The sequence below is a fragment of the uncultured Eudoraea sp. genome, assembly GCF_947260015.1.
Taxonomy (GTDB): domain Bacteria; phylum Bacteroidota; class Bacteroidia; order Flavobacteriales; family Flavobacteriaceae; genus Eudoraea.
In genome coordinates this window covers 57,672-115,342 of sequence record NZ_CAMYOM010000002.1, presented here as the reverse complement: position 1 = coordinate 115,342, position 57,671 = coordinate 57,672, and the positions used below count along the sequence as shown (strand labels likewise).

Sequence of the window (57,671 nt, the reverse complement as noted above, 5' to 3'; positions counted from 1 at the left end):
CGGAAAAAAATATAATGCGAACGTAAAAGTGGTCGAAGTACCACCAGGACCACCTGTGTTATCAACCATTGTGGGAGAAATTTATGGACCGGATTATGACGGGCAGATTGCCGTCGCTAATCAGATACAAGGCCTGTTAAACAATACCAAAGATGTAGTGGATGTCGATTGGATGGTAGAAGCAGACCAAACCGAGTATGAATTCATTATAGATAAGCAAAAAGCTATGCTTTATGGCGTGGTACCAGAGCAAATTACCCAAACATTAAATTTGGCCCTTTCTGAGAGAGCAATAACTAATTTATATGATGAAGATGCATCCAACCAGATAAGCCTGGTACTTGCACTGGACGAAAAAGAGAAATCCACCATTAATGATATTTCTCAACTCAAAGTTAAATCCGGAATGGGAACCATGAATACCATAGGCGATTTAACGGAAGTTAATAAAACCATTACTGCCAAAAGCATTTATAGAAAAAATCAAAAACGAGTGGTTTACGTAATTGCTGATATGGCTGGCGAATTAGAGAGCCCGGTTTATGCTATCTTGGGCATGACAGATAAATTAAATGAAATTGATATTCCGGAAGGATATAAGCTTGAAGAACTTTACATTAAACAACCCGATTTTGAAGATAATTATACCATAAAATGGGATGGAGAATGGCAGATTACTCTGGAAGTATTCAGGGATTTAGGAATTGCATTTCTAGGGGTTATTGTCATTATTTATATTTTAATTGTGGGGTGGTTCCAGAATTTTAAGGCGCCTATTGTTATGATGGTCGCAATTCCACTTTCTTTGATTGGAATTGTCCTTGGCCATTGGTTGTTAGATGCATTCTTTACGGCTACTTCTTTTATTGGAATGATTGCATTGGCGGGAATTATGGTAAGAAATTCAGTATTGCTTATTGACTTTATAAACCTTCGCGTTGCAGAAGGAGTTCCTTTAAAACAAGCAGTTATAGATGCCGGGGCAGTTCGTACAACTCCTATACTCCTTACCGCCGGTACCGTGGTAATTGGTGCTTTTGTTATTCTTTTTGACCCCATATTTCAGGGCTTGGCTATTTCACTAATGGGAGGGACAATTGCTTCAACCGTGCTTACTCTGTTAGTGGTGCCACTTGTATATTATTTAATAGAACGTAAAAATCACAAAATATGAAACTACTTATTGTCACCGTAGTTGAGCAGTACGAGGAGGCTATTTTGGAACTTTTTAAAAAAGCCAATATTGAAAATTTTAGCGGTTCAGAAATCGACGGATATAAACAACAGACGTCTGTTTTAATAACCTCAAATTGGTTTCCAGGTGTAAAGGGAGGTGTAGAATCCAGTCTGTTTTTTTCCTTCACTGAAGATGAAAAAATAGATTCCCTCTTTAATTTGATTCAAGTGTTTAATGAAAAATTAGTGACTAACAATCCTATTAGAGCGATTGTGGTTCCAATAGAAAGATCAATTTAAAAGATTATTAGTATGAAAAACAGAATTGTTAGGGCTGTTGCCGGAATCTTTATTCTAGTTAGCCTAGTACTTGCCATTTACGTAAATATTAATTGGTTGTGGTTTACGGCTTTCGTCGGTATAAACCTCTTACAGTCATCATTCACAAAATGGTGTTTAATGGAGGATATCTTAACCAAATTTGGTATAAAGGATTAAATAAATTCTTTCCAACCAGAACTGTTTATAAGAAAGCCGCAGTCTTTCATTAGCCTTATATACTTCTATTGTTTTTCAAATATTGATTTGAATGACCTCAGAAAGACAACATAGATTTACTTATAGAATTATAATAACTTTTTATAACTTTTAAAGTAAGGTTTATCCTGAAAATCCTACTTTTATAGTATAATAATTATAGTTTAATACTTGATCATGTCAGAAAAAATTGAACGTGTAAAAACACTTATATTAGGTTCAGGTCCTGCCGGTTATACGGCAGCTATTTATGCGGCCAGAGCAGATCTGAAACCGCTTATGTATACCGGGATGGAGCCCGGAGGACAGTTAACCACCACCACGGAAGTGGATAATTTTCCGGGATACCCTGAAGGTATAGACGGACCAACGATGATGGTCCAGTTGCAGCAACAGGCAGAGCGCTTTGGAACGGAAGTTCGGATAGGTATGGCGACTTCAGTTGACTTCAGTGATGAGGTAGGAGGGATTCACAAAGTAACCGTAGATAATTCTAAGGTAATTGAGGCAGAAACAGTGATTATTTCCACAGGAGCTACTGCAAAATATTTAAATATTCCCAGTGAACAACGTTTACGCGGGGGTGGTGTTTCGGCCTGCGCGGTATGCGACGGATTTTTTTATAAAGGACAAGATGTGGCAATTGTTGGAGGAGGGGATACGGCAGCGGAAGAGGCGTCTTATCTAGCCAATATTTGTAACAAAGTTACCATGTTGGTCCGTAAGGATTATATGAGAGCTTCGAAGGCTATGCAACACAGGGTAAACAGTCTGCAAAACATAGATCTGCGTTATAATTCAGAAGTGGATGAAATATTGGGAGATCAGGTTGTTGAAGGTTTACGGATTGTGAATAATAAAACTGGTGCAAAAGAGGAAATTCCGATTACTGGATTTTTTGTTGCCATAGGTCATAAACCCAATACGGAAATTTTCAAGGGTCAGTTAGAGATGGATGACACCGGATACCTTATAACACCTGGTAAATCCACTAAAACAAGTAAGCCAGGGGTTTTTGCCAGTGGTGATGTTCAGGATAAGGAATACAGACAAGCTGTAACGGCTGCAGGAACCGGTTGTATGGCAGCTTTGGATGCAGAACGCTATTTAGCCACTATTGAAACCCCGCAGGAAGTAACCTAAGAATTCGTCATAAAATAACCGCTACAATTGTAGCGGTTATTTTTATACTTCGAAAATGTTTAATCAATTCGCATATAGTTTTCAGAAAAAGTACGGTTACCTTCCGCATCAAAGGATATCTGACTAAAAGTGTCATCCTTTAATATTAATTCAAAAGTAAATTCGCGTAAGGTATCTAGGGCCATCAACATTTGATAATCTCCATATTCAATAGTTTCTATCAGGTCCGTATCTGTTATCTTGTAGGAACCATAACCGAATCTGCCGATTGTATCGTTTGGATCGGTGCGGGACCACATTACTTTCCCGTTATAGTACATTTTTACTTGTCTGTAACCTTCTTGTAAGTTCGCGGTATCTGATATTTCCTGTCCATCATAGTTATAAAAGCTTTGGAGTTCCCAGGTGCCTTGAATGGTATGCATATTGTTAGGTTTTAAAGATGTGGTTGCAGTAACGGTGACTAATAGCACAATCAATAAAACTAATCCAAGCAATTTTTTCATAGTTTTGTGTTTTTAATAATTATTCTTAAATAAGTCTTAAAAGTTACAATATTTTTTGTAAAACCAACTGCATATTACAGATTAAATTATGAATTGTAAAGGACTGCACATGAGTTTAGATATTAATCGTAAAAAGAATTAATAAGTGAGGTAAGTTTTGATATGTCTTTCTCTGTATGTAAGGCAGTTAATACTATCCTGCTTTTTAAGCTGGCTTCTTCTGAGGGATAATTGAAATCAGTAACAATAATTCCGTTATTGTACAGAAATTTGGTTAATTCAGGATCGGAATAACCAAATACCGGGAATCCTTGTATAAAGCTAAATTTCTTATTATCATTTATTTGATTTAAGAATAAACTCATATTATAATCCAGGATCTTCTTTTTATATTTATATATTTCTTCAGATTCAATTAATGTGGCCATACTTGCAGGTGATGGGGGCGAAGCTCCGGCATAAAAATCGGTTTTTATTACTTGTTTTAACCTTTTGTTGGTACCAAAAATTGCTCCTGCATCTATACCTAACGCCTTACCCAAAGAGCAGCAAATTAGTAGCTCTTTAGGTTTAAAATTCGAGAGAATTTGGAAAACACCGCTATTTCCGGGACCTATTTGCCCAATACCGTGTGAATCGTCTGCCACAAGAATGCATTTATTTAAAGGCAGTGATGTTAACCCATGAAATTGCGGGTAGTTGTAGCCCGAGAAATCTATTGAATCTAAAAGAATTACCGGTATTGCCTCTTTATTTGATGACAGATGGTCCCTTAATGCAATATGCAAAGCCGAATAAGTGATATAAGGTTTAACGTTAGATTGGTAAAGGGCGGAATGACTGTTTGGTGTATAGAACAACTCATATTGCTTACCACTGAATAAGCTACAAATCAATTGACCGGCAAGATATCCTGATGATAGGACTGTACAGTCTTCACTACCAACCCATTTTGAAAGATGAGTTTCTGCATCTCTATAAACCGATAGTTGAACATTGGCCTTTCTGGAAGCACCATAGTTAGTGCCATGTTTTTGGATATTTGCGATAAAAATATTCTGGAATTCCCTATCAGTTTGCATCCCAAAATAGGCGGTTCCACCGAAGTAAAGAAATTTCTTCTGCCCAACTATAATTTCGCGTCCCGGAAAAGAATTGATATAAGTGCTCATTTGAATAATTCTATTCCGCTGCCATTTATTCCAGGAAAAACAACATGGCTGTTTTCTTTAATTTGAGCACCCCTTGCAATATCTTCAGATAATAACATTGCCCCATCCATATCTACATAATCCAATTTCGGTAATAGTTGGGCAATGGCAGAAATCCCAACGGTAGATTCCGTCATGCACCCTACCATGACTTTCAAACCTAGTTCCCTGGCTTTATCTATCATTCGCAAAGCTGGCGTAAGTCCTCCACATTTTGTTAACTTAATATTTATACCATTAAAATGGAGCCAGCATTTCTCTACATCACCCTCTTCTATACAACTTTCGTCGGCAATTACCGGAAGAACGCTTTGGTGAATTACTTTTTCCATCCCTTCCCAATCATCGGCCTTTAGGGGTTGTTCCAAAAACTCAACGCCCAATTCCTTTAACAACGGAGCATTGTGAATAGTTTCCGCTGCGGTCCAGGCACAATTGGCATCAATCCTGAAAATAGCTTTTGTATGTTTGCGTAACTCTTTAATAATTGCCACATCATTTTCCGTTCCTAACTTAATTTTGTAAATAGGCCAGGGTTTTTCTTTCATTTTTGCGACCATTTTATCTACGGTATCCAGGCCAATCGTATAATTGGTGATGGGATAATACTCTTTAGAAGTTCCCCAAATCTCGTATAGTGGTTTCCCAATGATTTTACCATAGAGGTCATGAGCAGCAAGATCCAAAGCACACAAAGCAAAGTTGCTCAGCCCCCAGGATGTAATAAAAGAGTAAAAGTCTTTAGTATTTTGAAAATTGTAGGCTTCTATTTCCGGGCGAATCCCTTCTATTTCAGAAATCATGCTTTCACAGCTAATACCGTAATACGGATTGGCAGTTGCTTCTCCATAGCCAATACAATTTTCGGAAGACAGAGATACTATTAAAGTATCTTGTGAATCATAAGATTCCCTTGAAATTCTAAAGGTATGTTTCAAGGATAAGGTGTACTTTTTTAGATTGAGATTCATTACCAATTGTTTAATACGAATATAGATAAATCCAATATATGACGAAATAACCCCGGCAAGAATACCGGGGTTAAAATAATAAGTTTAAAGAAAATGTGTGTTGTTTAAAATTGAATATATAATTTTAATTTTTATGAACACTTCCAGAAACAGATTTCTTCTTTTGAACTGTTGCTTCTCCTGTATATGAAATATCTGCACCACTGCTGGCATCAGCAATCAGAGACTCTGATACATTCACAGAAATATCCGCCCCACTGCTTGCTTCGGCTCGGCAGGTTTGTACTTTAAAATCTCTGGCTTTTATATCGGATCCACTGCTGGCATTGGCATGCAGTACATTGGCCTCACCAGATATTTTAATATCTGCCCCACTGCTCGTACTTGCATCAACTTCATCAGCGCTTATTTCTACCTGAAGATCCGAGCCACTACTGGCATTCAATGAAATTTTGTCAGATTCAATAACACTCTTCCCAATTAAATCTGCACCACTGGAAGATTCAAGTCCGCTAATTTCGGGCATAGAGACATATACCTTTTTAGTTGCTCTGCCAATATTTTCTATAGCATGGATTTTTAACTTACCATCCCGGATATCTGTTCCAATTAAGTCGATAATATTTTCATCAGCTTCCACGGTGATTTCAAAATCTTTGGCCTGCGTAACATAAACATCCAGGCCTTCTGAGGCAGATACCACAGTAAACTCTTCTGTAATCTCTCTTCGGTCTTCGGCAACAACCCCGTTTCCTTTTTTGCCGTCACCAAAATTAATGTCAAAGGCACATGAGGAAAGAAATAGTGCCAGAATAAATGCGATTGTAATTCTTGCTAATGTTGTCATGATAGTCGTTTTTTTGTCCAAATTTTATCTGGACTCTGATTTATTGATTATTGTTTTAAATTGATTGATCAAAATTCTCTGTTTTTGTTAGAAAAATTTAATATGTATTACCCAGTTGTTGAATAGCAATGATGAATTGTAAACTTTTAGTTATTATCATTGGTTTTGATCTTTACTCCTTCCTCGTCGATTTTCATCTTAAAGGAATCACCATTGTCTTTAATGTCAATATCTACTCCATTTTCATTGATAATTATACGACCATCTTCCTCATCATCATCATCTTCGAGGTCTTCCGGACAGTCCAGACATTGCAATACACCGTTGTTTTGCATAAGCCATTGGTAATCTATTATTTCGCTTCGATAAATATCCTTGTCATATCGGGTTATTCTCCCAATGTGGCGTTTGGCAGATTCATCAAACCATATAACACTCTTTACCGGAACATAAACCGTAACGCGTACTTCCTGGTCCCGCACCTTATTTTTAGCATCTGTTGTGTGAAAATTGTCGAGTAACAAGGTTTTATCATCAACGGAATAATTATAATCGATTTGCCTTGCCCGATCTTTTGCAGATGCAAAAGAATTTCCGTCTGCGTCCTTTCTAATTCGAATATGAGCAATAGAGTCCTCAGACTTTTTAATATCAAAACGCACGTCGTCGGCAAATAACAGTTTATCCCCATTTTCATCATAGGTAATGGTCATTCCATTGATCCCTACATTTTCCTGATCTTCATATATATCACTGGATCGCAGGCTAATTCGTAAAGTGTCAATTCCTTGATCAAAATTCAAATCTTCTTTAACAGTTGTAGTCCCGTTAAAAGCATGAGCAGAAGCTTGTTGAATTCCTAAAACACTCAATCCGATAATGGATAGTAGCCATAATCCCAGCAATGAAAATTTAGCTATGTTGCCAATAGACTTAAGGTTATTAACAAGAATTTTTAATCCCAGGTATAGCAGAAAGAAAAAGGGAATGCCTATTGCAAAAAAGGCGAGCAATGAAACAAGCCATACCGGGGCGGATGTGGAATTTACCATATCATAAAAATCAATACCTGGGATATGTACAATATCTAAAATTCCAACGGTGAATAATCCTATAAAGAGACCAATTAAAGTTGCGGCTCCTATTATGATTAATAATATCCCAATAAATTTTCCGAAAACTTTGAACAGGAACATGATAACATCGCCAAGCGCATCAAAAAACGTTTTGCCACTGCTTTTTACCTTATCACCTACTTTTTCATAATCTACACTTTTTACCTTATCTGCAACATCATCAAAACCCTCTTTTACTTTTCGTTCAATATTACTAATGTTTACAGGCTCACCTCTCATATCCAATTTCTGAGAAGTGGTAACCGCTTCGGGCACTAAAATCCACAGTAGGATATATGCAATAAAACCAAAACCTGTAAAAATACCTAATACAATGAATATCAGCCGTATCCAAATGACATCAAATCCAAGATAATGTTCCAGCCCGGCGCATACTCCTCCAATATATTTGTTGTCAGTATCTCTGTAGAGTTTTTTAATTCTTGGACGAGATTCACCAGTCCTTCTTGGTTCATCTTCAAAAATGTCTTCATCCACCATGTAGTCTTCAGGTTGTCCCATGATGTTGATGACTTCATCTACTTCTTTAAGGGTTATAACCTGCCTGTCGTTTTCCATTTTCTCCTGGAAAAGTTCAGCTATCCTGGCTTCTATATCAGCAATGATTTCATCGCTTCCGGCCGTACCGGAAAATGAACGCTTAATTGATTCCAGGTAGCGCTGTAATTTGTTAAATGCTTTTTCATCTATGTGAAAAAGTATATTTGCGAGATTTATATTTACTGTTTTATTCATTGTTAGTTGTTTTTAGTATTGGTAACCAAATTAACTGCTCCTCTAAGTTCATCCCAGGTAATGTTCAATTCTTTAAGGAACACTTTACCTGTTTCTGTAAGTGCATAATATTTCCTGGGTGGGCCGGAGGTTGATTCCTCCCATCGATAATTGAGCAACCCGGCATTCTTCAACCTGGTAAGCAAGGGATAAATTGTACCTTCAACCACCAGCATTTTTGCATCTTTGAGTTTTCCAAGGATTTCGGAAGCATACTTATCTTCTCCTCTAAGAATGGAGAGTATGCAATATTCCAAAACTCCTTTTCGCATCTGTGCTTTTGTGTTTTCTATGTTCATAATTTCATAATTCTGTTTTGTGCTGATCCTGATGTCACGGATTTATTACAGCATCTGTTTAACTGTTCGTTTTTTTGTTTTTCATTTGATGATGATTGATAAATAAACTCCTTTTTTTATTGATGAATAACTCCTGTTATACAGCTTGATTAATGCTGTTTATTATTTTATAAAATTGATCGTTATAGGATATTTAAAATACTGCCCTTCATTTGTCCTTAAAGTGGCCAAAATGGTGTAAACTATATTGATAATGAAGAGAGCAACCTGTAACAAACCTGTAATTCCTATAGGCCAAAGCCACCACCCAAAATGTAAATTTTCACCTATAAAATGAAAATTGATATTGTTGAACTCGTTGTAATCGCGAATATCCAATAACCCTCCATCAAAAATGCCTGGTATAAATCCAAGTATGAAAGGAACGGATATGATTCCAAGAATGATAGAGTACAATAAGAGGCTAATTTGAAAATTTAAAGCCTGCTTCCCATTGTAGTCAACAAAGCTGTGTTCTTTCTTGTTTGCAATCCATAATACCAAAGGCAAGAGGAAGTTCCCAAAGGGAATAAAGTACTTGCTAAGGGTAGACGCATGAATAACTGCGGATAAACTTCTTTCGTGTTTGGTCAATGTCTCTGTCATGGCATATTAGTTTCTTATGCAAATATATGGCTAAAAGAAGGTATTATGCAAAACATAGTACTAATATTTAACAAAAAATTAACATTTATAAGTTAAAATAGAATACTTACTTTTACCATATATTTTTAGTTCAATGAGCCTAAGTCCCAGTAAATTCAATGTCTTTGCCTTTTTTAAATTACCATCGGCCTGGTGGTGCGGGGTTCGACTTAGATCCTGCGATGAAGAGAAAGCTGTAGTTAGCGTAAGACATAAATGGTTTAATCAGAACCCTTTTAAATCCATGTTCTGGGCCGTTCAGGGTATGGCAGCCGAACTTAGCACCGGTATTATGGTTAGTTCACAGATCAGAGAACGTGCTGAAAGCATTTCCATGCTTGTTGCCAATAATAATGCTAATTTCTCTAAAAAAGCAACTGGTAAAATTACGTTCACCTGCAAGGATGGGCATAAGATAAAAGAAGCATTAGACCAGACCATCGCTACAGGAGAGGGGCAAACCTTTTGGATGAAATCTATTGGGATAAATGAAGACGGACTAGTGGTTTCTATTTTTAATTTTGAATGGACGGTTAAATTAAGAACCTGATATTTTAATATTTAAGTAGTATTTGTAACATTTTGATTTCTAAATCAACTAACTATTGATAACTTAAAATAATTACAATGAACGCACATGAAATAGACTATATCACAATGGGTGTATAAATATTACTCAACATAAAATTAGGTTAACACTTATGAATAGCATTAACCTAATTATATCGAAAATAATAGTCTGTTTCTTTAGTTACCTTCACTTAGGGAAAAACTACCATCCCCATTGAAATTTGTTAACTGAATGGTAACCGTCCAAATGCCAGATGCTCCAGATGATGTAACTCCATCAATACTGTCAGGTTCTGTTCCTCCTTGAATGGTTCTATCTAAAACAATTGTTTCTTCAGAATCCCTAACAGTTATTTGAAAGTTTCCAAGAGAAGTTGCCGTAATGTCTGCATTGTAATCAGCCGTACTCAAGTTATTGTTCCAAATGAATGAACGATTCAATGTCCCCCCATTTCCTGTATAACTGGCATCGATATCCCCATTGAAGTCAGAGACATCTGTTACAATTACTGTTCCGTTTACTGTGACTTGTGCAAAAGCATCATCATCGCTATTGCAACTAGTTAAAAATGCTAGGGCACATATAAAGAAAACTGACTTAATTGTTCTTCGGAATTGTAGATAGAAAAATTTAGAAAAAATCATAGCAAATAATTAAAGTTCATTTTTTACTATAAAAAAAAACGTTGAAAACCCTACTTTATTATTATAAATTAACTGGAAACGGACTTTAATTAAATTGATTTTCAAAGTAGTAGGCATATTAATTTTTTAAATTTAGAGACAAAATAGGTAGATTATTAAAAAACTGTTGAATCTTTGAATCCTAAAAAAGCAATTATTAACGCTATATATTTAGTAGTAATTGTAACAAATCTGCATAAATCGATACCAATATAAAGTTGCATTAAACATTAAAAAATTCAAATAAAATGACTAACACAAATCACGAAATAGACTACCACATATATGGTGAAGAAATGCAATATGTGGAAATAGAATTGGACCCACAGGAAGCTGTTGTTGCCGAAGCCGGCAGCTTTATGATGATGGACACTGATATAAAGATGGACACCATTTTTGGCGATGGTTCCAATCAGGATAACAGTGTACTGGGCAAAATATTTTCGGCTGGAAAACGAATTCTTACCGGCGAGAGCTTGTTTATGACTGCTTTTTTAAATGTGGGTCAAGGCAAAAAGGAAGTTAGTTTTGCTTCTCCTTACCCGGGTAAGATTTTGCCCATTGATTTATCTGAAAAACAGGGGAGATTTATTTGTCAGAAAGATGCCTTTCTCTGCGCGGCCAAAGGAGTTTCTATTGGGATAGAATTCTCTAAACGACTTGGCAGGGGCCTGTTTGGGGGTGAAGGTTTTATAATGCAGAAACTGGAAGGTGATGGGATGGCCTTTGTTCATGCCGGTGGTACCCTGGCTAAGAAAGAGTTAGGACCGGGTGAAATTTTAAAAGTTGATACGGGTTGTATTGTAGGGTTTACGAAGGATATAGACTACGATATTGAATTTGTTGGAGGAATCAAAAATACTGTATTTGGTGGTGAAGGATTGTTCTTCGCGTCTTTAAGAGGACCGGGAACGGTTTATATTCAATCCCTGCCTTTTAGCAGACTGGCTGGCAGAGTTTGGGCTGCAGCGCCAAAAGGGGGAGGAAAAGATAAAGGTGAAGGAAGTATTTTGGGAGGAATAGGGGATCTGCTGGATGGCGATAATCGATTCTAAATAAACAGCTATAAAACTGCGGAGCCAGACTTATCTCCTTATGAATTTTAATAAGCTATTTGATTTTTTAAGTGAATTGGAGAAGAACAATTCCAAGGTCTGGATGGACACCAACCGAAAAAGGTATAAGGAAATTCGCACAGAATTTATTAGCTGGTTAGATGATCTGGATAATACCCTGGCAGATATTGATAAGTATTATTACCCAACTCCTGGAAAAAAGGGCATAAACAGGATTAATAATAATCTTATGTTTCACCCGAACAAGCCTATTTATAAAGATCACTTTGGCGCGGGTATGGATAAAGCACCCGGGACAGGAGATTTCTATATTCAGATTGGAATAAATCAATCTTTGCTTGCCGGCGGTATTTGGCGGCCGGATCCAAAATCACTACGAAGTATAAGGGATGCTATAGATTATAATGGGGAAGAACTAATAAAAATTATCAATAAAGATTCATTTAAAGAAACTTTTGGCTCGCTGTATATTGATGAAAAGTTGAAAGCTGCTCCCAAAGGTTTTAACAAGGAGCATCCTTACATTGATTTGTTGAGAAATAAATCCTATGCCGTAGTTCACGAGCTTTCAAAAGATCAGGTACTAAGCAATGATTTTAAAGAAATTATTATAAAGGTATACAGAGAAATGCTGCCTTTTAGAAGGTATTTAAATAATGCACTTACCGTATAAACCATTTATATGAAATACTTCAACTAATATAAAATTCGACGAATTTGAACAACAAGATTAAAAATATTAGAAAAGACGTTTTATCAGATAATTGGTACACCTTATGCAAGTACACATATGAATATCAAAAGGATGATGGTGAATGGGAAACTCAGATTCGCGAGTCTTATGACCGTGGAAATGGAGCTGCAATCTTGTTGTATAACAAACAGAAAGGAACCATTATTCTAACCAAACAATTCAGGATGCCCACCTTTTTAAATGGAAATCCTTCCGGGATGATGATAGAGGTATGCGCCGGAGTCTTGGATGGGGCTCATCCTGAAGACTGCATCAAAAAAGAAGTAGAGGAAGAGACCGGGTATAAAATACATCATGTAAAAAAGGTATTTGAATCATATATGTCTCCCGGCTCCGTAACCGAAATACTTCACTTTTTTATTGGGGAATACGAAGAGCAAATGAAAGTAGGAGAAGGTGGGGGTGCAGCAGATGAGAGTGAAAATATTGAAGTACTTGAAGTTTTAGTTGATAAGGCACTGGATATGATTAGAAAAGGGGAAATAAAAGATGCAAAAACCATTATGCTCTTGCAATACGCGAGTTTAAATAAGATAATTTAATAGTTGTCCCGTACCCACTCGAAAACATGCTGCATTTGTTTTTTTATATCCGAAGAGGGATTCGTAAAATGATTATTCATAAAACTGAATATCAGGGTTTTCCCGGATTTAGTTATTAAATACCCACTTATATTATGATTATTACCAAGTGTACCTGTTTTCGCATAGATATATGGATGGGGATTTCCCGGGTACCAATTAGCTATTGTACCCGATTCTCCTCCAACTGCAAAAAGATGGAATAGTCGTTCTTTTGGAACCTCCCTGTAAATTTCGTGTAAAACATATACCATAGCCTCAGGGCTAAAAAGATTATATCTGGAAAGTCCGGAACCATCTACCCATCTAGGCGTTTGTTTTAAACCTTTAAGGTGATTTTTTAGCATGTACGCTATAGCTGTTTCTGTGTTTAAAGTATCTGATAGGGTAGAGGATGCCAGGAGGAGTAATTGCTCAGCTAAAAAATTATCACTTTCCTGCATCATTCTTTTATTTATACTATCGGTTAATATTCCCGGGAGTATCATTTTTTCTTCGCAAGGCATTTTTTGAACTATTGATATTTCTCTGCCGAGCGCTGTTTCCAAAAGCCGCTGAATTACAATATTATCTGTTTTAAATGGAATTTCAAGAGTGTCTTTTCTTGTAGGATCGAAATAAAAAGTATTTGTATCAATCTCGCGATTAATTGTGTTTTTTAGCAGGTTTACATTCGACATAAAATAGTTGGGAATCACACGTAGGGAATCCGTATTAGAGATAGTTACAACATTACCAAATATGGGTAAGCCACTGCGTTCGGCAGAATAATACCCATCATAGTCTTCCCATGTCCAGCCAGGTCCTAATCTGCTATCCATAAAGTTATTCTGTATGAGGGAGATATTTTTATAGTCCTTTAAAAACCGGGTTACAGAACTGTCGTTTAAATATGGATGTAATAAGGAGGGATCTCCTGTACCTTCTATAAACAGGGTATCGTTCACTTTACAATATTTCAATGCGGGAATCTGTTTGGGCAGGAGTACTAATGATGTATAAAGGGTAAAAATTTTAGTATTACTAGCCGGAGTAAAATACTTATCACTGTTGAGACGGTACAAAGTATCACCGGATTTTGGATCGAAGATCATAATTCCGGTAAAATGATTTCTGAAAGTTTCAGGCTTCAATGCAGCATTGAAAGTTTTGTCTAACTTTTTACCAGACGCGCAGGCCCCAAAAAGAACTAATGAAAGGGCTAAACTACAAATATTTAAGATTTTATTTACTTTATTATCACGCACTTGGTTAGGAAAAAAATAGATCTTAACATGAAATTATCCAATTTTTAACGAAATACATACAATAAACCAAAGCTTTTTTTGGTTAAATTTGGAATAACAATTTTTTTAAAACAAAGTCTAAATATGGCAAAAGCTGTTCTGGAGTATTATAAAACAGTACTCCAAAAAGTAAGTTTTGATGTAAAACTCTTTAGTAAAGAACTCAAAAAAGCAATAACTAAACTATTGCCTGACGAAATTGAAGAGTTGAAAGCCTGGTTACAAAATTTTATTACGGATAAGCCAGAGCTACAGCCTACATTAATTTATCTAAACGTATAACCTAAAAGCCACCCAACAAGGTGGCTTTTAATTTTTATTGATCGGACTAATAATTTTTACATCCTGAAACGTGATTGCACCACGCACAATCCCCGAAATAACTTCATTTAATGCCCGTGTAATCTGGATCTTAAGTTCACTTTTGTGATAAATAAGGCTTACTTCCCTGGCTGGAGAGGGCTTATTAAAAAATTTTAAATTTTTCTTTTTTTTCTCATCCAATTCCAGGGTATTTAGGTAAGGTAATAAGGTCATTCCCATTTCTTCATCAGCCAGATTCACCAATGTTTCAAAACTGCCGCTTTGTAACCGAAAATGCTCATCTTCGTATTTTTTTGGTGTTTTGCATAGATTTATCACTCCATCTCTAAAACAATGCCCGTCCTTTAACAATAAAATATCACTAATATCCAGATCACTTGGATTTAGTTTATTTGCTTCTCTAAGTCTATGGTTTTTAGGTACATACCCAACAAAGGGTTCATAATATAACGGCCTTTCTTTTATGTACTCTATTTCCAGAGGTGTTGCGGCAATAGCACCGTCTAAATGGCCTTCCTGTATATTCCTTATAATGGTTTCTGTACTTTGCTCTTTTATTATCAGATTTACCTTCGGGTATTTATTGATAAATGCTTTAAGAAACATGGGCAGTAAAGTGGGCATAACTGTGGGAATAATACCCAGAGTATATTCACCACCAATAAACCCCTTTTCCTGATCAACAATATCCTTTATTCGTTCGGCTTCATTTACAATGTTTTTTGCCTGTGCAACAATTTTTTGACCCGCTTCTGTTATACGGATCGGTTTCTTGCTTCTGTCAAAAATAAGTACGTCGAGTTCGTCTTCAAGTTTTTGCACTTGCATGCTCAGAGTAGGCTGCGTAACAAAACTTTTTTCGGCAGCCAGGGTGAAATTCCGGTACTCCGCAACAGCCAAAACATATTGCAATTGGGTAATGGTCATCTATCATAAATTTGTGTAATACAAATATAAGAACTATCAATAAAATTTATACTACAAGGAATAAATATTTAATAACTTTATAATAAATAAAAAAATACATGATGAAATTAAACAGTATTGGTCTGAATACGGAGAAATCCAAGTCACTAAGTAAGGATTTGAATAAATTGTTAGCAAACTTTCAAACGTACTATCAAAACCTAAGAGGTATTCACTGGAACATTAAAGGGAAAAGTTTTTTTGATCTGCATGCAAAATTTGAAGAGTTATACGACGATGCAAATTTAAAAGTAGATGAAATTGCCGAACGAATATTAACCTTAGGTGAAGTTCCACTTCATACCTTTGAGGATTATATGGAAAATTCAAATGTTCCGATAGGTAAAAATGTAACAAAGGATGAAGAAGCAATTCAACTGATCGTTGATTCTTTAAAAGAACTTCTGCTTATTGAACGTAAAATCCTGGCAGACTCTGATGAGGCCCAAGATGAGGGAACTAATTCCATGATGAGCGATTTTATTACGGAACAAGAAAAAACAGTTTGGATGATGAAAGCCTGGCTGGCAGAGGAGATATAACACTTATACCATTGAATGATAGCTTAGTCATTCAGGATATATTTGTTTTAGTCAACCTTTAAAATAAAAAGCCCGCATTAAGCGGGCTTTTTATAGTTTTTACTTATTTAAAAACGAAGCTCTAATTCAAGATCTTCGGTACTTACCTCAAACTTTACATCCTGAAATGTTGGGGGTCCCATGATCATTTCATTTCCGCTCATAGCATAATTTTCTTTTGGCATACCACTATCCTGGAAATCCATTCTTTGGTTTTCATTTGCATCATGTAAAGATGAAATTGCATAAGATCCGGGCTTTACATCTTCAAAAACGAAGGAAATGCTTCCAGTTTTGGCCTCAGAGCTAAAACTTTGGATTCCCGCACCTCTCATAAAAGTATCCTGGGTATGCAATGCTGCCAGGATTTGACCTTCATCACTAAGAACATTTTCAATAGTGACTTTAATAGTAATACCTTTTGCATCCTGTGCATTGGCAATAATCCCCGAAATTAATAAACCTAAAATAAGCGCTAATGTTTTCATACTACTGTTTTTTATTTGTTAATGATGGCTCAAAACTCTTAATACTTGCAATCATTCTAAACTATTCCCTACCCAACCGTAGAAAATAAGGATTGAATTGTGTTTATATTTTAGAGCCTCAATTCATCTTAAACAAAGGACAGTTGGGTAAGCTAATTTATGCTATGGTTAAAATGCATTCCATTTTTGCATCAATAACAAATAAGAGTTTTTGGTATGAAGTGGTTCGTATATATAATTTCCTTTTTGTTCTTTTCGATGTCCCTTTGCGGGCAAACAACTATTTCCGGATCGGTGATGGATAAGGATAATAATGCCATCAGTGGTGCTAACGTTTACCTGGAAGGAACTTATGATGGTAGTTCCACCGATTCATCCGGTAGCTTTACCTTTAAAACTTCTGAGAGCGGTTCAAGGTTGCTTATTATATCCATGATGGGTTATGAAACTCACATGGAAGCAGCTGATGTATCTTTTTTATCGGATCAAAAAATAATTCTCAATGAAGCGGTTAATTCTTTAACCGGAGTTACCCTTACAGCAGGAACTTTTGAAGCCGGAAGCAATTCAAAGGCATCTGTTCTTAAACCTTTAGACATTGTTACCACGGCCGGGGCATTAGGAGATGTTGTTGCTGCCATACAAACCTTGCCCGGGACGACAACCGTAAATGAAGATGGCAGATTATTTGTACGAGGAGGAGAAGCTTATGAGACACAGGTCTTTATAGATGGACTGCGCGTATTTCAGCCATTTAATGCGACTGCGAATAATATTCCTACAAGAGGTCGATTCTCGCCATTTCTTTTTAAAGGGATTACATTTAGCACAGGAGGATATTCTGCAGAATACGGACAGGCCCTTTCCGGCGTATTATTACTAAATACCATAGATGAACCAGTACTGGAAAAAACAGATTTTTCCGCTATGACAGTAGGCCTGGGATTAGGCCATACAGAAATATGGGGTGATCAGTCTCTAAGTATAAACACTTCTTATATTAACCTGGCACCCTATGAGGATTTAATTCCTTCTGATCAGGGTGTCCGCTGGATTTCACCTTATGAATCTTTCTCCGGTGAGGCTGTTTTTCGCAGTAAAAAGGAAAAAAGCCTATTTAAACTATATGCTGGTTTTACCTATGCCGATTTTGATATTGAGCAGCAGAACATAAATTTTGAAGAATATGTGCCCTATCAACTAAAAAACAATAATTTTTACCTTAATGCGAGTTATAAAGAATTTCTTGCTAATGAGTGGTCATTCAATACTGGAGCGAGTATTTCATATGATGGGAATGTGATCGGATTATTTCAGGACAAGATCCATACAAATCAGACTGCAGCGCATTTGAAATTTAAAATAAGAAAAGGATTTAGCAATCGTTTTAATCTAAATTTTGGCATTGAATATTTCATTACCGACTATACGGATTCATTTCGGCCAGTAGATGGATTAGATTTTCAGAGTAATTTTAATGATAATCTAAGCTCAGTATTTACTGAAGGCGATATCTTTTTAAGCAATCGCTTTGCCGTGAAACTGGGTGTAAGGGCCGAACATTCAAATGCGTTAAACGAATTAAATTTAGCACCAAGGATCTCACTTGCATATAAGAGCGGAGATCACGGGCAATTTTCATTGGCCTATGGCGATTTCTATCAAAATCCACAGATTGACTATTTGAAGTATAATCAGGAATTGAAAATGGCTAAAGCCTCGCATTACATCTTAAATTATCAATATTTAGATGATGGCAGGACCTTTAGGGCAGAAGCTTATTACAAAGATTATCAAAATCTAATAAAATATGACACCGAGCTTCCCTTATTCGATTCCAATTATAACAATAATGGCAGTGGATATGCATCGGGTCTGGATATTTTCTGGAGAGATAACAAAAGTCTTAACAATTTGGATTACTGGCTTTCTTATTCTTATTTGAATACAGAAAGGGAATATCTGAATTTTCCGCAACAAGCTACTCCTAATTTTGCTCCAAATCACAGCTTTTCCGCAGTTACCAAATATTGGGTTGATAAGCTAAGGTCACAAGTTGGATTATCCTATACCTTTGGTTCCGGGCGGCCTTATGATGATCCTAATAGCCCTGATTTCCTTGCCGAAAAGACAAGTTCTTATAACAACCTGAGTTTTAACTGGGCCTATTTAATTGATCAGCAAAAAATCCTTTACTTCTCCGTGAGCAATGTACTAGGTTTTGATAATATCAGTAATTATGAATATGCTAATTCACCTAATTCAAATGGAGTTTTTGAAAGGTTGGCCATACGCCCTCCTGCAGATACTTTCTTTTTCGTCGGATTTTTTTGGACAATTAGTAAGGATAAAAAAAGCAATCAATTAGATAATCTATAAGCAGCCTAAAACCTCAACTAGATTAAAACAGGACTATTTTTTTGCTAAATCAGCACTGACTTCATTGTCCTGGACAAAAACACATAATAGGCCGGCAATGATCATTGAAACGCCTCCAATTATCAATGCATAGATAGAAATATTTCCAAAAAACGATTTTAATAAAAAACCGAGGATACCTGCCGCCACAATTTGTGGAATAACAATAAAGAAGTTAAAAACCCCCATATAATAACCCATCTTATTAGCCGGTAAAATACTGGATAACATAGCATAGGGCATTGACAAAATGCTAGCCCAGGCAATACCAACTCCTATCATGGATACCAGCAATAAATTTGGATCGGAAATAAAATAAATAGAGATCAATCCAATTCCCCCAATAACAAGGGCTATTAAATGTGTCATTTTCCTGCTGATTCTTTTAGCAACCACGGGCAATAAAAAGGCTACCAGGGCGGCAATTCCGTTGTATACAGCAAAGCAAATTCCTACCCAATCTGCACCCTCATTGTATAAGGAAGAAGCAGTATCAGATGTAACGTAAATATGGCTGGTCACAGCTGATGTTGTATAGATCCACATAGCAAATAAAGCAAACCAGGAAAAAAATTGTACAAATGCCAGCTGCACCATGGTTTTGGGCATTTTAAAAATTCCCATAAAAGATTCTTTGAGTCCGGTGAATACTCCTTTCTCTGCATTCTCATTTTTAAGCTTTTCAATATCATCGGGTGGATATTCTTCGGTGTTAAAAACCGTCCACATTACGGCGGTGAAATAGGCAATGCCCCCAATGTAAAAAGACCATTTTACCGAATCCGGGATACCACCATCCGCGGCTATATTCTCTACTCCAAACCAATTCGTCATTATAAAGGGCAGGGCAGAGGCAATTACAGCGCCTAAACCAATAAAAAAACTTTGCATAGCAAATCCGCTGGTCCGCTGTTCATTGGGCAACATGTCACCAACAAAAGCCCTGAATGGTTCCATACTTATGTTAATTGATGCGTCCATCAGCCACAGCATAATTACTGCCATCCAAAGCTCAGTTGAATTTGGCATTGCGAATAAAGCTATAGTGGCAAGAATTGCTCCAATCGCGAAAAAAGGCCTGCGCCTTCCCCATTTACGGTGCCAGGTTCTATCGCTGTAATAACCAATAATTGGTTGTACAAGCAGCCCTGTTACCGGGGCTGCCAGCCATAGAATTGGCAATGCGTCTTTAGATGCCCCCAAAGTTTCAAAAATCCTACTTACGTTGGCATTTTGCAATGCAAATCCGAATTGAATTCCCAGGAAACCGAAACTCATATTCCAGATTTGCCAAAAAGTTAATCTTGGCTTGGCTGAGCTTATAGAAATTTGCGACATTTTAATTGGTTTAGTTTGGATCGGATTAGTTCGTTATTAAAAATAGTTTTTTTTTATGAATCTAACTGATTACAGACTTTATGGGCATCCATTAAAAACTGATTATTTGAGTTCACTTCAATCTATGGAGGGTAGTCTTTTAAATAAGCAATCTGTTCTTAAGTTGGAATATCGGTGCTAATGAGAGTATATTAAACTGTCACTTTGGATTTCTTATATTTACCTCCCTATGTTGCAGATTTTGAAGCAAATAAATCAATATAAAGAGCCGAAAGCGCAGCCCCACTGAGGACGGTTTTAATATAAAGGACCTTTTGGATTCTATTGGAAAGATTATTCTAATTGCTCATTTTCGCTTCTTTTCGCTACAATTTCCACCAGCCAGTAGATCAATTCTCCTAAGCCGCCAACAAAAATGAACAGTAAGATCCATAATAACAACATATGACCCTGCTTGAGATTCGGATTTTGAACGGCATGTACGATAAAGAATACCAAACTTGCAACAGAAAGTAGTATCACTAAAAAAATCACCACAAAGAAAGAGCCTATCCATTCAATAATAAGTTCAGGTGGCCCATCATGAGCTTGCTCCAATTCGGGAATATTGCTTAATATGGAAAATAGAAAAACAAAATACCCCAGCATCATAATAAATAAAATAATTATGGGTGATAGCGCGAAAAAGGCCTGCCAGTATTTATTGTGTATCATTAGTCTGTCTTATTGCTGTATAAGTTAGTAATAATTTTATTTATTAAGAAAAAAATAATATAAGAATATAAACAAATAAAACCCGGTTAATACCGGGTTTTGTTTCATTGGCTGGTTTAAAATCTATTTCATTTTATAACTACATTTATTAAAATTAGCGGTAATTACTGTCTATCCTGAGCATTGACGGTACCGATCAGTCCACTTAGGTCCTCCCTGAATGTCCATAATTCTGAACGATCTCCGTTCGTAGATGCTTCAACGTCCTGAAGGAATTTCATAAAACTTCCTTCGCCATGTACTTCATCAAACTTTTTAGGAAATTTGTCTTCACGACCCATCCATCCTGAATTACTAAAGAAATTTACAAAAGCCATATCTCTACCGTCCTCAGTATCTGGCATTTCATTAGTGTAAACTCCATAGATTTCATCAGGACTTTTTTCCGTATTTACCTTTTTAACTCTTTCCAGAATACTTATCATTTCGGGGTATTTAAATCGTTTAAAATCTACCATGAAAACAGATAAATACTTTAATTCAAAATCGTTGGAAAAATTGGAGAATTGCGGATGAAATCTCCAGTAGGTAACGTCGCTTTCAGCCGTGGTATAAGGAACTACATTTTTGCTCCAATCCTCATCATGCCCATCAACGGCTGGTCTGCTATCCATTGCGCTCCAGGGTAAGGGTCCCATCGCCCAAATATATTTCCCGGCATTTTTACCATTCGAAATCCAATAAACACGGGCACCATATGTACCTTCTGCATGGTATTTTTTATTATGCGCAGCTAAACCTGCTTCAAATTCCGCAGTTTTTGCCGGAATAGCGGTTAACATGACATTTTCCATTACCACGTATTCTTCTGGGCCTTGAGATATTACTAAAAAAGGAATAAGTAACATCAGGTAAATAAATTTTCTCATTGTTTTAAAGATTAAAGTTAATCGTATTATTTCTATTAATTTAAAGTTCCCTACTTATCCATAGGGGGTGAAAGCGTGTACCCTAATTGACTTAACATACCCATATTGTCAAAAAAGGCATCCTCTTGGACAGCTAGTCCATTGGTGTCAAATGCCCAAACACTATATCCGTGGATCTCCATTTTTTTACCGGTTGGAGGATTGGCCATAAATGGCCCCGTGTTAGTGCCAGTACAGGTCCAGTTTAAATAAGACTTTCCGCCTTTAAGAAAATAACTGTCCAGACTTACTTTGAAATCCGGGAAACCGATATGGAATTGTTTCATCATGTCTGTATATTCTGACTGATTGTTGGCTTGCCGTGTGCCATTGGAGTTCCTGATGACATTAGCCGCTGAAATTGCCATAAAGGCTTCAGCATCATTATTGTTCCAGGCTTCAACCATTTTATCATGGTTGGCCATAATGGTTTTTTCAATTTCAGGTGCATTTTTCATCTCCTCAATTTCCTGGAGGGCCGTTTGTATAATGGAGTTATCCCAAAAACCATTTTCCTGCACCACTTTCCCGTCTAAAACCCGTACGGAGAGATGCACTGGTAATTCAATTACTTTATTATTTTCCTTAAGGGTACCTTCCCATTTCCCCCAGAAATTAATCCATGTATTCCCACTATCGCTTACTATTTTTTCATAAATGACATCATCAGCAAATTTATATGAACTTAATAATTCAATATTCTGTTTATGCCCTTCCATAGATTCAGCCACAGTCGCATAATTATCCCATTGATTGTAGTAAACTTTTGCCGTATCTGCGTATTTTTCCTGCCAGCTTTCCCAATCCCCATTTTCGTAATCGGCCAGTAGTCCTTTTACTAAATCTACCTCGGGCCCTGATGTACTGTACCTTTCAGCTTTTTGCTCACATGCTATAAAAAGAGTCGCAGCAAGTCCTATCAAAAATATTTTTTTCATTTATAGTTAATTTATATTTATAGATTATTCTTCCATAACTTCTTCCTCCACTATCATCTCTGCCTCAATTTCCAGTAGGATCGCCATGTATTCAGATAAATCATAGTAGCCATGTTCTTCCACAATTTTACCGTCGACAAACTGTGCAGTAAGATGAACCGGTATAATAAGTTTCTGGTTATTGGCCGCGATGGTTCCTTCCCAGGTACCCCAGAAATTTACCCATTTTTCATTGTCATCATCAATCACCATTTCATAGAATATATCCTTGTCTGTAAATCCATAACTAGATGTACCGGCAAGCAAATCTTTAAGCCCTTCTAATAATTCGGCTGGTGTAGAATCTTCGAGTGTGTTATGTTGTATTTTTGCCGTATCTGCGTAATGAGTCATCCAGGCGGTCCAATCTCCTGCGTTATAATCCTTCACAAGAGCCTTAACTTCATCTATTTCAGGAGACGAAGAGAAATATTTTGGTTCGACATTTTTACAGCTTATAAAAAACACTGCTGCTAAGAACAATAATAGAATTTTTTTCATTTTTTAAAATTTAATGATTGGTGTATAGTAAAAACCCCAATAGTTTTGGACTATTGGGGGTTATAGTTAATATTTATTTGGATGGACTATATGCCATATCCGGTCTCATTCTTCCTGTAAATACTTCAAATTTCAGCAAATTACTTCTTAGTTCGTTGTATAATTTAGGCCACTCATCACCTAAAAGTTCATTGTTTGCGGTTACTTTAGCACTATAGTCAGTACTGTTTTTTGCAGCGGCAGCTACCATATAAAACTCACCCCTGGTACCGAATCCACTTTTGTAAACCCTGTAATAGAATTTAGAACCCTTACTAGCAAATAAATTAGTTATGGCTTCCATGTTCTTTTTGACCACAGACCTGTTTGACGGCGTTATATGAAAATAGAAGAATTTTCGATAATTTTCACCTTCAGGTGTTTGTGTTATGCCTTCTGGCATGTACGACAGTGCCTTGTCTAAATGTATGATATAATCTTGTTCAATATCATAACATTCGTCCATTCTATTAAAAATATTTTCAAAAGTCTGCGGACCCATTTTTTCTCTAAGTGATGCAAAAACGGGTTTATCAATATCCGCCATACTGGTAATAGGCGATACCCATAAATACCGGTCATCTTGTGTATTGGTAACTATGGTACTAATTTCCTGAATGTCATGTTTTTTTAGGTTATCCGTTAATTCTTTGCAAACGGATTCGTAGTCGGCTACCTTAGAGGGTTTAACTACATCCTCATGTACCCAATATGCCTGGGTATTACTTTCCTGGGCAAGTCCTATCGCCCCGGTAACTAATAGTAAAAATAAACTTGTTACTCTTGTCATTAAAGTTCTCATTGTTGATTCAATTTTTGTGAAACTAATTAATAAATTGGATTTAAATTATTCAAGCACAGGTGATGTAAGGGTATAACCCAGTTGTTGCAGCAGATCTAGTTCGTTATAATACACGTCTTCCTTATATAATTTCCCTTCTTCCGTGAAATAAAGGTGGGAAATTCCCTGAATCTTAACTTTTTTACCCGTAGCCCGCATTTCACCAAACACGCCGGTATTACTTCCGGTACATTCCCAGTTCATAAATATTTTATTGCCTTCAATATGCGCATCACTATATTGAATTTTTAGGTCAGGAAATCCTGTAAAAAATACATTCATATGAGCCGCCATTTCATTTTCATTCCCTGCCACTTTGATACCATTGAGCATTCTAACAAAATTCTTCGAAACTAGTTCATTCAATTCGGAGACATTTTGGTCATTCCAGCACGAATCAATAAATACATTTAAATTATTGGAAAGCTTGTCGTTCATGGACAATTCTTCACTTTTGTTCTCTGTCTTGCATGCTGTAATTACAACTAGTAAAATAAAAATATGAATGACAGATTTGGACATAATTTTCCACACAGATTACCCGATAAGCGTTCATTATACCTATGCGGTTAGCTAAAGACGATATATAATGGCAAAAATAAAAGCAGGTATGGACGAATAGCCCTATTTACTGTCCGAATGTATATTTTCACTTAGCGAAGCAATTATTATGTTAAAATTTGTATATTTAGAAATTACCGTCCCCCTTCGATTATTTATAAATTATCATGGTAAGCCGATTTTTAACGGTATTGATTTTCTTCATTTGCTCATTTTTGAGCCCTAAACCTCTTCAGGCCCAAATTGTAAACTTTGATAGCGAAAATTCTTACAATAGAGTATTTGTTGATACAGATAATTTTGGAATCTCCTATCTCGACATTCTTGAGAGCTCCTACCCCTTTAGCAAGATAGATACAATCCGGTTCAATATTCTCAACGACCTTGCCTATTACTGGCATACCAGGAATTTAATAAAAGCCTTAAATTTTACAAAGGAAGGTTTGCAACTAACCCGTGATAAAAAAGATACCTTATGGGAAGGAAGGTTCCAAATTACGGAGGGAGCTATTCTTTTAAGGATGGAAAAACTGGATAGTGCCAGATTTGCTTTAGAATCCGCAATGAAAAAAGTTTTGGAAAAAGACCTGCCATTGGTCTATACTCAGTTGGGATATGTATATGAAAGACAGGGCAAACTAGATAAAGCAGCCGATATTGCTATGGAAACCCTGATATTAGCAGATCAATTAAAGGATAAAAGGGCAATGGCCGTTGCTTTTAGTGATTTAAGCAATTTATTCTGGAAACAATCACGCTATGAAAAAGCTTTGGAATATGGCCAAAAGGCCTTAACTCTTTTTGAGGAACGAGGATTAAACGACCTGGATTATGATTTTACATTATATGTAGTTGGGAATTGTTATCTGGCACTGGATAAACATGAAGAAGCTCTTAATTATTATGAACATTCTATAGCAATTGGGGAGCGATATGGCTTTTATAATAATTTATGCGATGTATATATTTCTATGGTATATCTGAAGGCCTATCTTAACGATTTTGATGCCGCAGATCTTGCAGGTGAAAATGCTGTAAAATATGGGCAATTGCTGGATAATAACTTTATGTTAATGCGTTCCTGGTTATCTATAGGTAAATCACAAAATCTACAAGGAAAATACATTTCGGCGATCGAGAGTCTTGAGAGAAGTATTGACATTGCCACAGCTGATTTTGGAGATGATTTTTATCTTAGTCAGGCCTATGAAGCATTGGGTAAGGCCTATGCCGGTAATCACAATTATCGGGAAGCCTATCAGGCCTATGCAGAATATGATAAGCTTAAAAAGGAGATATTTACAGCAGAAGCAGATCAGCATATTTCATTATTACTTACAGAGTTTGACGTTGCTCAAAAAGAGAGTACTATTATAGTACAAGAAAATCAAATTAAAAAGCAAAGATCAACTCAGACGCTAATGATTCTTATCGGAGGGCTATTGCTCTTAATTTTAATACTTTTATACAATACCATACAAACCAATAAGAAGAAAAACATATTGCTTAAAAAACAAAATGACGAAAAAGAATTTTTACTAAAAGAAATACACCATCGTGTAAAAAATAATTTGGAAGTTGTATCCAGTTTATTATCTCTGCAATCCGAACAAGTAGGAGATACTAAGGTGGCCGACGCTATGCATAAAAGCCAACTTCGGGTTCATAGTATGAGTATGGTTCACCAAAAACTTTATCAGGGTCAAAGTTTTTCATCTATAGAAATGAAGGAATATTTCAAGAGCCTGGGAGATTATATTGTAGATATTTACGGGGCATCAGAAAGAATACATATTGAATGTGAGATGAAGGAGCTGGAATTGGATGTTGATACCGCAATTCCAATTGGTCTGATTGTGAATGAGTTGTTTACCAATGCCTTAAAATATGCTTTTCCGGATAATCGTAAAGGATTTATAAAGATTAGTCTTATAGAATCAGGGAATCAGTTACATTTAGAAGTGTCAGATAATGGTATAGGTAAAAACTTCTATGATAAGATGGAGGGTACAGGCTTTGGCACTCAATTAATTGAATTACTTACCAGGCAATTGGAAGGCAAAATGTCCTTAAGTGTTAAGAAGGGAACGGCAGTTTCTTTTGAATTTCAAAACCATAAAGCAGCTTAAATATGGATAAGTTAATTAGAATTTTAATAGTGGAAGACGATATGATTATCGCAGCGAATCTTTCATTACAATTAACAAAGTTAGGTTACGAAGTCATTGGAATTGTGTCCCGGGGTGAAGACGCAATTAGTAATGCAAACCAAAATAAACCTGATATCATTTTGATGGATATAAATCTTAAAGGTGCTATAGATGGCATAGATGCAGCTATTGCTATTCATCTGCAAAATGAAATACCCATAATATATTTAACTGCCAATAATGATGACGGCACTTTTTCAAGGGCAAAAGAAACGCAACCTTATGCTTTTATTTCCAAACCGTTTAACAAATTAAATCTTCAGCGGACGATTTCACTGGTTGTTGAGAAAATAAAGGATAACGGAAGTTTAAAACAATACCTGGGCCAAAATAATTTGGAGGTTTTATCAGATCGGATTTTTGTCAGGCATAATGGGAAAATGGTTAAAGTATTATTAGACCAAATTCTTTATATTGAGGCCGAACGAAACTATTGTAATATTATAACCGAAATAGGTAAATATTTGGTTGTAAGCACTTTAAAAACAATTGAAAATGAATTAAGAGACAGCTGTTTTATACGTGTTCACAGGTCATTTATCGTTAACATATGCAAGTTGGATATTGTAGCCGATAGTCATCTGGAGATAGACAGGAAGGTTATTCCAATAAGCAAGTCATATAAGGAATTTCTGCTGGGAAGATTACATACCATTTAAAGTTAAAAAGAGTAGCATTCTTCTACTACAAACTCTCTTATTTAAGTTTTTTATTTGATTTTTTCATGGCTTCTACTATGGCATGTCCACCATTGGGGTCTCGTTTTGCTAACTCCTCAATTATTCTGGGATGATCCTGTTCACGTCCTTGTGAAAGCTTATAAGCTGCCTGTATTTCCTTGATTTCAATCTCAAAACCTACAACGCCTTTAACTTGCCTGAGAGTATTCTTGGACAAATTATTCAGGGATATGGGATTTTCTGATTTTCGCTCATATTTATCTACCAGTTTATGAAGAGAAGTCATCAGCGCCTTGTTGTCCTGAATTTTTAATAATCCGTAGACATGTACTGCAATATAATTCCAGGTAGGAACTTCTTCTTCTACATACCAGGATGAAGAAACGTAACTATGTGGTCCGTTAAAAATACAAAGTACTTCAGTGCCTTCGGTAAAATATTTCCATTGTGGATTAGCTTTTGCAATATGACCTACCAGGATGTCTTTCCCATTGGCGTCCTTATCTAATTCTAATGGGATATGAGTGGCCCAGGGTTTACCGTTCATATGATTTATTAAAATACCAAAGGAATTATTAATAATGAATTCCTTAACTTCTTTAAGATTTTCATTTTTATAGTGTTGTGGTATATACATAGGTCTTCCGTTACTTATTCTTCACCAAAGGAAGCTCTAAATTACAATTAGTCATTAAAAATCTACAGTTCAGGAAGTCTTTTTTATTTCGGAACGGGTTTTGGACCATTTTTGAACTATTAACCTTTAAAACTCCTAAAAATGAAAAACACTTTATTGCTAATATCTTTTTTTATAGGCCTATCTGTATTCGGCCAGGATAAATATACCAAAGGCATGCAACAGGCATTTGCCCTTTGGGGAGAGGAAAAGACAACAGAAGCATCCAATCTTTTTGAACGCATCGCGATCGCCGAATTGGATAATTGGTTGCCATATTATTACGTTGCTCAGCTAAATACTTTGCGCTCGTTTGGCGAAACAGATAAAGAAAAGATAAGCCAACAGCTGGAAAAAGCTCAGGAATCTATTGATCTTGCCAAGACCATATCGCCAGAAAACCCGGAAATTCTGATACAGCAGGCATTGATCCATACAGCTTGGATAGCTTTTGATGGCGCCACCTATGGCATGACCCTTTCAGCAAAGAACACTGCTATTTATATAAAAGCATTAGCCCTGGCCCCTGATAATCCCAGAGTGGTTTTGTCTAAGGCTGAGTGGGACATGGGTTCTGCTAAATACTTTGGAAAGGATACCACACCATATTGTAAAGACGTGGCGCGGTCATTAGAACTTTTTACTAACTTTAAACCTGAAGGACCTTTTTATCCCAACTGGGGAAAAGAAAGAGCTGTAATGATCCTCAATAAGTGTGAAAATCAGAAAGTTAATAAATAATTAAGGCTTTAAATAATGAGATATCTGTTTAAGACATTTTTAGTGGGCGTAATTATTGGGCTGGTCTTATCTGTAATTTTTGTTGGTATTGAATTCTTTGCAAATGGTTCAGTTCAATTTGATAGAGAATTTTTCATACGTGTAGGTCATAATTTATTTTATTCAGTGATACTGACCATTATTAACAGTTCTTTTTTTGATTATTTAAATCATCGGGTTGTTTGGAAAAAATATGGCAGGTACAGACTGGTTATAGGAGCCGTTGGTGGAATAGTTCTAACCATGTTTGGTATTCTTTTTATAAGAATATTGATTAGGATGGGGTTCGAAGGCGCCAGTTGGGAGGAATTTCTCTCTGGAGAAAGGGCTATCCATTACCTAATAGCACTATTAATCACCATTGTATTTACTGTCTTTTTTCATGCGTTTTACTTTTACAGGGCTTTACAGGATAAAAAAGTCAAGGAACAAAAGATAATTGCCGGGACAGCTTCCGCAAAGTTCGATGCTTTAAAAAATCAGCTAGACCCTCATTTTTTATTTAATAGTCTTAATGTTCTTACAAGTTTAATTGAGGAGGATCCTGATCAGGCTCAAAAATTCACTACCTCTTTATCTAAAGTATACAGGTACGTTCTGGAACAAAAAAACAAGGACCTGGTAACCGTTGACGAGGAACTTCAGTTTGCAAAAACATATATACGATTACTAAAAATGAGATTTGAAGACAGTATCGTCTTTGATATTCCGGAAAAGTGCAGTAATCCCGAAGCTAAGATAGTGCCGCTATCTCTGCAACTTTTGCTGGAAAATGCGGTTAAACACAACGTTGCTACCAGCACAAGACCTTTGCATATTAAGGTTTTCGAAGACGGCGAATCACTTGTTATTCAGAATAATCTGCAAGAGAAACAGGTGGTCAAGAAGAGTAGTGGGGTAGGACTCAGGAATATTCAACAACGGTATAGTATCCTTTCGGACAAAGAAGTTGAAATTATAAAGACCTCGAAGGATTTTACAATCTTATTGCCCATGCTTACGAAGATGGTTAGTATGAGGGAATCTCAGCAAATCTATATCAGTGATAAGAGATATCAGAAAGCTAAAGAACGAGTTGAGTCAATTAAGGGATTCTATGGAAATCTTACTGCATATTGCATTGTAATCCCTTTTTTGATTTGGTTAAATTTTAAGTCAACAAGTTTTCCATGGGCAATCTTTCCAGCACTGGGATGGGGTTTTGGACTTTTAATGCACGGAATGGAGGCGTATGGTTATAATCCTTTATGGGGGAAGAACTGGGAGGAAAAGAAGATAAAAGAATTAATGGATAATGATAAGTTTTAGGAAGGGATTAGTTCAATTTAAAATTACAATTCATCCGTTTAATAATACGATTGAGAAACTTAAATTTAGAAAGTTGTCTTACATATCGCAATTTTGAATTGTAATTAATATCAGAATCATTTACAAAACAGGAATCGTGGAAAACAATAGAAGAGTTACCAGTTTTTTAAGGGCAAAGGAACAGGTAAAGGCTATTAAGGAGTTTTATGCCAGTAGTATTTTATACTGCATAGTTATCCCTATTCTTATATGGATAAATTATGAGACCACCAGCTTTTCCTGGGCGGTTTTTCCGGCTCTTGGCTGGGGCTTTGGCATGGTAGTTACAGGTATGGCTGCCTATGGAATTAATCCTTTGTGGGGGAAGGTATGGGAGCAAAGAAAAATACAGGAATTAATAAATAAGGAAGGTTTTTAAACTTCTTTGAAACCGATTCCCTAAGTTGACCATTTTTAGGACCACACTAAAAAATAAATAACTATTAACAAATATATCATGGAAGATTTTAACAAAGAAAATAAATACCTGAGAGCAAAAGAACGCGTGGATGGCTTAAAGAAATTTTATGGAAATTTAGTATCCTATGTACTGGTGATCTCATTCCTGGCATTAATTAACTACTGGAATAATCAGTGGAGTTATATGTGGTTTTTATGGGCAGCATTCGGATGGGGAATAGGTATTATTTTTCACGCTATCGGAATATTTAACTTAAACCCATTTTTTGGAAAGGACTGGGAAGAGCGTAAGATAAAGGAGATCATGCGGGAAGATGAACATAAAAACAGATGGGAGTAAACTATTTTTAAAAAATTATAATAAATACAATACTAATGGATATTGAAAATAATAATAAGCTCGAAAGAGCTAAGAAAAGAGTGGAAAAGATTAAAGGATTTTATATACATTTAGCCGTTTATATTGTGATCAACTCTTTTATTCTTGTGAATGTTTATATAAGCACTATGGGTGAAGGAGAAAGTTTCTGGCAATTTCCTACGTTTTTTACCTTGATATTCTGGGGAATAGGACTGGCATTTCACGGGGCGCACGTATTTAATTATAACCCGCTATTTGGAAAAGAATGGGAAGAGCGCCAAATTCAGAAATATATTGAAAAAGACAAACGTGAAGCTGATAAATTCAAATAGTAAAAGCATTTTAGTAAAGTATTCGATTATTTTGAAAACAATAGCAATTGATTAAATTATTGGCATGAATGTATTGATAATTGAAGACGAAAAACCCGCCGCAAGGAGACTAGCGAGGTTGCTCACTGAACTTAATGTTAATGTGTCTACCATGCTTCATTCTGTGGAAGAGGCTGTGGAATGGTTTCAGAACAATGAGCATCCGGATTTGATTTTTCTCGATATTCAATTGTCGGATGGCTTATCCTTTGAAATTTTTGATCTGGTTGAGATTAATAGTGCTATTATTTTTACCACGGCTTATGATGAATATGCATTACAGGCATTTAAACTTAACAGTATAGATTATCTTCTAAAACCAATTGACGATGAAGAGTTGGAGAGTGCAGTTAGAAAATATCAAAACCTGAAACCGAATCATGATCAAATAAGTCTGGATTTTGAGGATATAAAAAAGTTACTGGTCAACCCCCTTGAAAGAGAATATAAAAAAAGATTTACTATTAGACTTGGACAGCATCTGAAAATTATCAATGCCGATGAAATTGAATGTTTCTATAGCGAAAATAAAGGTACATATGCTGCAACGAAAGAAGGAAGAAACTATCTTCTGGATACGACATTAGAAAACCTTGAAAATGAATTATCACCACAAATATTCTTTAGAGTAAGCAGAAAGTTCTATGTCAATATCAATCATATAAAAGACATTATTTCATACACCAATTCTCGCCTGATAATCAAATTAAATCACTATAATGAGCAGGAAATAATCGTTAGTAGGGAAAGGGTTAGAGATTTTAAGTTATGGTTGGAATGATAAGCATTAAAGACCTGATATATAAGTATATAAGTATAACTATAGATTTTTCTTATAGTTAGTTTTTTGTGGCTTTTTAAGACTTTTTATCCACTCTGTTGTCATCAAAAGCAGAGGGCAGTAATTTAGGGATTAATTTAATAAAAATTGGTAATAAAACTGCTCCTCCGGGCAATAAAAATATAGCCAGCGATGGTATGCTTTTAAAAATATCTATAAGCTGATTTTGAACTTTTTTCTTTTCTGCCGGACTGAGGTCCTTGACCGTGGACTTGGAAAGTAGTTGCATCAATTCTTTACTCTCTGATAATTCTTTTTGAAGTCTTTTATTATTTCTTAAAATTAGTTTATTGACCACTTTTGACATGCTATCATAAAATTGAATTGCCATGTTGGGGTCTTTCAGAAAAGGAATATTTGCAGAATTTTTTTCAAAGAAGGAAGTAATTTCCTCCAATGATCGGGAAATCTCTTTTCTCTCAAAACCAAGATCTTTGCCAATACCAAAGATAAATTCGGATTCCTGATATTCAAGTGTTTTATCTTCCCAAACTGTAAGACATGCCACATCCAGAAAATAATGATTTTCCCAGATTGCTGAGTTATCCAATAATTGTGCTCTGTATGAACCATCAAATTCTTGTTTTTCACCATCAATAAAAGTCATTGAAGAAGCAAAAAGTTGAGCTAAACGCTCATCCGTTTTGTTTTTCTCTTTGGAGTTTAATGCATGTGAGGTAACATTTATGGTCAGGTATTCCAGCGTTTGAGCGTGTTCCCTAATATTTTTGCCTCCGTTCAGGTAATATTTAAATGTAAGAACATCAATAAATAATAGTGAGTTTGTAATAATTCTGTTGAAGGTTTTACTAAATACATTATCGCCCAGGTAAACCCTGGAGTCAATCAGTTTTTCAAGTTGTTTGGAGGTTTTACTACCGGTAAGGATTTTATTGAGGAAAGAAATATTACTGATATTAAGTTCCTTATAAAATTGAAATATTTTTTTTAGAAAATCGTCAAAATTTGAGTTGTTATGTTCTAATTTAAAAGTAAAGAATAAGGCAGTAAGCAGGTTAATCTTTGCCTTTTCATCCTCAGACAAAGTATGCTCAGGACTAATAAAACGCGGAATCTTGATATTTAGACCATAGACAAAACCGGACGTTTTAAGTCCCCCGTAAAGATCCCTGAAATCAACAAAAGCTTCAAGATTATCTTTTACATCGTACCCGAATTTGTCAATCCAACCGGATGCAGATGGGTTCATTGGTTTAGTCTTTTAAAAATTCAAAGTAAAACAAAATATAGGACATTCCCTTTATTGCCCATATTATTAAAAAGGGAAATAGTGCGGGGATAACAGTTCACAAGTTAATTTTATTTTTTTGTCTATGGCAAAAGGATTTGAAAAATTGAAATTAATCAGAGTTGAAAGTATTTAATATTTTGGTTTTTTTTAACTTTTTTTTAGGAAATTATAGATGAAATGCCTATGTTTAACGTTTAAATGCTATCAGAGCATTTCTGCAATGCCCCAAGTATTACAGAAATCTGAATTTATTTATTAGTACGTTTTCGAGAATTTAACCCAAATCAACCTCGTTATGGAATACTTTATTTTTTCCGTTTGGTTTATAGTGATGTCATTTCTTTTGTTTAAAGTTTTTAAAGCCCATTATTCCTTGAGAAAAAATCAGGGTAGATAATTGAATCATTAATAATTCAAATTTTAAAAGTATTAGGAAGTCAAAATTTATTAATTTATGACTGCCAATACTGCTCGACTTTTACTGAAAAAACCATAAACGGATAGACCTCTTAAAACTAAAAATGGCTGCTAATTTAGCAGCCATTTTTTAATTGCATTACAGGTTTTCTATTCAATAATTCCGGTACAACTTACTCTGGCGCCTGCTGCACCACTTGGTTGAGACGTAAAGTCATCAACTCCCTGATGTACAATTACGGCTTTACCCAATATGTTCATATTTGCATCTTCGCAACCTATACACCATTGATCAGTGCTAAATTCAACAACACCATTGCCATCTGCATCTGCAGTAAAATTACCAATATCACCTTTATGATACCCCTCAGTTACGCCCCATTTGCCATGCGGCTCATGCGTAGGGTTCCAATGCCCACCGGAAGACTTGCCATCATCAGAAGAACAATCTGCCTTTTCATGAATATGAATGGCGTGTTCTCCTGGACTAAGTCCACTTAATGTTGCTTTCATCCTTACCATTCCGTTTTCTTCTGTGAATACCACTTCACCCTGAACATTACTGTCACTCTTAGGTTCCATGGAAAATTTTATAACCTTTACATCTATTTCCTCTATAATTTTTTCTGCCTGCACGTCCGTAGCAGCATCACCCTCTTTTTCAGTCTTTTTACCATCTTTACAATTATATGCAAGTACAAGAACCATACTTAGTGCGAGTATGCGTATTTTCTTCATTTGTTTTTCGTTTTATGTTACATACGGAAGTTACGGAATATTCACTGGTAAGTCAAAACAATACATATAATGATTTGAATAAAACCTCCGGATTGCTTTCTTTTAATTAAGGTTACTACACTGGCAATTGGATTCTTCAATGCGTGGATCATCCTTTTTTTTCTCCTTGGATCATTGATAACGCTTCTTTTTACCATGGGAAAATCTTTAAAAAACGATTACTTATTTTAGTCAATTATCTTAGTGATCACCTGTGTCTCACTATGCAGGGTTTTGTGAACCGGACATTTATTTGCTATTTCCAGGATACGCTGAGTCTGTTTATCATCAATATTACCAGTTAGTTTTAGTTCCCTGTGAAAAGTATCTATTTTGGCCCCGGGAGACTCACAATCCAGGCAGTCCTCTGCATGTGATTTGCTATATGAGGTGTGCACTTCCACATTTTTGAGGCCCCATCCTTTTCGTTTAACATACATATGAATAGTCATTGCCGTGCAAGCCGACAAACCTGCAGAAACTAACTCATACGGTGAAGGGCCAAAATCATTACCACCAAATTCTTCCGGTTCATCAGCTATCATGTAATGATTCCCTACTTTCATTGATGTAGAAAATCCTTCATCCGCGTCCAGGCTGGCTACTACCTGGTGTTCGGTATTTATGTTTTTATCCTTTGGAATTTCGAGGTAACGCTGTGCCCAACCCGATATTACTTTACCTGCATAGGATGAATCTTTTTTATCTGAAAGGAGGTGATCAGCTCCATCTAAAGAAATAAAGCTTTTTGGGTGATGTGCGGCAATATAAATTTCTTCTGCATTTTTAATAGCAACAGTTTGATCTTGTGGTGAATGCAAAATCAAAATTGGTTTGCGTAATTCTTTAACTGTATGTGGAAGAGTCCTGTTTTCCAAATCTTCCAGAAATTGTTTTTTAATAGTAAAATCTCGTCCGCCTAAATTAACCCGGGCCTTCCCTTTTAAGTTTATTTCTTCAATATTACTCTTGAGTAAATGTTTTACATGAACAGGATTGGAAGGTGCTGCAATGGTTGCTATTGCCTTTACCGAAGCTATTTCTGATGCCGCCAGGAGCACTGCTGCTCCCCCAAGAGAATGTCCTATTAAAAGGCTTGGTGCTTTATGATTGCTACCCAGATATTCTGCTGCAGCTATCATATCTTCGACATTCCCTGAGAAATTAGTGTCTGCAAAGTCTCCCTCACTTTCGCCCAGACCAGTGAAATCAAAACGTAAAACACCAAAACCACTGGAAGTAAGTGATTTACTTATATTTTTTATCGCTAACAGGTTTTTGTTACAAGTAAAACAGTGGGCAAATAGCACATAATTATGTGGTAGTCGATTTGCAGGTAACTCTAATCTTCCCACCAATTTCTGACCCGACTTATTATGAAAACTTATTTTTTGTAGGCTCATATTGCTTTTTAATTAATTGATAGTCGAATGAAAGGTACTAAACTTTCTTACAGATTGAAATTGCAATTATTGGATTAGTTTATGTAAAATATCGCAATAACTCATTAAGGTCGAGCAATTTGAATATTCTTAAGTTTAGGTCTTAGGCCTTCATTATGGATATTCCATAACTGTAAGTTGTTTTTGTTTTTGGAATGTAACTATACCAATGACGCCATAGTAAGAATGGGTTATTTTACTTCAATCTTTTTTCGGCTTAAATCCGGGTTGTAAAAAACGCCAAACTGCAAGCGATCGAAATTAGCAGTATTAAAGTGGTTTTTCAAATACCCTAACTGCAAACTTAAATTTTTAACAATATTTATCCCCAGAGCCGCATATAGTCTGTTCTGTGCAAAAATGTCATCCTGAAGATTCAAAAAAATCTCATCGTAGAAGTTGAGGAAAAAAGTATTGCTAAGTGGAAGTGTGATTTGTAATCTATACCTCGCTCTATGCTGGGTGTCAGAAGACGTCCCTGAATTCAAAAAGCGTTGTTCGAAGCGAAACCTATGTTCAAATAATAGTTTCCAAACTTTGTTTTTGAGAATAAATTGTTCAAAAATTCTATTTTCCAGCAACTTATTTTCGTTAGGGATGTCTTCAAAACTAGTATTGGTTTCAATGTAGCCATAACCAAAAGTAGCAATCGCTTCAGAACTAATATGGTAGTTGAGGCCAATTCTAAGTAGCAATTGATTGAAATTACTTGTTGTTTCATAATATCTGAACTGAGCTTCCGAATGAATGCTAAATCGCTCTGAAACTTTATTGGCACCAAAATACATATACCATGCACCTAATTTATCTTCTCCTGTTTCCTGAGCTTGATTAGTCGCTACAGTAAAAAATAATAGAATAAACAACTTTTTCATCTACGGCTGTATTAATGAAGATTGAGTGTTGAAAATAAAGATAATTACCGATTTAGTATCCTTCGAATTAAAATAAATAAAAAAATGAATAGGGAATAACCAATGAAAAACGGAATTATATAGGATTCCAGATTACATATAAGCATAATACCTATTATTAAAAGTTGAAATCCAAGTCCAAAAGTAGAAACAGCTGTCATAAACCAGTTCGGAAGATTTTGACTTGCCACAGCCCTACGGTCTAATCCATAAATTATCCTATCAAATAGTCCATATAAGATGCTGTAAAGTCCAAAAAGGAAATTAACGGTGCCCTGTTTCTCCCCTTTCATGGCTTTTGGTGCTTTGTCCTCAAAGATCCTGCTGGTAGTATCACCATTGTACTTTTTCCTCAGAATAACATAATAGTAATTATAAAGTGTTCCCTGTAGCTGAAGTCCAATAAAAGCCAGGATGGTATACGCTATCGATCCGTCAGTAACATACCAAATTGTAATCAGGATCATTAGATTAAGGATTATATCTGAAACAGAATCTAAATACCTTCCTGTATAAGAGGGCTGATTTTTAATTCGGGCTAATTCTCCATCAGCCGCATCTAAAATTGATTTTAATATTAGAAAGAATGCAGTGGCCCAGTAATGATGATTAAGAATACATAGGATTGCAAGAAGACCCGAAATTACAAATCCGATAGTTAGATGGATGGGAGTAAAAGCGGTATTTTTTAAAGAATTTGCTATGACCCGTGCAATGGGCCTGCCATAGTCTGAAAGGTCTATAAATTGATGTTCTTTGGGTAATTTGGACATTGTAATTATGCCTGCTACCTCTGTAGATATTAATAACGATTGCACGCTGGCTTAATATGAAGTAAAGGCAATATGACAAAAATAGCGTTAAATCTACTAATATTTAACCTAAAGTATATCTAGTTGATGGAAGGAGTTTGTTAATGATTTCCTCAAAACAAGCTTGGTTGGCACTGGAAACATCGATTTGAAGGAGATAAAGACCGTTTATTTAGTCATTGGAGGACAGATTTTTTAAGTCCGGGCTGGATTTTGAAATATGTTTAAGGGCCTCGGATGGTATATTCTTAACTCTGTTTTTTTATATAGATTTCAAAGGATTTAATCAGATAGTTTTTTTACCAAAATATAAAAATTCTCATCTACCAGAACTTGAGTTGCGCCCTTAGAATTCAAGTTTTCGGTTTTCCAATCAGCCTTGGGAAAAATCCATTGCTCCCGATCGTTAACTTTGATTCTTACGGGCATATCAAAGTCCTTTACAACATTTGTATACCTGAATCTAATTTTGTTATCCTTAAGGCTGAATTCCAAAACCGGAATTTTCGTTGTACGTAAATATTGATTGAAAAATGCAGTGAGATCTATTTTTGTTTGTTCGCTGAGGTAATTTTCAATTTGTTGTGTTGTGACGGTTTGATGATAGAATTCTTTATTTAATCCACGCAGAATTTGCCTCCATTTTTCATCGTCTTCCAGGAGTTGCCGAAGTGTATGTAGCATATTTGCTCCTTTGTAATACATATCCCCAGATCCTTTATAATTAACTCCATATACCCCAATAATAGGCCTGTCGTTCCGAATTCTGCTTCGGGTCCCAATAACATATTCTGCTGAAGCTTCAGGACCAAAATAATAATCCAGATAGAGATTTTCGGAATAGGCCGTAAAACTTTCATGAATCCACATATCCGCAATATCTTTATAGGTAATATTATTGGCGAACCATTCATGACCGGATTCATGAATAATAATAAAATCGAATTTTAATCCCCAGCCACTCCCCGAAAGGTCAGTTCCAAGATATCCATTCTGGTACTTATTTCCATAGGTTACCGAGCTCTGGTGTTCCATCCCCAGATAAGGGACTTCTACCAATTTATATCCATCTTCATAGAAAGGGTAGGGGCCAAACCAATATTCAAAGGCTTCCATCATCAAGCCTGCTTGTTTAAATTGTTTTTCGGCTCTAACCAGGTTATCTCTTAACACATAATAATCCATGCTCAACGGTCCATTTTCTCCATTATAAGTTTCTCCAAAATAGACATAATCGCCTATGTTTACGTTTACCCCGTAATTATTAATAGGATTGGCTACAAACCAATGGTAAGTATTAGAATTCTCACCTTCTTCAATTTCTCTTAATCGGCCATTGGAAATATTCATAAGATCTTTGGGCACAGTTACGCTTATGGCCATACTATCCACTTCATCATACATGTGATCTTTGTTGGGCCACCAGACACTAGCGCCCAGACCCTGACAGGAAGTAGCTACAAATGGTTTGCCATTTTGATCTGTACTCCAGGAGAACCCTCCATCCCATGGGGCATTAATAGCTTCTTGCGGACTACCGGAATAGGACACAATTAGTTCATTATATTCTCCTGTTTTCTGTGGTTTTAAAAGAGTTACCCAATGTGCATTGCCTATGGAATTAAAAATAAGATCATTACCGTCCTGAGTTATTTTTGTTATAACTAGCGGGGATTGCAGGTCTATTTGAATAACCTGATTTTCACTCAATACTTTGTATCTGATGGTATTGATTCCTGAAATAGATTTCTCCTCCGTATTAACTTCAATGTCGAGGTCGTAATAATTCAAATCCCACCATGCCCTTTCAGCAGTAATACTTCCCCTAAGGGTGTCTTGCGCAGTAAAAAGTGGTGCCTGGCAGTATAGAGGCAAAACTATGAGAAGTAAGATAGCAAGAAGTAAAAATCTATTCATTTTAAAAAGTTTATAAGCAATAGTTATTTTCAATGGCTATTTTATAAAGGCCCTTTTAGTTGTAGCAGTTTTTATTTCTACTTTACTTTTTTCTACTCATATACTAATATTACTTAAAGGGAGAATGGCACGTATATGATATTTGCTTTTATAATATAAGAATCAATGAATTAAAGGTCCTTTTCCAGGAGAAAAGCATAATCACTTTCCTTAAGAATAGATAAAAAGTCATCTGTATTTAAAAGTTCAAATACGGCCTTCTGCTTATCTGGAGCAAGCTGGTAATATGATTTAGAAATCAGGTATCCTACCGTATATCCCAGATCATGAGGCCTGTCGTTAATTGCACCTCCATTATACAGCCATTTGGAATTGTCCTCGGAAAACAAATCGTTTTTTAGGTCATTCATTATTCTCAGCTCATTTTTTTCATCACTAAGATACATAAGATTGGAATTCTTTAATTCTTCCCCTGAACATAATTCCACCAGAAAATCACATACACCTTCACTAATAACCTGGGCTAACACTGTTTCATTATTTTCAGTATCCTGATAATTTTGTTGAAAGTGCATTAATTCATGTATCGTAAGTCCCGGAAGGTCTGAAATCTTCATGATAGCTTCCTTTTGCCAAATGGTTAAGCCAGCAGTGGGCATTTCGTCAGATTTGCCATACATATCACCTCCTACAAACATTCCCATTTCGGTCGCTGTTCCACCAGAGTTTAAAATACCCGGTACCACAAATACCTTTGGAAAAACGGCTTTTGGATAAATATTTTTAAAACTTCGCATCCATCCGGCAGTTTTCGATTTTAATGTGTTTATGCTATCCGCATTAAACTGATTTTTTAAGTACTGGAAGTAATCAGGTGAGGCATTAATCATTTGCCCATACATATTGTTCAAATTTATGTATCGAACTACATAAAAATCACGTAACTCTCTTGGTCCTTTAAAAATAAATTCTTTAAATATATCTTTAGCGTTGGCAGTATCTTTCGAAGCTCTATCAAAATAGTCCCAAAAAAGATTCATTGAACCTATTTCCATGCTGTAGTGAGAAACATCCTGAAGTTGCAGTTGTATGGAGTCTAATCTTATTTGAAGGTCTTGCCATAGAGGCTTATCCTTATAAATTTTTACACCACGCAGTTTGGAGATTATTTTTGGGTTGGCCATGCCATTATCTATGGCTTTATGCAATAAAATAGCTACAGAATCTGATTGCCCGGCCTGAGCATATAACGATGCCGCTTCTACGTATAATTCTGAAGACTTCAGATCTCTATTGGCATTTACCAATTTATATGCAAAAGTATTGTACGCCCCTGTGCTATCTAGTTCATCATAATCTTCATAGAGCAGGTTTAAATCGGGCAAATAAAGCTTGTTTATAGCTTCCTTGTCTGTTTCTTTCACTGATTCGCAGGAATTCAAGAAAGGTGCAAGCAAAATGATGAAGATAAAGACTCGGGGTAGGTTTCTTCTATACATAATGTTTTCTTATTCTCTAAAAATTCGATTTGGAAATACAATAATACTTTCATGTCCATTTGCTCCAACAGCCGCAACACCAAAAAAGAAATTATCAATGACTATCCCATCTAATGTGAAGGAATTCATATCTCCAACATAACGACTGTGATCCCATGTAGGTGATGTGGTATTACGCCAGTAAATTTTGTATCCAGTAGCTCCTTCCGACTTGCTCCATTTTAATTTTACCGAAGCTTGTACTATACCTCCTATTTGTACTTCTTCCGGAGCAGAGGGTGCAGAGGCAATTGATGCTAAATTTATAGCGTTAACGGCCGTAAGTTTTTTCGCATACTCAAAATTCACATGTTTCAATACATCGCCGTAGGCTATTCCATTTTCCATTCTGATATCCTGATGTTGCTGGGTATAATTTTCATGGGCTTCCATTATCCTGATACCTGCAAAACCGGCATCATTAAATGGTCTGTGGTGTCCTCCTCTACCAAAACGATCCAGTCTGTAAATTAGTATAGGATTCATTTCCGGCATATACATTTTAGTTGTTTTATAAACATATCTTGCTAATTGCCGGGATATTCCATCTACTTCTCCCCCATAGAATCTTCTTGCTTTACGCTGTTGTTCTGTTTCTGTGGGAGGTACGGGTTCTGAAAAGATTCTAAAATCGCGATTGCTCACTACCCCGTCTACACCGCTTATATTTCCAATCATATCATTGTTCAATATTCCCAATATTTCCCATCCTTTTTGCTTGGCATAAGCAGCGAGACCTTTTCCTCCGAAAAGTCCTTGCTCTTCACCCGATAATCCTGCATAAATAATACTACTTTCAAAGTTGTATTTGCTTAGTACTCTGGCTGCTTCAATGGCACCGGCCATACCGCTGGCATTGTCATTTGCGCCAGGGGAATCTGAGGTAAAATTAGTAGGATCACTAACCCTGGAATCAATATCACCACTCATAATAATAAACTTATTAGGGTACTTACTGCCGCGTTGGATAGCCACAACATTCACAACCCAAACATCGTGGACAATACGTTCGTTCTCACCTTCTTTTACTAAATCTCTTTGGTAAAACACTTCCAGACAGCTATTACAATTATCGGAAATTTTTTCAAATTCATTTTTTATCCAGCGTCTGGCTGCACCAATCCCTCTCGTCGCTGAAGTCGTATCACTTAGTGTATGTCTGGTCCCAAAGTTCGTTAGGGTTGTTACATCATTTCTTAAACGATCAGATGAAACATTATCAATGATCCCATATAAGCGAGAATCACTTTGAGAATAGGTAAAAGCTGAGACCAATAGTAAAAAAATAGAAAATATTTTCATTGACTATTTAACTTAGGAGGGATTAGTTTCCAATATATTCAACTAAAATACGACTAGGATCAGGAATTTTTACAAATTAGCTATCCTAATAATGTTAAATCTAAAATTCAATCAGAAAAGATACATCTGCTTTTTGTCCTAAAACGACATATGGAATAGATATAAAAGTAAATGTCAGTTTTATCAAATTATTACTTCCATGTTTTCAATACTACATGACAGGTAAAATAAGACCTAAAACGTATTATTAACACTAAATAAAATTTTTCAATATACTTCGTACTCGCGAAACACTTTCAATATAATATTTAGCTTGGGTATTTTGCATCCCTACTTTAATAGTCACTGACTCTTCAGGAAGTTCCTGAAACATAAATTCATCTGTCCAATCATCCCCAATGGCAAAAATAAAGTCATAATCCTTCTGTGCCGCTACCCGCATAGCTGCCCTGCCTTTATTAACATTACTACTCTTAATTTCCATTACTTTGTTGCCGCTAAGTACGCTTATATCATCATTACCAATAAGACTCGTTAGTACTGTATTCAATTCAGTGGCCCTATTGGCTCCAAAGTCAGGGTCGGTATTTCTATAATGCCAAGCCAGGGAATAATTCTTTTCTTCTATAAAGGAGCCGGGGGTTCTGTCTACAAATGATTCCAATACCGGATATATTTTTTCCATCCAGTCTTTTTTAACATTTTCCAGCATTTTAAATTCTTCACCTTGTTCTGAAATCCAAACCCCATGCTCCACTATCATATTATACTTTTTGGGCAAAAACCAGCGAGAAAAAGTTTCTTTATCTCGCCCGCTAATTAAATAGATATCGTTGCCTTCCTTTTTGTTTAGTTGGTCTAGCAAATTATATAACTCTTTATCCGGACTTGCTTTTTGTGGATCAATTTTAAAACCGGTTAACGTACCATCATAGTCAATGAAAAATAGCCGTTTTTTAGCTTTATGGTAATCTTGAAGTACGCTTTTTAACAGGGTTTCAGTAAGGCGTTTTGAAACAATGGCCGTATCCATGTCTTTTTGTGTCTGTAATGAGTTCATAAAATCATTGGCCCATTTTTCAACATTATAGCGTTCAAGACGCTTTTGAAGTATCGTATTTCTTCTTTGCTGTTCTAATTCAGGCATATTTATAGCCATGACTAAGGCATCGGCAATCTGCTCAAAATTATTTGGATTAATAAGTAAAGCTTCATTCATTTCATTGGCAGAACCAGCCATTTCGCTCAAAATAAGAACCCCGGTTTTATCTGTTCTTGTCGCAATATATTCTTTAGCAACCAGATTCATTCCGTCCCGGATGGGGGTCAACCAGGCAATATCACTCGAAGTGTATAAATCAATTAAATTCTCAAAAGGAAGCGATCTGTAAAAATACCAAATGGGTGTCCAGCTAACCGTAGATAATTCACCATTAATTCGTCCTACAAGCTCATCAATCTCCTTTTTTAAAAGTTGATATTGTGGGACATTGGAGCGTGACGGAACCGCTAAAATTATGAGCCTGATCTTTTCTTTGTATTCGGGGTATTTATCCAGAAAGTATTTAAATGCATGTAAACGCTTGGCTATACCTTTGCTATAATCCAGACGATCAATAGATACAATTAACTTAGCATCCGGACTTGATTTTTTATGAAGATCGAGCCTGCGTTGTAGATCAGATTGCTGCGCTTCACTATTCTGCTGATGTGTTTTGGCTGCATCACTAAATTTTTTATAGTCTATTCCCATTGGAAAGGAATCTGCTTTTACAATTCTGTTATCAACATAGATATCATTAAAACTAACTTCAGCACCCAATAACCTTCTCACAGAACTTAAAAAGTGACGTTCATAATCATAGGTGTGAAAGCCTATCAAATCTGATCCTAATAAACCTTCCAGTACCTCTTCACGCCATGGTAATGTCCGGAAAATCTCATATGATGGAAAAGGAATATGCAGAAAGAATCCAATTGACAAATTGGGGCGCTTATCTCTAACCATTTTTGGCACCAGCATCAATTGGTAATCATGTATCCAAATTGTATCATCTTCACCAGCCTTTTCTATTATTGCATCGGCAAATTTTTGGTTGACCGACTTATAGGTCAGCCAGCTATCTAATTCAAATTCTGCATATTCTAAAAAATAATGAAATAGGGGCCAGACCGTACGATTGCTGAATCCAAAATAAAATCCGTTTACTTCCTCCTCATTGAGGTTAACCTTGGAAGAACCATGTTCTGCAAGTGCTTTATCTATTTTGGCGGCCAGTTTCGTTGGAATTTCCTCATCTGTTAGGCCACTCCATCCAATCCAAAGGCTATCTCCACCAGAATGAACCGATTTCATACCAGTAGCCAAACCTCCAACACTTGGTATTGCATTAATGTTACCATTGCTAATTTGCAATTGAACGGGGAGTCTATTTGAGATTATGATAGTTTTGCTCATGTATTGTATAAAATTACGGGGAATTGATTTTTATTTTTCTAAATTTCGTCAAATTGCAGTGCAATAACAATTAATAAGGAACTTTTAGCGGATAATTCAATTATGGACAATTTAGATTATGGTATTATCGGAAATTGCAGGAGTGCAGCATTAATTTCCAAAACAGGTTCGCTTGAGTGGTGTTGTTTACCTGAATTTGACTCGTCATCGGTTTTTGCAAAGATACTGGATGATAAAATTGGGGGAAGTTTTGAAATTCATGTTTCGGAAGAGTACTCAATAAGCCAGCGATATAAGAAAAATACAGCTGTCCTGATTACCAGGTATTCTGATGGAGACAATACGTTTGAACTGCACGATTTTATGCCAAGGTATTATGCAGAAAATGGGAATTATCATGCACCACCCGAATTAGCTCGCCATGTGAGACACATAAAAGGGAAGCCCAGATTTAAAGTGCTCTATGACCCAAAACTGGAGTATGCCCTCGGGGAGACCCGGTCTTATGTAAAAAAGAACTTTATTGTTAGCCTTACTGACAACGAAAAATTTGATACAGTCTTTTTATATACTTCATTCAACAAAAATGCAGTTATGGATGGACGGGAGCTCGAGGTCACAAAAAATGGATACTTTCTATTGGGGTATAACGAAAAGATATTACAACCCACTACAAGGAAAATTTATTTAGATCTTGAAAACACCAAAGTCTATTGGTTAAACTGGACCAATAGAACACCAACATACAATCAATATAATAAGGAAATTACAAGAAGCGCCATAACTCTTAAACTATTGAGTTATGACAAAACTGGTGCTGTTCTGGCGGCTGCCACAACTTCTTTACCCGAGACTATTGGGGAAGTTAGAAATTGGGATTATCGGTTTTGTTGGATTAGGGATGCTTCAATGGTTATTAAAGTTATGGCTCAATTAGGACATAAGAACGTCGCCCGGAGGTATCTCCAGTTTATTATTGATCTTATTCCGGATAAAGATGAGAAACTCCAGATAATGTACGGCATTAATAAGGAAAAAAACCTAACTGAGGAGACTCTTGATCACTTAAGTGGATATAAAGGCTCCAAACCGGTGCGCGTAGGTAATGCTGCTTATGAGCAAAAGCAAAATGATATATATGGTATTCTAATGGATGTAATTCACGCCCAATTGGTCAAATTTAGCACTAATATGGAGAATGGAGAAGAATTATGGGGTATAACAAAAGGCATTGTCTGGATAGTATCAAGGCATTGGAAAGAGGCTGATAAGGGGATTTGGGAGTTGAGAACAGAAGATAAACATTTCACTTTTTCTAAAGTACTTTGTTGGGTGGCAATAGACCGGGCAATAAAAGTTGCCAGGATATTAAAGAAAACCCGGAAACTTGAAAAATGGGTAAAATTAGAACAGGAAATAAAAGAAGATATTTATTCGAATTCCTGGAACAGTGAAGTGAACGCCTTTACGCAGTCTTATGGATCTACCCACTTAGATGCCTCTGTCTTATTGATGGAGTCTTATGGATTTATCAATGCAAAGGACCCTAAATATGTAAGCACAGTATTGGCAATAGAAAAAGAGTTAAGCAATGATGGATTGCTTTACAGATATAAGAATAAGGACGATTTTGGTTTACCTTCATCCTCATTTACTATTTGTACATTCTGGTTTATAAACAGCCTGTTTAAGATAGGAGAAGAAGAAAGGGCACAACAGCTTTTTGATAAGTTATTGAGCTATAGTAATCATTTAGGGCTTTTTAGTGAAGATATTGATTTCAAAACAAAAAGGTTACTGGGGAATTTCCCACAGGCTTACTCGCATTTGGCCTTAATAGAATGTGCGGTTAATTTTGCTAACAAGGACAGTGAGGAGAAAGTATTGGAGTCTATGCGTTAACAATTAACCGGGAAGAAAGGCCTTATGTCCTTTTGAGTTAGATGAATTATACATTTAATAAAAGAATAGCTTTTCTTTTAATATTTTCGAGCAATTCCTTAAAGTGTTTTTCATTTGTGAATGGATTCATAATAGTAGCCCTTAGGTAAATAATTCCTTTAATTTTTGTTTGCACAATATAGAAATTACCTTCTTCAAGGAGTTTTTGACGAACTTTTGCATTGATCATATTCAGGCTGTGAAGATCCTTGTCTTTATTCATAAATCTGAAACAAATGATATTTGACATTGGTTTTACTGCTATTTCAAAGAATGGATCTTTTTCTAATATCTCACCAAACTTTTGTCCCAGATCATAAAGCGTTGTGACGAACTCATCAAATAATTCTTTACCATAAATTTTAAGTAAGGTATACCAATGAAGGCTCATCATATATTTGGTGCATTCAAAAGTTCGCTTTGCAAGATTATACCAATCTTCCTCCTGCGACTCCTGTAGTAAATAGTCTGCTTTTTGCCTAAAAGTATTATGCGAGTCCTGACCTTCCTTAAACAACAAAGCCGTTGTAATTGAGGGCATCATCATCATTTTGTGTCCATCTATAACAATAGAGTCAGCCTTCTTCATTCCCTTTAGCAATGTCTTGTATTTTGAAGAATATATAGCTCCGCCGCCATGTGCTGCATCAATATGGAACCAAATTCCTTTCTCCAAGGCAAAATCTCCAATAGCATCCAGGTCTTCGTAAATCCCGGTAGCGGTTGAAGGCGCACTTCCTACAATAGCTATAATTTCATACCCTTCCTGAATAGTCTTGTTGTAGGATTCTTCTAAGAGCGCTGTGTTTAAAGCAAAATTTTCGCCAACAGGTATTTTTACAATTCCTTTTTCCCCTAATCCCATGATTCTGACAGCTCTGTCTATGCAGTAATGTGCTTCCTCCGATACCATTATGGCCAATTTATTGGACATGCCATTTTCCCATACATCATTCCCGGCTCTTTTATTACGGGCACTTAGGAGCGCTGTGAGATTTGCTAATGTACCACCTGACGTTAAAAATCCATCGGACTTTTTATCGTATCCAATTTCCTTACATAATTGTTCAACTACAACACGCTCCATCGCAGTTGGGGCCATTCCCATTTCATAGATGCCCATTCCATTGTTGAGTATCGCATTTAATAAACTTGTTAAGCCGGTAACTGGTGCAACCGGACTTATCTGATGTCCCATATAATGAGGATGATGCAGGTGTATGCTCCGCTTAAGGATTTCATTATTCAAGTCGGATGGTTTTCCATTTAATAGAAAGTTATTCCAGAATTTGTATTGTTCCGAGGGTATTTCCCAATTGATAACCTTGGATGAAGTTTTATTCCTGGTTTTATTCAGATGATCGGCTAAAATATCTACTAATTGATGCCCGTTTTCTCTAAAATCCTCCGGAGAATAAGCAGCTTTTAAAAGTTCTTTGTCCATGCTTTAAAATTAGAAAGTTAGTTTTTGTTAAACAAGCCTACCATTTATAATTCACAAGTTAAGAAAATGAATATCAGACATAGAAACTTGTCTCTAACAAGTATAACAAATCGGTAATGTTTCGTAGATTTGTAAGATTAAATTAAAAGGTATAAAATCATGAAATTGAAACATGTTGTTAGTAGTTTTCTTGTCGTATTAGTATTATGGTCTTGTAAGGAAAAAGTAATGCCAGAGGAGACTGCGTTAATCACAGCAAAAGAATTTGAATACGTAGTAGATCAGTTCGCAGACCTGAGAGTATTACGTTATCAGGTTCCCGGTTTTGAGGAATTAACCTTGAAAGAAAAAAAATTGGTTTATTTTTTAACGCAGGCTGGTTTGGCCGGTCGTGACATAATATGGGATCAGAATTACAGGCATAATCTCGAAGTAAGGGAGGCATTAGAAAACATTTACACCACCTTTGCGGGTGATAAATCGACCAATGACTGGACCTCATTTGAAGTGTATTTAAAACGAGTATGGTTCTCCAGTGGAATTCATCATCACTATTCCAACGATAAAATAAAGCCCGGTTTTTCTAAAGAATATTTAAATTATTTACTTGCAGAAACAAATACGGAATTTGAGGGAGAGGCCTTTGAGGTTATTTTTAATGAAATGGATAGTAAAAAGGTGAACAAGAAAAAAGGAGTTGATAATGTGGCCTCTTCAGCGGTTAATTTTTATTCTCCAGATATCACCGATGCCGATGTGGATGAATTTTATAAAACGGCATATAAAGGCCCTGAGGGTCGTCCAATAGAAACTGGCTTGAATTCTACTCTGGTAAAGGAGAACGGCAAATTGGTGGAGAAGGTATGGAAATCGGGAGGTTTGTATGGTACTGCTATAGACGAAATAATCAAATGGCTGGAAGAAGCTAAGACTGTGGCGGAAAACGAAAAACAAGCCAAGACTTTAGGATTACTGATAGACTATTACAAAACAGGCAGTCTAGATGTATGGGATATGTACTCTATAGAATGGGCGACTTCCACTCAAGGAAATATTGATTGGATAAATGGCTTTATAGAAGTTTATAATGATCCTAAGGGTTATAGGGGATCTTACGAGAGCATAGTTGAGATAAACGATTTTGATATGTCAAAAAAAATGGCTGTACTCTCAGAAAATGCGCAATGGTTTGAAGATAATTCTCCCTTAATGGAAGAGCATAAAAAGGAGAATGTAGTTGGTGTTTCCTATAAGACGGTTAATGTTGCCGGAGAGGCGGGTGATGCGTCCCCAAGTACTCCTATCGGTGTGAATCTCCCAAATAATAATTGGATCCGCCGTGACCATGGCAGTAAGTCTGTGTCATTAGGAAATATAGTTGATGCTTATAGTAATGCCGGAGGCAGTGGCAGATTAAAAGAGTTTGCCAATGATGAAGAGGAAATCAGGTTTGAAGAAAAATACGGTAAACTGGCGGATAAATTACATACCGCATTGCACGAAGTAATTGGTCATGCTTCGGGTCAAATAAATCCGGGTGTTGGGCAACCTAAGGAAACCTTAAAAAATTATCGATCTACAATAGAAGAAGGCAGAGCAGATCTGGTAGGACTGTATTTTGTTATGGATCCTAAACTAGAGGAATTGGGTCTGGTAGAAAACTGGGAAGAAACGTCTAAAGCCTCATACGATGAATATATAAGAAATGGTCTGATGACCCAATTGGTAAGATTAGAATTAGGAGATGATGTGGAAGAGGATCATATGGTGAACAGACAATGGGTATCAGCCTGGGTATTTGAAAAAGGTAAGCCTAACAATGTCATAGAAAAAATAACCAGGGACGGTAAGACATATTACAATATCAATGACTACGAGGAATTACGTGAATTATTTGGAGAATTATTAAGCGAAACTCAAAGGATTAAGTCTGAAGGTGATTTTAAAGCTGCTCAGGAATTGGTGGAAGGTTATGGAGTTAAAGTAGATCAGGCATTACACGCGGAAGTGTTAGATAGAAATGCCCAATTTAAGTCTGCTCCCTATAGCGGATTTGTTAATCCTGTACTGGTCCCAACTGCTAGTGCAGAAGGTGAGATTATTGAAGTTGAAATTGTTCAGCCTGCGAGTTTCGAAGAGCAGATGTTAAACTATTCGGCTAACTATGGTGTTCTGAATTCACAGAATTAAACAAAAAGCTATTTCAGAAGATTCTAAAAATAAAAAACCGCTCAATTGAGCGGTTTTTCTATTTCAAATAAATTGAACTGAATTAATCAAAACTATAGGCATTATCTGAAGCCACCTTTTCCGCAATTTGCATTCGGAGCGACGCAACATTAGGCTGATTAGTGTACTTAGTAAATCGTTTTAATCCCATAAGCATCATACGTTGTTCATCACCATCTGTAAATGAAACTATTGCTTCCTTGCCTTTTTGAATCACTATATCTACCGCATTGTATAAATACAGCCTGGACATTGCAATTTGTGTAGCCTGGTTCTCTTCTCCAGTTCTTTGGGCATTTTTTTCAGTTCTAAGGATGGTAGATTCGGCCATATATATTTCTATTAATATGTCTGATGCAGCCAATAACACCTGCTGGTGTTTTTCCAGATCAGTGCCAAACTTTTGTACTGCACTTCCGGCAACCATAAGAAACACCTTCTTCAGTCGCGCTATCATATCGTTTTCTTCTGAAAAGAGCTTGGAATAATCAGGAGTATCAAATGAAGGTATTCCCATAAGTTCATCAGCCACCTTAGTTGCCGGGCCCAATAAATCTACATGGCCTTTCATTGCTTTTTTCACAAGCATGCCAACCGCTAACATCCTGTTTATTTCATTAGTTCCTTCATAAATACGTGCTATACGGGCATCCCTCCAGGCTGATTCCATTGGGGTATCTGCGCTAAAACCCATTCCGCCAAAGATCTGGATACCTTCATCTGTTGTTTGTTGAACGTCTTCAGATACTGACACCTTTAGTATAGAACATTCTATGGCATACTCCTCAACACCTTTTAGTTCGGCTTCCTGATGTGAATTACCTTCAGCAACACGAATGGCTATCCTGTCTTCAATATTCTTAGCAGCCCTATAACAGGCAGATTCTCCCGCATAGGCATTCGTAGCCATTTGCGCAATCTTTGCTTTGATAGCACCGAAATTTATGATTGGAGTTTTAAATTGAATCCTTTCGTTGGCGTAATTAACCGCCTCACCCAGCACTCTCCTTTGAGCTTCAAGACAAGCTGCAGCTAACTTAATTCTTCCAATATTCAAAGCGTTCATTGCAATCTTAAATCCATTCCCCCGCTCAGACAACATATTTTCAACAGGGACCTTGGTATCGCTAAAAAATACCTGGCGGGTGGAGGATGAGTGAATACCTAATTTTTTTTCTTCATCTCCCATGGTAATACCATTAGAAGGATCATTTTCAACGATAAAGCCCGTAATGTTTTTATCGTCTTCTATTCTGGCAAAAACAATAAATAATTTACAGAAGCCTGCATTGGAAATCCACATTTTTTGCCCGCTAATATGATAGTGCTTTCCATCTTTGGATAATACAGCCTTGGTTTTTCCGGAATTCGCATCTGAACCCGCACCGGGTTCGGTAAGACAGTAGGCTCCGAACCATTCACCTGATGCAAGTTTGGGTACATATTTCTTTTTTTGCTCTTCTGTTCCGTAAAGGGTGATTGGCATAGTTCCTATTCCGGTATGCGCTCCAAAAGCCGTACTAAATGAACCTGTAGCGCCAGAAATATAATCACATACCAACATCGTGGAAACGAATCCCATGCCCAGACCCCCATAGGCCTCAGGAACAGCAACACTCAACAGGCCTAATTCTCCGGCTTTGCGCATGCACTCTTCGGTAAAGGCATAATCCTTTTTTTCAAATCTTTCCCAATGCGCCCACAGTTCACGATCTACAAAATCCTTGGTGCTTTCACGCATCATTTTTTGCTCTTCGGTCAGATCTTCAAGCGTAAAAACATCTTCACAATTTGTTTTTTTAACCAAAAACTGGCCACCACGTAAGATATCTTTGTTAATTGTTTCCGTACTCATTTTATATTTCTTTAATTGATATTAATTTAAAAACTCGTAGATGCCAGCTGCACCCTGGCCTGTACCTACACACATGGTTACCATTCCGTATTTACCTTTCATGTCTCGCTTGCGCATTTCATCAAATAATTGGACAGAAAGCTTGGCTCCGGTACAACCCAGGGGATGCCCAAGGGCTATGGCGCCGCCATTAACATTGACTATATCCTGATTAAGGCCTAATTCCCTAATAACTGCAAGAGATTGGGAAGCAAAGGCTTCATTAAGTTCTATTAATGAAATATCCTCCTGATTTAAACCTGCCTGTTTTAATGCCTTTGGAATTGCTTTTACCGGGCCTATTCCCATGATGCGCGGTTCTACACCGGCAGCCGCATAATTAACCAGACGGGCAATTGGTTCTAACTTTAACTCCTTAACCATTTCCTCACTCATCACCATTACAAAAGCTGCACCATCACTCATTTGTGAAGAATTACCTGCAGTAACACTACCATTTGCCGCAAATACAGGTCTTAATTTGGCAAGAACTTCTTTAGAAGTATCTGCTCTTGGCCCTTCATCTTTATTAACCGTATATGTATTTGTTTCTTTCTTGCCTGCAGAATTGACAAAAGTGTGTTCTACTTCAATAGGCACTATCTGATCCTGGAACCTGTTCTCTTTTTGCGCCTTAAGGGCTTTCATATGTGAGTTGTATGCAAATTCATCCTGATCTTCTCTTGAAACCTTAAATTGTTTTGCAACAGCCTCTGCTGTCAATCCCATTCCCCAGTAATAATCTTCATGTCCTTCCTTAGCGACTTCATAATCGGGAGTAGGTTTATATCCTCCCATTGGGATATAACTCATGCTTTCAGCTCCTCCGGCTATGATGCAATCGGCCATGCCTGACTGTATTTTAGCCGTGGCGATACCAATGGTTTCCAGGCCAGAGGCGCAATAGCGGTTTACTGTAACACCGGGAACATCATCTATTTCTAATCCCATTAAGGATATCAGGCGAGCCATATTAAGTCCTTGTTCCGCTTCAGGCATTGCATTACCTACAATCACATCATCGATTCTTTTTTTATCCAGTTGTGGCAATTCTTTCATCATATGAGCAATGGTTTCTGCCGCCAGTTCATCAGGTCTTTTAAAACGGAATAATCCTCTTGGTGCTTTGCCAACTGCTGTTCTGTAAGCCTTAACGATATATGCTGTTTTCATTTTTTTTAGTTTCTAAGTGGTTTACCAGTTTTTAACATGTGCTGAATTCGTTCCAATGTCTTTCTCTCAGTGCAGAGCGATAAAAAGGCTTCTCGTTCCAAATCCAATAAGTATTGCTCACTCACAAGACTTGCTTCAGATAAATCTCCACCGGCCATTACATAAGCTAATTTATCTGCAATTTTTTTATCGTGTTCACTAATGTAGTGACCTGCTTCCATAGAATCTGTACCTACCAGGAACATGCCTAAGGCCTGTTTCCCTAAAACCTTTACATCTTTTCTTTTGATAGGCTGGGTATAACCTCCTTCAGCTAAAAGTTTCGCCTGTGCCTTGGCTGTTGCTATCTGACGGTCTTTATTTACTACAACGATGTCCTTTCCTTTTTGCAGGATACCTAAGTCATATGCTTCATAGGCCGAAGTAGACACTTTGGCCATTCCAATAGTCAGAAAATATTCCTGCAACACATTTAATTCTACATCATTCTTTCTGAATATGTCAGATGCCCTTAATGCCATTTCTTTAGAACCACCGCCACCCGGTATGACTCCAACTCCAAATTCAACCAAACCAATGTAGGTTTCAGCTGCTGCAACAACTTTATCTGCATGAAGTGATAGCTCACATCCACCGCCCAAACACATTCCATGGGGAGCTGAGACTGTCGGGATAGAAGAATAACGCATACGCATCATTGTATCCTGAAAGAATTTAATAGCCATATTCAATTCATCGTATTCCTGTTCTACGGCCATCATGAATATCATTCCGATATTGGCTCCTACGGAAAAGTTAGCCGCCTGGTTACCAATAACAAGTCCTTGAAAATCCTTCTCAGCAAGGTCTACTGCTTTATTTAAACCAGACAATACATCTCCGCCGATAGTATTCATTTTAGATTGGAATTCTACATTGAGTATTCCATCACCAAGGTCTTCTATAACAACGCCACTATTTTTAAATACTTCATTAGACTTTCTTATATTATCTAAAATAATAAAGGCATCCTGGCCGGGTACCTTAGCCATGGTCTTCTTTGGAATATCATAAAAGTAAGTGGCTCCTTCTTTAATACTATAGAATGAGGAGGCACCTGAGTCCTTAAGCTCCTTAATCCATGCTGCCGGACTATGACCCTCTTCTGCAATCATTTTCAAGCCATTTTCCAAACCAATGGCATCCCATATTTGGAAAGGCCCGTGTTCCCAGCCAAACCCGGCTTTCATGGCATCATCAATTTTATATAATTCATCTGTTATTTCAGGGATGCGGTGAGAAACATAGGCAAAAAGTGCAGCGAAGCTTTTGCGGTAAAAAACACCGGCTTTATCCTTGCCATTTACCAAAACTTTGAAACGATCAATAACTTTATCTATGGGTTTGGTAATTTCCAATGTGGCGAAATTCGCTCTCTTTTTTGGTCTGTAATCCATAGTATCCAGATCCAGGCTAAGAATGTCACTTTTCCCGGCTTTGGTCTTTACCTTTTTATAAAAGCCCTGACCTGTTTTACTCCCCAGCCATTTATTATCCGACATGGTCTGGATAAATTCCGGTAATTGAAATAATTCATGTTGTTCATCATCCGTACAATTTTCATGGATACCGTTGGCCACATGTACTAAAGTGTCCAGACCTACAACATCTACGGTTCTGAACGTGGCAGATTTTGGTCTACCAATTACAGGCCCCGTTAGCTTATCTACTTCTTCAACAGTGAGTCCCAATTCTTTGACCATATGAAATAAGCTCTGAATGCTAAAAATTCCAATTCTGTTACCTATAAAAGCAGGGGTGTCCTTTGCTATTACAGATGTTTTCCCAAGAAATTTTTCACCATAACCATTTAAAAAATCCAGCACAGATTGATTCGTTTTCGGCCCGGGAATGATTTCAAAAAGTTTAAGATAACGAGCGGGATTAAAGAAATGAGTGCCACAAAAATGTTCCTGGAAATCATCGCTTCTACCTTCACTCATGAATTTAATGGGAATACCAGAGGTATTGGACGTTATAAGTGTTCCGGGACTTCGATGCTTTTCGAGGTTCTCAAATACCATTTTCTTTATGTCCAGGCGTTCCACTACCACTTCAATAATCCAATCTACCTGTCCTACTTTCGCTATGTCATCTTCAAGATTTCCAGTAGTAATTCTACCGGCGAAACCGGAATGATAAATGGGAGATGGCTTTGATTTTAAAGCCGCTGCCAAGGAATCATTTACAATTCTATTTCTAACGGTTTTATCTTTAAGTGTAAGTCCTTTTGATTTTTCCTTTTCATTAAGTTCCCCGGGAACAATATCCAGTAACAGGACTTCAACTCCAATATTTGCAAAGTGACATGCAATTCCGCTACCCATTATACCAGAACCTATAACAGCTACCTTTTTAATATGCTTATTCATTGATGATGATTATTTAATTTTGTATTCCTACTATATATTTTTTTCTCAGTAATAAGGTTGTTTATGGTTTCCATAACCTCAAAAAAGTTGTTCAGCTGTCCTTCATCAACATTTTGCTTAACAACATCATTAAACCTTAAAACAACATCTTTTGAATCTATACGCTTTTCAATACCAAAAGGGGTAAGATGTATTAAAACGCCTCGGCCATCATCCGGATTGGGCTTACGAAGAATCAGCCCTTTTTCCTCCATACTTTTTAGTATGCGGGATAGGCTAGTGGCTTCCATTCCCATTTTAGGGCCTAAGGATGTAGAAGGTGTACCGGTTTTAGGATCTATGCTTAACAGGGTAAAACCAACAGCCATAGTTGTGCCAAAATGTTTAGCTTCTTCATTATACATTTTAGCAACGGATTGCCAGGTAGCACGCAAGGCATAATCTATTGTTATATCCTTCATAAAATCTTTAATTGTACCTCAAAGATATAAAAATTTATTATGCATGCATAATAAATTTACAAGAATAGCCTTTTGATTTTAAAAAGAAATTTAGGTCAAATGAAGTAGTGCTGATTCCCTTTAGAGGAAGCATCCAGTATTAATGCTCATATATTTGATTATAGAGAGTCATATACTTTTCTTTAATAATCTTTCGGCGAAGTTTCATAGTAGGGGTGAGGTGGCCACCGTCAACGCCCCAGACATCCGGGGTAAGTCTAAACTGTTTAATTTTTTCCCATTTAGCGAATTTTTCATTGGCATGATCAACTTCTTCCTGATACCTTGCCAGGACTTTCGAATTTAAAACAGTTTCGGCATTGGTTCCCAGTTCCACATTGTGTCTAAGAGCCCATTCCGCTAAGAATTCAAAATTGGGTTGGATCAGCGCAGCGGGCATTTTCTCACCTTCGCCAACAACCATAATTTGTTCGATAAATCTGGATTGTTTAAATCGGTTTTCCAATACCTGAGGTGCCACATATTTGCCCCCGGAAGTTTTGAACATTTCCTTTTTTCGGTCTGTAATCTTGAGGAAACCATCGGCGTCTATTTCACCAATATCACCTGTATGAAAAAATCCGTCCTTTAATACTTCAGCGCTTTTTACCGT

At 36.5% G+C, this 57,671-nt stretch carries 55 protein-coding genes (2 of these 55 cut by a window edge); 21 read left to right on the top strand and 34 right to left on the bottom strand.

The window, feature by feature from the left end; all coding sequences use genetic code 11:
- The 4 genes from Q0X66_RS01895 to trxB form a co-directional block, all read left to right on the top strand.
- Window positions 1–1,174: the final stretch of an efflux RND transporter permease subunit gene (locus Q0X66_RS01895; RefSeq protein WP_297702787.1), read on the top strand. The gene continues 2,021 nt to the left of window position 1, outside the view; the window shows 1,174 of its 3,195 coding nt (coding positions 2,022–3,195); the start codon falls outside the window, past its left edge; its stop codon occupies window positions 1,172–1,174.
- Window positions 1,171–1,476: a hypothetical protein gene (locus Q0X66_RS01890; RefSeq protein ID WP_297702786.1), complete on the top strand. Its 306-nt coding sequence runs from the start codon at window positions 1,171–1,173 to the stop codon at window positions 1,474–1,476. The genes Q0X66_RS01895 and Q0X66_RS01890 overlap by 4 nt, the downstream gene beginning before the upstream one ends.
- Before the next feature lie 12 nt (window positions 1,477–1,488).
- A complete protein-coding gene (locus tag Q0X66_RS01885) occupies window positions 1,489–1,674 on the top strand; it encodes a DUF2892 domain-containing protein (RefSeq protein ID WP_297702785.1) in 186 nt (61 codons plus the stop codon).
- A gap of 216 nt (window positions 1,675–1,890) precedes the next feature.
- Window positions 1,891–2,856 carry a thioredoxin-disulfide reductase gene (trxB, locus tag Q0X66_RS01880; protein WP_297702784.1) on the top strand — a complete coding sequence of 322 codons (966 nt, stop codon included), beginning with the start codon at window positions 1,891–1,893 and terminating at the stop codon, window positions 2,854–2,856.
- 59 nt (window positions 2,857–2,915) lie between these two features.
- Here the strand turns inward: trxB and Q0X66_RS01875 are convergent, their stop codons facing one another.
- The 7 genes from Q0X66_RS01875 to Q0X66_RS01845 all read right to left on the bottom strand — a co-directional run bounded on the left by Q0X66_RS01875 (window position 2,916) and on the right by Q0X66_RS01845 (window position 9,245).
- Window positions 2,916–3,362 carry a hypothetical protein gene (locus Q0X66_RS01875; protein WP_297702783.1) on the bottom strand — a complete coding sequence of 149 codons (447 nt, stop codon included), beginning with the start codon at window positions 3,360–3,362 and terminating at the stop codon, window positions 2,916–2,918.
- A 122-nt stretch (window positions 3,363–3,484) separates the two neighbouring features.
- Complete coding sequence (locus tag Q0X66_RS01870; protein ID WP_297702782.1) at window positions 3,485–4,534, bottom strand: pyridoxal phosphate-dependent aminotransferase family protein; 1,050 nt, start codon at window positions 4,532–4,534, stop codon at window positions 3,485–3,487.
- Window positions 4,531–5,544, bottom strand: a complete 1,014-nt coding sequence (locus tag Q0X66_RS01865; protein ID WP_297702781.1) for a dipeptide epimerase — start codon at window positions 5,542–5,544, stop codon at window positions 4,531–4,533. Before Q0X66_RS01865 ends, Q0X66_RS01870 begins: the two co-directional genes overlap by 4 nt.
- 124 nt (window positions 5,545–5,668) lie before the next feature.
- Window positions 5,669–6,391 (bottom strand): head GIN domain-containing protein, encoded by a 723-nt coding sequence (locus tag Q0X66_RS01860; RefSeq protein WP_297702780.1) that lies wholly within the window; start codon window positions 6,389–6,391, stop codon window positions 5,669–5,671.
- 146 nt (window positions 6,392–6,537) lie between these two features.
- The gene (locus Q0X66_RS01855; protein WP_297702779.1) at window positions 6,538–8,262 is read right to left on the bottom strand and encodes a PspC domain-containing protein; all 1,725 of its coding nucleotides are present in this window, start codon (window positions 8,260–8,262) and stop codon (window positions 6,538–6,540) included.
- A 2-nt stretch (window positions 8,263–8,264) separates the two neighbouring features.
- Window positions 8,265–8,600, bottom strand: coding sequence for a PadR family transcriptional regulator (locus Q0X66_RS01850; protein WP_297702778.1), 336 nt, complete (start codon window positions 8,598–8,600; stop codon window positions 8,265–8,267).
- A gap of 162 nt (window positions 8,601–8,762) precedes the next feature.
- Complete coding sequence (locus tag Q0X66_RS01845) at window positions 8,763–9,245, bottom strand: DUF4870 domain-containing protein (protein ID WP_297702777.1); 483 nt, start codon at window positions 9,243–9,245, stop codon at window positions 8,763–8,765.
- A gap of 133 nt (window positions 9,246–9,378) precedes the next feature.
- Here Q0X66_RS01845 and Q0X66_RS01840 point away from each other — a divergent pair, with 133 nt between their 5' ends.
- Window positions 9,379–9,834, top strand: coding sequence for a DUF4442 domain-containing protein (locus tag Q0X66_RS01840; protein ID WP_297702776.1), 456 nt, complete (start codon window positions 9,379–9,381; stop codon window positions 9,832–9,834).
- 197 nt (window positions 9,835–10,031) lie between these two features.
- Here Q0X66_RS01840 and Q0X66_RS01835 read toward each other — a convergent pair whose 3' ends face one another.
- A complete protein-coding gene (locus Q0X66_RS01835; RefSeq protein ID WP_297702775.1) occupies window positions 10,032–10,499 on the bottom strand; it encodes a hypothetical protein in 468 nt (155 codons plus the stop codon).
- 287 nt (window positions 10,500–10,786) lie between these two features.
- Here Q0X66_RS01835 and Q0X66_RS01830 point away from each other — a divergent pair, with 287 nt between their 5' ends.
- Genes Q0X66_RS01830 through nudK form a run of 3 tightly spaced genes read left to right on the top strand, consistent with a single transcriptional unit; the run spans window position 10,787 to window position 12,910 of the window.
- Window positions 10,787–11,593, top strand: a complete 807-nt coding sequence (locus Q0X66_RS01830; protein WP_297702774.1) for a TIGR00266 family protein — start codon at window positions 10,787–10,789, stop codon at window positions 11,591–11,593.
- 40 nt (window positions 11,594–11,633) lie between these two features.
- Window positions 11,634–12,287: a DUF2461 domain-containing protein gene (locus Q0X66_RS01825; protein ID WP_297702773.1), complete on the top strand. Its 654-nt coding sequence runs from the start codon at window positions 11,634–11,636 to the stop codon at window positions 12,285–12,287.
- A 44-nt stretch (window positions 12,288–12,331) separates the two neighbouring features.
- On the top strand, window positions 12,332–12,910 hold the full coding sequence (nudK, locus tag Q0X66_RS01820; RefSeq protein ID WP_297702772.1) for a GDP-mannose pyrophosphatase NudK: 579 nt from the start codon (window positions 12,332–12,334) through the stop codon (window positions 12,908–12,910).
- On the opposite strand, the gene Q0X66_RS01815 is transcribed toward nudK, so the two are convergent.
- Window positions 12,907–14,196, bottom strand: a complete 1,290-nt coding sequence (locus Q0X66_RS01815; RefSeq protein WP_297702771.1) for a D-alanyl-D-alanine carboxypeptidase — start codon at window positions 14,194–14,196, stop codon at window positions 12,907–12,909. The genes nudK and Q0X66_RS01815 overlap by 4 nt on opposite strands.
- A gap of 123 nt (window positions 14,197–14,319) precedes the next feature.
- Here Q0X66_RS01815 and Q0X66_RS01810 point away from each other — a divergent pair, with 123 nt between their 5' ends.
- Window positions 14,320–14,517, top strand: coding sequence for a hypothetical protein (locus Q0X66_RS01810; RefSeq protein ID WP_297702770.1), 198 nt, complete (start codon window positions 14,320–14,322; stop codon window positions 14,515–14,517).
- A 27-nt stretch (window positions 14,518–14,544) separates the two neighbouring features.
- Here the strand turns inward: Q0X66_RS01810 and Q0X66_RS01805 are convergent, their stop codons facing one another.
- Window positions 14,545–15,486, bottom strand: coding sequence for a LysR substrate-binding domain-containing protein (locus Q0X66_RS01805; protein ID WP_297702769.1), 942 nt, complete (start codon window positions 15,484–15,486; stop codon window positions 14,545–14,547).
- Window positions 15,487–15,587: 101 nt separating this feature from the next.
- Here Q0X66_RS01805 and Q0X66_RS01800 point away from each other — a divergent pair, with 101 nt between their 5' ends.
- Window positions 15,588–16,067 carry a Dps family protein gene (locus Q0X66_RS01800; RefSeq protein ID WP_297702836.1) on the top strand — a complete coding sequence of 160 codons (480 nt, stop codon included), beginning with the start codon at window positions 15,588–15,590 and terminating at the stop codon, window positions 16,065–16,067.
- Between the two features lie 107 nt (window positions 16,068–16,174).
- Here the strand turns inward: Q0X66_RS01800 and Q0X66_RS01795 are convergent, their stop codons facing one another.
- Window positions 16,175–16,594: a DUF2141 domain-containing protein gene (locus Q0X66_RS01795; protein WP_297702768.1), complete on the bottom strand. Its 420-nt coding sequence runs from the start codon at window positions 16,592–16,594 to the stop codon at window positions 16,175–16,177.
- Window positions 16,595–16,810: 216 nt separating this feature from the next.
- Between Q0X66_RS01795 and Q0X66_RS01790 the strand changes: the two genes are divergently transcribed.
- Window positions 16,811–18,973, top strand: coding sequence for a TonB-dependent receptor (locus Q0X66_RS01790; RefSeq protein WP_297702767.1), 2,163 nt, complete (start codon window positions 16,811–16,813; stop codon window positions 18,971–18,973).
- Between the two features lie 33 nt (window positions 18,974–19,006).
- On the opposite strand, the gene Q0X66_RS01785 is transcribed toward Q0X66_RS01790, so the two are convergent.
- The 7 genes from Q0X66_RS01785 to Q0X66_RS01755 all read right to left on the bottom strand — a co-directional run bounded on the left by Q0X66_RS01785 (window position 19,007) and on the right by Q0X66_RS01755 (window position 24,912).
- Entirely contained in the window at window positions 19,007–20,290 is a 1,284-nt protein-coding gene (locus tag Q0X66_RS01785; protein WP_297702835.1) for an MFS transporter, read from the bottom strand.
- A gap of 393 nt (window positions 20,291–20,683) precedes the next feature.
- A complete protein-coding gene (locus tag Q0X66_RS01780) occupies window positions 20,684–21,064 on the bottom strand; it encodes a hypothetical protein (protein ID WP_297702766.1) in 381 nt (126 codons plus the stop codon).
- 164 nt (window positions 21,065–21,228) lie between these two features.
- Complete coding sequence (locus Q0X66_RS01775; RefSeq protein ID WP_297702765.1) at window positions 21,229–21,993, bottom strand: hypothetical protein; 765 nt, start codon at window positions 21,991–21,993, stop codon at window positions 21,229–21,231.
- 50 nt (window positions 21,994–22,043) lie between these two features.
- On the bottom strand, window positions 22,044–22,970 hold the full coding sequence (locus Q0X66_RS01770) for an ester cyclase (protein WP_297702764.1): 927 nt from the start codon (window positions 22,968–22,970) through the stop codon (window positions 22,044–22,046).
- A gap of 24 nt (window positions 22,971–22,994) precedes the next feature.
- Window positions 22,995–23,510, bottom strand: coding sequence for a nuclear transport factor 2 family protein (locus Q0X66_RS01765; protein WP_297702763.1), 516 nt, complete (start codon window positions 23,508–23,510; stop codon window positions 22,995–22,997).
- Window positions 23,511–23,583: 73 nt separating this feature from the next.
- The gene (locus tag Q0X66_RS01760) at window positions 23,584–24,339 is read right to left on the bottom strand and encodes a hypothetical protein (RefSeq protein ID WP_297702762.1); all 756 of its coding nucleotides are present in this window, start codon (window positions 24,337–24,339) and stop codon (window positions 23,584–23,586) included.
- A 57-nt stretch (window positions 24,340–24,396) separates the two neighbouring features.
- Window positions 24,397–24,912 carry an ester cyclase gene (locus tag Q0X66_RS01755; RefSeq protein WP_297702761.1) on the bottom strand — a complete coding sequence of 172 codons (516 nt, stop codon included), beginning with the start codon at window positions 24,910–24,912 and terminating at the stop codon, window positions 24,397–24,399.
- Window positions 24,913–25,166: 254 nt separating this feature from the next.
- Here Q0X66_RS01755 and Q0X66_RS01750 point away from each other — a divergent pair, with 254 nt between their 5' ends.
- Both Q0X66_RS01750 and Q0X66_RS01745 read left to right on the top strand, forming a co-directional pair.
- Window positions 25,167–27,080 (top strand): histidine kinase dimerization/phosphoacceptor domain -containing protein, encoded by a 1,914-nt coding sequence (locus tag Q0X66_RS01750; protein WP_297702760.1) that lies wholly within the window; start codon window positions 25,167–25,169, stop codon window positions 27,078–27,080.
- 2 nt (window positions 27,081–27,082) lie between these two features.
- Window positions 27,083–27,820, top strand: coding sequence for a response regulator (locus tag Q0X66_RS01745; RefSeq protein WP_297702759.1), 738 nt, complete (start codon window positions 27,083–27,085; stop codon window positions 27,818–27,820).
- A 37-nt stretch (window positions 27,821–27,857) separates the two neighbouring features.
- Here Q0X66_RS01745 and Q0X66_RS01740 read toward each other — a convergent pair whose 3' ends face one another.
- Window positions 27,858–28,478 carry an FMN-binding negative transcriptional regulator gene (locus tag Q0X66_RS01740; RefSeq protein WP_297702758.1) on the bottom strand — a complete coding sequence of 207 codons (621 nt, stop codon included), beginning with the start codon at window positions 28,476–28,478 and terminating at the stop codon, window positions 27,858–27,860.
- A 141-nt stretch (window positions 28,479–28,619) separates the two neighbouring features.
- Here Q0X66_RS01740 and Q0X66_RS01735 point away from each other — a divergent pair, with 141 nt between their 5' ends.
- From Q0X66_RS01735 to Q0X66_RS01710, 6 genes are all read left to right on the top strand, one after another.
- Window positions 28,620–29,258: a hypothetical protein gene (locus tag Q0X66_RS01735; RefSeq protein ID WP_297702757.1), complete on the top strand. Its 639-nt coding sequence runs from the start codon at window positions 28,620–28,622 to the stop codon at window positions 29,256–29,258.
- Between the two features lie 15 nt (window positions 29,259–29,273).
- Window positions 29,274–30,605: a 2TM domain-containing protein gene (locus tag Q0X66_RS01730; protein WP_297702756.1), complete on the top strand. Its 1,332-nt coding sequence runs from the start codon at window positions 29,274–29,276 to the stop codon at window positions 30,603–30,605.
- Between the two features lie 136 nt (window positions 30,606–30,741).
- Complete coding sequence (locus Q0X66_RS01725; protein ID WP_297702755.1) at window positions 30,742–31,023, top strand: 2TM domain-containing protein; 282 nt, start codon at window positions 30,742–30,744, stop codon at window positions 31,021–31,023.
- Window positions 31,024–31,101: 78 nt separating this feature from the next.
- Window positions 31,102–31,404 carry a 2TM domain-containing protein gene (locus Q0X66_RS01720; protein ID WP_297702754.1) on the top strand — a complete coding sequence of 101 codons (303 nt, stop codon included), beginning with the start codon at window positions 31,102–31,104 and terminating at the stop codon, window positions 31,402–31,404.
- Window positions 31,405–31,439: 35 nt separating this feature from the next.
- On the top strand, window positions 31,440–31,757 hold the full coding sequence (locus Q0X66_RS01715) for a 2TM domain-containing protein (RefSeq protein WP_297702753.1): 318 nt from the start codon (window positions 31,440–31,442) through the stop codon (window positions 31,755–31,757).
- A gap of 64 nt (window positions 31,758–31,821) precedes the next feature.
- The gene (locus Q0X66_RS01710) at window positions 31,822–32,577 is read left to right on the top strand and encodes a LytTR family DNA-binding domain-containing protein (RefSeq protein ID WP_297702752.1); all 756 of its coding nucleotides are present in this window, start codon (window positions 31,822–31,824) and stop codon (window positions 32,575–32,577) included.
- Between the two features lie 76 nt (window positions 32,578–32,653).
- On the opposite strand, the gene Q0X66_RS01705 is transcribed toward Q0X66_RS01710, so the two are convergent.
- The 9 genes from Q0X66_RS01705 to Q0X66_RS01665 all read right to left on the bottom strand — a co-directional run bounded on the left by Q0X66_RS01705 (window position 32,654) and on the right by Q0X66_RS01665 (window position 45,466).
- Window positions 32,654–33,847 carry an LETM1-related biofilm-associated protein gene (locus Q0X66_RS01705; protein WP_297702751.1) on the bottom strand — a complete coding sequence of 398 codons (1,194 nt, stop codon included), beginning with the start codon at window positions 33,845–33,847 and terminating at the stop codon, window positions 32,654–32,656.
- A 609-nt stretch (window positions 33,848–34,456) separates the two neighbouring features.
- Window positions 34,457–35,044: a superoxide dismutase family protein gene (locus Q0X66_RS01700; RefSeq protein WP_297702750.1), complete on the bottom strand. Its 588-nt coding sequence runs from the start codon at window positions 35,042–35,044 to the stop codon at window positions 34,457–34,459.
- A gap of 227 nt (window positions 35,045–35,271) precedes the next feature.
- A complete protein-coding gene (locus Q0X66_RS01695) occupies window positions 35,272–36,486 on the bottom strand; it encodes a bifunctional alpha/beta hydrolase/OsmC family protein (protein WP_297702749.1) in 1,215 nt (404 codons plus the stop codon).
- 230 nt (window positions 36,487–36,716) lie between these two features.
- A complete protein-coding gene (locus tag Q0X66_RS01690; RefSeq protein ID WP_297702748.1) occupies window positions 36,717–37,400 on the bottom strand; it encodes a DUF2490 domain-containing protein in 684 nt (227 codons plus the stop codon).
- A 44-nt stretch (window positions 37,401–37,444) separates the two neighbouring features.
- Window positions 37,445–38,212, bottom strand: coding sequence for a CDP-alcohol phosphatidyltransferase family protein (locus tag Q0X66_RS01685; RefSeq protein WP_297702834.1), 768 nt, complete (start codon window positions 38,210–38,212; stop codon window positions 37,445–37,447).
- A 321-nt stretch (window positions 38,213–38,533) separates the two neighbouring features.
- A complete protein-coding gene (locus tag Q0X66_RS01680; protein WP_297702747.1) occupies window positions 38,534–40,168 on the bottom strand; it encodes a M1 family metallopeptidase in 1,635 nt (544 codons plus the stop codon).
- Window positions 40,169–40,338: 170 nt separating this feature from the next.
- A complete protein-coding gene (locus Q0X66_RS01675; protein ID WP_297702746.1) occupies window positions 40,339–41,592 on the bottom strand; it encodes a DUF2268 domain-containing putative Zn-dependent protease in 1,254 nt (417 codons plus the stop codon).
- Window positions 41,593–41,676: 84 nt separating this feature from the next.
- Window positions 41,677–43,008, bottom strand: a complete 1,332-nt coding sequence (locus Q0X66_RS01670) for a M28 family metallopeptidase (RefSeq protein WP_297702745.1) — start codon at window positions 43,006–43,008, stop codon at window positions 41,677–41,679.
- Window positions 43,009–43,261: 253 nt separating this feature from the next.
- Entirely contained in the window at window positions 43,262–45,466 is a 2,205-nt protein-coding gene (locus tag Q0X66_RS01665) for a bifunctional alpha,alpha-trehalose-phosphate synthase (UDP-forming)/trehalose-phosphatase (protein ID WP_297702744.1), read from the bottom strand.
- A gap of 102 nt (window positions 45,467–45,568) precedes the next feature.
- On the opposite strand from Q0X66_RS01665, the gene Q0X66_RS01660 reads away from it, so the two are divergent.
- A complete protein-coding gene (locus tag Q0X66_RS01660) occupies window positions 45,569–47,368 on the top strand; it encodes a glycoside hydrolase family 15 protein (RefSeq protein WP_297702743.1) in 1,800 nt (599 codons plus the stop codon).
- A 46-nt stretch (window positions 47,369–47,414) separates the two neighbouring features.
- On the opposite strand, the gene Q0X66_RS01655 is transcribed toward Q0X66_RS01660, so the two are convergent.
- Window positions 47,415–48,851, bottom strand: coding sequence for a pyridoxal-dependent decarboxylase (locus tag Q0X66_RS01655; RefSeq protein ID WP_297702742.1), 1,437 nt, complete (start codon window positions 48,849–48,851; stop codon window positions 47,415–47,417).
- Between the two features lie 159 nt (window positions 48,852–49,010).
- On the opposite strand from Q0X66_RS01655, the gene Q0X66_RS01650 reads away from it, so the two are divergent.
- On the top strand, window positions 49,011–51,041 hold the full coding sequence (locus Q0X66_RS01650) for a dihydrofolate reductase (protein ID WP_297702741.1): 2,031 nt from the start codon (window positions 49,011–49,013) through the stop codon (window positions 51,039–51,041).
- A gap of 82 nt (window positions 51,042–51,123) precedes the next feature.
- On the opposite strand, the gene Q0X66_RS01645 is transcribed toward Q0X66_RS01650, so the two are convergent.
- From Q0X66_RS01645 to Q0X66_RS01625, 5 genes are all read right to left on the bottom strand, one after another.
- Complete coding sequence (locus Q0X66_RS01645) at window positions 51,124–52,935, bottom strand: acyl-CoA dehydrogenase family protein (protein ID WP_297702740.1); 1,812 nt, start codon at window positions 52,933–52,935, stop codon at window positions 51,124–51,126.
- Window positions 52,936–52,956: 21 nt separating this feature from the next.
- Window positions 52,957–54,147: an acetyl-CoA C-acyltransferase gene (locus tag Q0X66_RS01640; RefSeq protein WP_297702739.1), complete on the bottom strand. Its 1,191-nt coding sequence runs from the start codon at window positions 54,145–54,147 to the stop codon at window positions 52,957–52,959.
- Between the two features lie 5 nt (window positions 54,148–54,152).
- Window positions 54,153–56,558, bottom strand: coding sequence for a 3-hydroxyacyl-CoA dehydrogenase/enoyl-CoA hydratase family protein (locus Q0X66_RS01635; protein ID WP_297702738.1), 2,406 nt, complete (start codon window positions 56,556–56,558; stop codon window positions 54,153–54,155).
- Window positions 56,555–57,019, bottom strand: a complete 465-nt coding sequence (locus Q0X66_RS01630; RefSeq protein ID WP_297702737.1) for a MarR family transcriptional regulator — start codon at window positions 57,017–57,019, stop codon at window positions 56,555–56,557. The genes Q0X66_RS01635 and Q0X66_RS01630 overlap by 4 nt, the downstream gene beginning before the upstream one ends.
- Before the next feature lie 139 nt (window positions 57,020–57,158).
- A protein-coding gene (locus tag Q0X66_RS01625) for a long-chain fatty acid--CoA ligase (RefSeq protein ID WP_297702736.1) crosses the window boundary here: on the bottom strand, window positions 57,159–57,671 show its 3' portion. Its footprint extends 1,260 nt past the window's final position; only the last 513 of its 1,773 coding nucleotides appear in the window; its start codon lies off the right edge, out of view; it ends in the stop codon at window positions 57,159–57,161.

Bases quoted from the DNA above. Each gene is read 5' to 3' on its own strand.
- Q0X66_RS01765 (WP_297702763.1), bottom strand. From the start codon at position 23,510: ATGAAAAAAATTCTATTATTGTTCTTAGCAGCAGTGTTTTTTATAAGC.
- Q0X66_RS01700 (WP_297702750.1), bottom strand. From the start codon at position 35,044: ATGAAGAAAATACGCATACTCGCACTAAGTATGGTTCTTGTACTTGCA.
- Q0X66_RS01735 (WP_297702757.1), top strand. From the start codon at position 28,620: ATGAAAAACACTTTATTGCTAATATCTTTTTTTATAGGCCTATCTGTA.
- Q0X66_RS01865 (WP_297702781.1), bottom strand. From the start codon at position 5,544: ATGAATCTCAATCTAAAAAAGTACACCTTATCCTTGAAACATACCTTT.
- Q0X66_RS01640 (WP_297702739.1), bottom strand. From the start codon at position 54,147: ATGAAAACAGCATATATCGTTAAGGCTTACAGAACAGCAGTTGGCAAA.
- Q0X66_RS01775 (WP_297702765.1), bottom strand. From the start codon at position 21,993: ATGAGAAAATTTATTTACCTGATGTTACTTATTCCTTTTTTAGTAATA.
- Q0X66_RS01715 (WP_297702753.1), top strand. From the start codon at position 31,440: ATGGATATTGAAAATAATAATAAGCTCGAAAGAGCTAAGAAAAGAGTG.
- Q0X66_RS01645 (WP_297702740.1), bottom strand. From the start codon at position 52,935: ATGAGTACGGAAACAATTAACAAAGATATCTTACGTGGTGGCCAGTTT.
- Q0X66_RS01855 (WP_297702779.1), bottom strand. From the start codon at position 8,262: ATGAATAAAACAGTAAATATAAATCTCGCAAATATACTTTTTCACATA.
- Q0X66_RS01780 (WP_297702766.1), bottom strand. From the start codon at position 21,064: ATGATACACAATAAATACTGGCAGGCCTTTTTCGCGCTATCACCCATA.
- Q0X66_RS01805 (WP_297702769.1), bottom strand. From the start codon at position 15,486: ATGACCATTACCCAATTGCAATATGTTTTGGCTGTTGCGGAGTACCGG.
- Q0X66_RS01655 (WP_297702742.1), bottom strand. From the start codon at position 48,851: ATGGACAAAGAACTTTTAAAAGCTGCTTATTCTCCGGAGGATTTTAGA.
- Q0X66_RS01630 (WP_297702737.1), bottom strand. From the start codon at position 57,019: ATGAAGGATATAACAATAGATTATGCCTTGCGTGCTACCTGGCAATCC.
- Q0X66_RS01850 (WP_297702778.1), bottom strand. From the start codon at position 8,600: ATGAACATAGAAAACACAAAAGCACAGATGCGAAAAGGAGTTTTGGAA.
- Q0X66_RS01755 (WP_297702761.1), bottom strand. From the start codon at position 24,912: ATGTCCAAATCTGTCATTCATATTTTTATTTTACTAGTTGTAATTACA.
- Q0X66_RS01790 (WP_297702767.1), top strand. From the start codon at position 16,811: ATGAAGTGGTTCGTATATATAATTTCCTTTTTGTTCTTTTCGATGTCC.
- Q0X66_RS01650 (WP_297702741.1), top strand. From the start codon at position 49,011: ATGAAATTGAAACATGTTGTTAGTAGTTTTCTTGTCGTATTAGTATTA.
- Q0X66_RS01740 (WP_297702758.1), bottom strand. From the start codon at position 28,478: ATGTATATACCACAACACTATAAAAATGAAAATCTTAAAGAAGTTAAG.
- Q0X66_RS01685 (WP_297702834.1), bottom strand. From the start codon at position 38,212: ATGTCCAAATTACCCAAAGAACATCAATTTATAGACCTTTCAGACTAT.
- Q0X66_RS01635 (WP_297702738.1), bottom strand. From the start codon at position 56,558: ATGAATAAGCATATTAAAAAGGTAGCTGTTATAGGTTCTGGTATAATG.
- Q0X66_RS01870 (WP_297702782.1), bottom strand. From the start codon at position 4,534: ATGAGCACTTATATCAATTCTTTTCCGGGACGCGAAATTATAGTTGGG.
- Q0X66_RS01690 (WP_297702748.1), bottom strand. From the start codon at position 37,400: ATGAAAAAGTTGTTTATTCTATTATTTTTTACTGTAGCGACTAATCAA.
- Q0X66_RS01885 (WP_297702785.1), top strand. From the start codon at position 1,489: ATGAAAAACAGAATTGTTAGGGCTGTTGCCGGAATCTTTATTCTAGTT.
- Q0X66_RS01720 (WP_297702754.1), top strand. From the start codon at position 31,102: ATGGAAGATTTTAACAAAGAAAATAAATACCTGAGAGCAAAAGAACGC.
- Q0X66_RS01840 (WP_297702776.1), top strand. From the start codon at position 9,379: ATGAGCCTAAGTCCCAGTAAATTCAATGTCTTTGCCTTTTTTAAATTA.
- Q0X66_RS01760 (WP_297702762.1), bottom strand. From the start codon at position 24,339: ATGACAAGAGTAACAAGTTTATTTTTACTATTAGTTACCGGGGCGATA.
- Q0X66_RS01845 (WP_297702777.1), bottom strand. From the start codon at position 9,245: ATGACAGAGACATTGACCAAACACGAAAGAAGTTTATCCGCAGTTATT.
- Q0X66_RS01660 (WP_297702743.1), top strand. From the start codon at position 45,569: ATGGACAATTTAGATTATGGTATTATCGGAAATTGCAGGAGTGCAGCA.
- Q0X66_RS01800 (WP_297702836.1), top strand. From the start codon at position 15,588: ATGAAATTAAACAGTATTGGTCTGAATACGGAGAAATCCAAGTCACTA.
- Q0X66_RS01745 (WP_297702759.1), top strand. From the start codon at position 27,083: ATGGATAAGTTAATTAGAATTTTAATAGTGGAAGACGATATGATTATC.
- Q0X66_RS01705 (WP_297702751.1), bottom strand. From the start codon at position 33,847: ATGAACCCATCTGCATCCGGTTGGATTGACAAATTCGGGTACGATGTA.
- Q0X66_RS01795 (WP_297702768.1), bottom strand. From the start codon at position 16,594: ATGAAAACATTAGCGCTTATTTTAGGTTTATTAATTTCGGGGATTATT.
- Q0X66_RS01785 (WP_297702835.1), bottom strand. From the start codon at position 20,290: ATGAGTTTCGGTTTCCTGGGAATTCAATTCGGATTTGCATTGCAAAAT.
- Q0X66_RS01680 (WP_297702747.1), bottom strand. From the start codon at position 40,168: ATGAATAGATTTTTACTTCTTGCTATCTTACTTCTCATAGTTTTGCCT.
- trxB (WP_297702784.1), top strand. From the start codon at position 1,891: ATGTCAGAAAAAATTGAACGTGTAAAAACACTTATATTAGGTTCAGGT.
- Q0X66_RS01710 (WP_297702752.1), top strand. From the start codon at position 31,822: ATGAATGTATTGATAATTGAAGACGAAAAACCCGCCGCAAGGAGACTA.
- Q0X66_RS01810 (WP_297702770.1), top strand. From the start codon at position 14,320: ATGGCAAAAGCTGTTCTGGAGTATTATAAAACAGTACTCCAAAAAGTA.
- Q0X66_RS01835 (WP_297702775.1), bottom strand. From the start codon at position 10,499: ATGATTTTTTCTAAATTTTTCTATCTACAATTCCGAAGAACAATTAAG.
- Q0X66_RS01670 (WP_297702745.1), bottom strand. From the start codon at position 43,008: ATGAAAATATTTTCTATTTTTTTACTATTGGTCTCAGCTTTTACCTAT.
- Q0X66_RS01695 (WP_297702749.1), bottom strand. From the start codon at position 36,486: ATGAGCCTACAAAAAATAAGTTTTCATAATAAGTCGGGTCAGAAATTG.
- Q0X66_RS01665 (WP_297702744.1), bottom strand. From the start codon at position 45,466: ATGAGCAAAACTATCATAATCTCAAATAGACTCCCCGTTCAATTGCAA.
- Q0X66_RS01730 (WP_297702756.1), top strand. From the start codon at position 29,274: ATGAGATATCTGTTTAAGACATTTTTAGTGGGCGTAATTATTGGGCTG.
- Q0X66_RS01825 (WP_297702773.1), top strand. From the start codon at position 11,634: ATGAATTTTAATAAGCTATTTGATTTTTTAAGTGAATTGGAGAAGAAC.
- Q0X66_RS01860 (WP_297702780.1), bottom strand. From the start codon at position 6,391: ATGACAACATTAGCAAGAATTACAATCGCATTTATTCTGGCACTATTT.
- Q0X66_RS01770 (WP_297702764.1), bottom strand. From the start codon at position 22,970: ATGAAAAAAATATTTTTGATAGGACTTGCTGCGACTCTTTTTATAGCA.
- Q0X66_RS01830 (WP_297702774.1), top strand. From the start codon at position 10,787: ATGACTAACACAAATCACGAAATAGACTACCACATATATGGTGAAGAA.
- Q0X66_RS01875 (WP_297702783.1), bottom strand. From the start codon at position 3,362: ATGAAAAAATTGCTTGGATTAGTTTTATTGATTGTGCTATTAGTCACC.
- Q0X66_RS01890 (WP_297702786.1), top strand. From the start codon at position 1,171: ATGAAACTACTTATTGTCACCGTAGTTGAGCAGTACGAGGAGGCTATT.